Source organism: Patescibacteria group bacterium (assembly GCA_041674405.1).
Lineage (GTDB): Bacteria > Patescibacteriota > UBA1384 > XYA2-FULL-43-10 > XYA2-FULL-43-10 > JBAYVT01.
Genome location: JBAYVT010000004.1, coordinates 1 through 57,671 on the forward strand (window position 1 = coordinate 1; position 57,671 = coordinate 57,671).

The following is a 57,671-nucleotide window of genomic DNA, read 5'->3' on the forward strand; positions in this document are numbered from 1 at the left end:
GATCGAAACTAACATATCGAGCGAAGCCAACTGATTAGATGTAATTTTCTGTAAACCTATCCCCAAAGAAACTAGAGCGACAATCGAGCCGACCCCCATAGCAACGCCCAAAGTAGTCAAAAAAGCCCTAAGCCCTTTGCTTAAAAAATGGATGGAAGATAAGCGCAAGATCTCAAATATTCCCAAATGCCCGGCATGAATTCTCACATTTTTGCTTCGCGGCTGCTCTTCCGGCTTGCCAATATCTGCAACTTTCTGATTGTGCACCTCTTTGATAACCTTCCCGTCTTCCATGTACAGGACCTTGTTCCCTTCATTCACAAAATCCGGATTATGGGTAACCATCACTATGGTCGTTCGCCATTTCTCACTTATCTCTTTTAAGATACTCATGATTTCCTTGCCTGTCGGCACATCCAAGTTGCCTGTCGGCTCGTCAACCAAAAGAATATCTGGATTCGTAATCAGCGCCCTGGCTATGGCAACCCTTTGTTGCTGCCCACCGGAAAGCTGCGAAGGTTTATGGCGAGCGCGATCTTTAAGCCCCAATAAAGACAAGTATTGAATCGCTTTTTTTCTCGCCTTTCTTGATTTTTCCCCTTGAAGCAAAAGCGGCATTGCCACATTATCTCTAGCAGTAAGAGCATCAACTAAATTAAACTGCTGAAAAACCATTCCGATTTTTTGGCCTCGGAATTTTGCTTGGTTTTTGGGCTTTAGCGCATTAATATTTATACCTTCAAGAAAGATCTTCCCATCTGTGGGCCTTTCTAGCCCAGCGAGAAGCGAAAGTAAAGTTGTCTTACCACATCCTGACGGGCCGTACACAACAACGAACTCACCTCGATATATATCCAGGTTTATCTGTTTTAGGGCGGGTACGTTAATACGCCCAACCCGATAAGATTTATTTATGCCTTCCGCAGTTATTTCTGGTCTGTCCATTTTGAATCCGCCTCTAATTCTTCTTCGTACTTGCTCAGATGGACAACTTCCCATAACGCTTCAAAAACTGCGATGCAAGTTGCTAGTATTATCAAAGCTGTAATAAAAATTGCCCCAGAAATTAATGCTTTTCGCTCAAGTCCGCCATCGGCATAAATTACCAGAACATAAATTCCGGCACCGACAAGACCAGTGGAAAAAATAATCCCCAGCGAAAGGATAAGGACTGCTCCAATTTTAATCAACGAATTTCTCATGACTATATAGACTCAATTACCTCTATTCACAAGATCCTTCGACTTCGCTCAGGATGACACTTCTGTGTCAATTTATGGACTTTCGACTTTATGGACTCAATAGACTTTATGGACTTTACAGACTATCTTATCCCCTCATCCACTTATCAAATCCCGATAGTGCATCTTGCAACGCTTTAACTATTATCTCGAATAATGACATATCGGTTGGGGCGTTTTCAGCCACAAATTTTTGGATAGCTGATGTAGTAACATTTTCTCCTGATTTATCGATAGTTTTAAGCTCAAAGCTGTAGTTCCTGGTAGGCTTTAGGTTTTCGATAAGAATTGTGTGTGACTGATTTAGAGCCTCATCAAGCGGCGTTTGCAAATTTAGACTTTCTCCCTCTCCGTATAGGACCTGTGATTTGGCTAATTTGTCAGTTTTGAACGTCACAATAACCGAAGCATTGTCCTTACTGACAGCGCCGGATTCAATCTTGATTGCTGAAATTACGCTCTTACCCGAAAGTTCATCGCTTGACACTCCGGTAAGTTCTCCGACTTTGTAAGTATAATTTGCATTGGTTTTTGCCGAAAAATCCAGATAAAAATTCTGGTCTGTCTCCCCGATTGTCACAAAGCTGCCCCCATCTTCTGACCTCTGAATACTGACATTGCCTTTGCCCTTCGGCCAATACAGCGCATAGGAAGGCTTTGTTGGGGTTGAAATATTTGAAACAAATAAAGTATCCAGGGAAGACATGGCGTTATCTGCCGCATAAACCATGTCGTGGTTTGCCGAAAAAAGATTTCTGACTGAACTCCAGATACGGCTGAATGAATTTGAAAGGGTTTCTGCGATTAAATCAAGAATCGATTTTTGCTTTACTTTGCTTCCAGTGGTAAACGTCTGGTCAGAAGAAAAGATCTCATTGCCTCGCTTATCCTTAGAAATCACCCTGAAATGATAGGTAGTTGCCGGATTCAAATCTGGCAAGATAACCGTATGCGAAGAATTTAAACCGGTGTCGATGTCGGTTTTTCTATCGTAATTTGCGCTTGTGCCGAATTCAACCTGCGAGGTGGCAGGCACGCTTGTTGACCAAGTGGCTTTCGCCTGAGTTTTGTCCGATATAACTCCTGAAGGCTCTACTTTGATATCAGAAATTTCAAGTTTGCCCTCGCCAATTATTGCATCGGGTAAAATGATTGTGGTATCCCCGGCTTTTTGGCTTGTAGTACGGGTAATATCCGTATCGGCAAGCGTTGCCGCGACCTCGGGTGTTATATTGCCGGCTAAATCAACTGCTTTGATGCTATATGAAGTTTTTAAATTTGCCTGCGACAAATCAAGATAGAACGAATATCCGGTTTTCGGATCGCTAACTATACCCCCGGTTATTCCATTCGGGCCGACATTTAAGGCAGATCCGTTTTTAGAAACCACATATCCTTTGAGGCCCGAGATTGCATCAGTTGATGATTTCCAAGCGATCGCTGCAGCAAAAATATTATCAGCCCTGTCTGAAACATCGTACATTACGGCATCTTCCGGTCTTCCCGGTGCAGTCGTGTCGATTGCAATTATATATTCGTCTGACGAGGCGCTGATATTTTCCATTTTGTCAGAAGCGCTAACGCGCACAAAATAGGTGCCGTCAACCCCGAATTCATATGCAAATGAAGTTGTTCCCGCATCAATTTCTGCTTCCGAAACAACATCATTTCTTCCCGATGCAGAGCCGATATTTATGATGTAGTTCTTAAGGCCAGAATTTATATCTTCAGACGCAGACCAGTTAAATGTCAATTTTCTGGCTGTGGCAACAATATTTCCGTTAATGTTTTGGGTCGTCTCTGTGACGCCTGGCTTTCCTGGCGTAGTCGGATTATCCGAATCAGCACGTGCAGTCACTTCGTTCGACACGCCGCTTTCGTTGCCGACCCCATCCAGTGCCGTTACTTTGTAATAATAATCTATGTTGTTAGTCGCATCAGGATCAACATATGTTGCTCCGCCTCCATAAATTTCAAATGTTTTGTTCGCAGAACCAAGATCAAATCCGGCCGCTGCTCCGCGATACACTTTAATTTTCAAAAGATCAGAATCAGAAGGATTAGTCCAGGAAAGAGAAATGGTGTGATTACCGGCTTGTGCAGAAAGAGCTGTTGGGTCAGCCGGAGCGGCGCGATCTAGTGTGATTGATTGCGAATAGGTAGCCGACTCGTTGCCGTACTGGTCTTTGTATTTGAGACATATTGTGTAGGCGGCATCGACATCAGGCAGCGCCAGGCCGATACTAGAAGCAACACCGATGTAATCGCTGTCCGAAAAATCAGAATTAGTCGAAGCAATTACCTGTGTAGCAGTGCCGTAAGTCAAATTTAGTGATAAATCGCGAGAATTCGTCGTTGATCCTTGCGCAATCGCAAACGAGCCTGACGGTGCGGGATTATCGTTAATGATCGTAAATGTGAGCGTGCTGGTCGCGCCAATAGAGGTATTTACAGGATTGGAAAGTGTGAAGACGATAGTTTTGTTCGAGCCCACAAGGTGATTGTTGATCAGCGTCAAATTAACACTAACTCCATTCTGTCCATGGGCAATACTCGCAGTACCATTGGTAAAAGTGTAATCGGTATCTTTAACTGCCGTACCACCAGTAGCTGCGTAATCAACAGAGGCGTCTGTGCCGGATATTTCAGAAAGGTTAATTGAAATGTTATTGGATCCAGAAGAAATTGAATTCTGGCTGGTTGCAGCAGCAAATTGCACGCTTGGATATCCAGTAATGGTGTGGACCAAAGCAGACATCGAAGTCTCAGCACCATCATTGTTTTCGGCTTTCATTTGATAAGCATACTCCGTACCAGCGGTAAGGCCGGAATTAGTAAAGCCCGAAGCCCCACCCCAGTCCGAATATGTTTGCCAATCAGCATCGTTTTGCAGGCTTCCATCAGCATGTTTGACATACTTTCCAAGAGTCTCATTATATATTGCATATCTGGTGCCAGCCGGATTGGAATTTTGATTTATGAAAATTTTAATCGCACTAGCTGAAACGGCAGAGGCATCTGGGGCTCCAGGCACATTTGCCAAGGTATATTTCGAAGCAGCCAAAGATGGGGCTGCCAAAACACCATCGCCGTTTCTTGCCCTAACCACATAGCTATAAGAAGTGTTGCTGGATAGTCCAATATTGGCTATTCCAGAATCTCCGCCCCAACCTTCTCTTGTTTGCCACGTTGCAAAGGCGCTCAATGTACCATCGGCTTTAAGATATTGTCCAGCGGCTGAGTTATAGATAATAAATTCGGTACTAGCCGGATTTGAATTTGCATTTATTATTATTGTTAAAGAGCTAGAAGAAGTTGCATTGACGGTTGGCGAAATTGAAGCATTAGCTGGCGAATAAACATTGGCAGTACTCGAGAAATCAGTGGTAATCATGTCGCCATTTTCGGCTTTGACCTTATATGTGTATGAGACATTCGGGCTAAGACCAACATTTATAAATCCGCTTGCACCACCCCAATCGGCATAGAGTTGCCAGTCTGGGTCATCTTGGAGCGTTCCATCAGCGTGTTTGACATATTTGCCGGCAGTATCATTGAAAATTGCATAACGAGTATTGGCATCAGGATTGCTATTTTTGTTAATAACAATCTTAATGCCGGAAGCGGTCGCCGACACTGTCGGGGCACCAGGAATATTGGCCAGTGTATAAACCGTCTTTTGATTAGAATCGTTTGAGCCATAATCATTGAATACATTTGCGTGGCGGGTATAGGAAGTATTGGCCGAAAGCCCGGTTTCATTCCAGCCTGTTGAATCAGCAGCTAAATCATGCAAGTCTGTGTGGTCGGTGTCTTCTACTTTCCAGCCAGTCTCTCCCGAGACATTACTCCAGCTCCAATTAACTTGTGAAGCTGATGCAGCCGTGCCATTAAAATCGTTGGGTGCAATTGGCGCAACACAGGCGCCGGTTGCGAAGTTTGAAATTGCAGACCAGCCTCCTGTACCATTTGCATCAGAGGTAGATGATACTTTCCAATAATATGTCGTCACGTCAACCAGGTCAGATAGGCCATGTTGGGTATCTGTAATATTTGATGTTGTACCAAGATTTGTTGCATTCGTATCCGTACCATAAGAAAAATTATAACTATTGGCGCCGCTTGCAGCAGCCCATGAAGCCAAAGCAGTGGTTGAACAAATATTGGATACTTGCCTGTTGGTAGGAGGTCCGGGAGGAGTAACATCAGCTCCGGCAATTGAATAAGACGTTTCTGTGCCATCGCCATTTTTGGCTTTAATCTTAAACCAATATTGAGTATTCCAAGGCTTTCCGAACAAATTATAAGTCGTCTCTGTCTGCCAAGCCATATCCACCGGATCTTGATAATCAGTTCCGTTGGCAGAATATTGAATCCAATAATTTGTGCCTTCGGGATTATTATTTGGGTTAATCGTCACATCGAAGTGATAACCATACGCGAGGACATAGTCCCCCGATACAGTCGGCGCAGACGGTGTATTTGCCAAAGTATACTTCGGCGCTGAATACGCTGGGTCGGAATCGCTGCCTGATCCGGCGGCAATTATCTTGGCACAATACTGTGTGTTGATACTTTTTCCGGTCACAGACTGCAAAGTTGCGCCGGCGGCCGCTGTGTAGTCGGGCGTATCAGGATAAGTTGCAAGCGAGCAGTCAGCATTGGAATTGGTCGAAATATAGACTTTGAATCCGGTCTCATCTGAGGAGTTATCGGTCCAAGTAGCATCAAACGAGGTAGAATCGATATTACCGATGGCCGCATCCGTCGGAGCGTTGGGCTTGCAGACAGCGCTTGAACTTATCAACCAGCCAACATTGCCAGAGCCGGTTGAATATGTCGCACAGAAAGAAGCACCAGTATTTGTCGATTTTGACACATCAACATAAGTGACTGCAGTAATCGTCGTCGGGTTAAATGCCCAGTTGGTTGTGCTGGATGGTGCTAGTATAATCGGATGGTTAGCTGCACCAGCAATGTTTACCTTATCAAAGTCGTAAGTAGAGCCGGAATGGAAAGTCAATTTTGATGATTGGGTCGTGTCTGTAAACGTGCCGTTAACAGTCGCGGAATCAGCAAATACTACGCCAGAAGCTGACGCATTGGTTGAAGTCAAATTATTGAATTCTTGAATAGAGGTCCCATTTGATGAAGTAATCGTCTGAGTGTTCGAACCATTCAGGGTCACCACTTGTGTGCCAGTGCCAGGCGTTACCGCAATTCCGGCAAAATTGATATTCCCGCCAACAGAAATTGAACCTGTGCCGAAGTCGATGGCATTGCCTGATAGGGTCCCACTCTGGCGTAAATCTCCTGCATCAGTATGAGAACCAGACTTAAGCAATATTACTCCGCCGTAGTTATTGCCACCAAGACCAGCATATAAACCATTAGAGGAAAGATTTACTCCATTCGTATCTAAAGTAGTGGTTTTATTAGAAGTTGCACCCGAAGCACTAATATAGCCAGTGGTAGTAATACCCGAAGAAAGTGTAAATGTCACATTGTTAGTTTTGCCTACGTACTGCACATTCATATTGCCAAAATTGTATCCGGCAATTGTAATATCCGAATTGGGATAATATTTAAGAAATCCACCACCAGACCAAGTAACCCCTGTGTTTACTAAAGGATCACCATCAGACTTGCCCAAATCTAAATAATGTCCTGATGACAGAACTCCTCCAGAATAGACATATAAAAAGTTACCAACATAAATTGATGTATCTAAGGTGGTAGTCTGTCCATTGTGAGCACACTTTAAATTATAGAAATCATAAGAAACTCCCGAAACTACCGCAAGTGCTTTCACACTTCCTGTCCCAGTCAAATCAACAGTAGAAGTGCCTGATGTTTCCGTAATATTCGTTCCGCTTGAATCCCAATTGCCTGAGACAGTCCAAGTGCCGGAGCCGTATTGAAGAACTCGGGTTGTGGAGCCGGAGGCAGTCATATTTGCGCAGAAAATATTGTGTGTATCAGCATTAAATGTGCCTTTGGTCAACGTGAAATCACTATTGGCGACAATATCGCCAGCTGCGGTGTAAGTCCCCGTTCCATTGAAAGTTAGTTTGTAATAAGTTGTCGCAGTGATAGTCGGCGTGCCTGCACCCCGGTATGTTATGGTCGAAGTCGAAGACGTGAAGGTGTCGTTGATGACCAAAGGCGTACCTCCGCCCCAAATTTCTATCGTTTTGTTTGAGGCGTCAAAATTACCAGCCGTAATTGTAAGCGTTGAACCCACAGTTATATCGCCCGCAGCGGTAAAGGTAGTGCCAGCTTGGTTGAAGAAGAGGTTGTAATAGCTGGCGGCAGCGACAGTCGTAGGACCCGATCCGGTGTATCTGACATTAGAAGTGAATGGATCAAACGTTCCATTAATTACAAGCGGCGTGCCAGATCCAGATAGGTAAAGATTGGTATTGCCCACATTGAAGGTGCCCGCGTTAACTGTCAAAACGTTGGAGACGGTGTTGTTGCCGACTTCTGTAAAGGTTGTCCCTGTGTGGTTGATATATAGGTTGTAATAAGTTGTTCCTTTTACATTTGTCGCTGATGTGCCCTCATAAGAAATGGTTGAAGTAGATGGTGTAAATGTACCAGTATTAATAAATGGTGTGCCAGAACCAGTGAGGTGAATAGTCTTGTTAGAAGCATTAAATGTACCAGCATTGTTAGTGAAAACAGATGAAACTGTAATATCGCCGGCAGCAGTGAATGTAGTACTAGTATGATCTAGATAAAGATTGTTATAAGTCGTACCAGCAATATTTGTGGCGGAGGAGCCGGTATATTTGAAAGTTGAAGTCGAAGCGGTAAGCGCCCCGCCCGGAGCAGTTGCCGTACCCAGTGAATAGAAGGAAGCTGGAGCGTTTTGGCTGTTATAATCGGTGGTAACCCAAGGCTGAGTCCAAGCGACGCCATTGCCGACTCTTAACTCATCGAAGTAGGCATTTGCGTACGACGGACCGGCATAGAGGTTTGCCCCCAAGCGCAATGATCCAGTCAAGACAGGTGCCGACGCGGATGTATTTTGCCCGACCTGAGTGGCACCGACATAAATCGTCCAGACACCACCGGAAGTTCGAGTTATGGTAAGCTTTTTCCAGCCGAGCGTTGTTATCGAGCCGGCTGGAGCTGTTACTACGCTTCCGGCGACATATGGAATATCGACATTGATCGAACCGTTAGTGTTGATAGTGGCAAATATCTGGCCTCCACTAAAACCACCCGGCCCCCTGCCGATGAAAGTGCTTACACTGCTCAATGAATTGAGATATGTCCAAGTGCCCCATGATGCAGTCGCGCTATCGAGCCCGACCGGAGAGGTCTTGGTGAAGTAGGCCGAACTGCCGTCGAGCATCATGCTTTTGCCCACTGTCCCGTTTGCGCTATATGTGACGCTTCCGCTTGGTGTCAGATCATTGATATTTGATGTGGAGTCTGTCGCATTACCGGAAGCCTGATTCATATGCCAGACACCGGCGAAGCCATTGCTCCAGACCGCCTGCTGGTCGGCGGCGGAGGGCATAGTCGCCGAAGAGTTGCCCCAATAGAGATAAAAAGTGGAATCAGCGTCACTGCTTAAAGAAGGAGCCTTAAACCAAACTTCCATCGTGTGTCCAGTGGTATCAACGCTTACGACTTGGTTTTTCAGGACAGTGGTTGCATTGGAGTCGGTAACGCGGATATCTTTTCCGTCAGAGGCGACCTGCGACCAGAAATCAGCAGGAATGTTGGCCTCAGTCAAAAGTACCGGAAAATCGCTTACTCCACCCGTGCCGATTTTGGTGTGGTCAATTGTAATAGTGGAGCGATGGCCCCAGCCGGTCAGCCAAGCGCCGGTAGCGCCCGGAGTAATCACAAATGGCGTTCCACTTCCGGTTAAATTAATTGTCTTATCCGCAGCATCAAATGTTCCGGCATTAATGGTAAAAACATTTGAAACTGTAATATCGCCAGCTGCTACATATGTTTCAACCGCTTGGTTAATGTATAAATTGTAATAGGTTGCTGAAGTTACACTTGTGTTACCCGAGGCATTTCCTGTATAGCTGATTGTCGAGGTAGACGGAGTAAACGAGCCGTTCAAAACGAAGGGGGCACCAGTTGAGCCAGCTAAGGTAATTGTTTTATTTGAAGCATCGAATGTGCCGGCATTAACTGTTAGAACATTATAAACTACAAAATTTGCCGCTGCCGTAAAGGTTGTATTGCTATGATCGAGGTAAAGGTTGTGATAATAAACCCCGGCAACATTAGTTGCAGCTGCACCTGTATACTTGACAGTAGATGTGGAACGATGAAAAGAGGCGATTGATGATACAAGAGGTGTACCCGATCCGGATAAAGTAATAGTATAACTAGACGCATCAAAAATGCCTGTATTTACAGTTAGCACCGAGGAAACCGTTATGTCGCCAGCTGCCGTAAAGGTTGTGTCGGCGTAATTGAAATACAGATTGTTGTAGGTAGTAGAAGCAACATTCGTGGCCAATGTACCCTCGTAAGAGATGGTCGAGGTCGCGGGCGTAAAGGTACCGGTCACAACGAATGGAGTAGTTGAGCCGGTGAGGTGGAGTGTTCTTGACGACGCACTAAATGCTCCGGCATTAATTGTTAACACACCACTAACCGTAATATCACCAGCGGCAGTAAAGGTAGTGCCGGTATGATCTGCAGCATAAAGGTTGTAATAACTTAAGGCATTTACATTGGTAGCGTTTGCTCCCTGAAACTTAACTGTCGACGTGCCGATCGTAAAGGTCCCTGCAATAGAGAGTGGATCTCCAGAACCTGTCAAAACAAGGGTTGTGCCGTCAAGATTAACTGTGGCCGTCGCTGGAATGACTAGATTGGGAGTTGTCGAAGTAATGCCCGCCCCCGAGTTGGGCCGCCAAGCGTTTCCGGCAAGGACATAAAGTTTTTGGTCAGTATCGGTTTGTGTTGCGCCGGTTGGAAGGGTTAGGTCCCCCGTACCAGTATTAACCTCAAAGAAAATGTCTTCATCGGAAGAAACCGAATTGTCGTATTTGGAAATATCAGTATTGGAAAGTGTTTGATTGTCGGCTGAACCGATGGATAAATGTTTTTCATAAAGTGCTATGCCGGATACATCACCGGAGACATATTTTGTAACCGCATTTGCTTCATTGGCATCGGCCACGCCATCAACAAAAACCGTGATCGTATCTCCAGCTGAAGGCTGGGTGACATTTGAGATTGACCAGGACCCTCCCGAAGTTGTACCAGTAGCCGCATCGAGGCTCCCATTGATTGCCACTTTGACCGTTTCACTATCGCCGCAGTTGGTTGACTCATCATACTGTTTGCAGGTGCCGGAAATGGTGATACCCCCGGCGGGTACTGAATAAAAGGTTGAGGCGGAACTCTGATTATTAAATTCAGTTTGAATCCAGGGCTGAGTACGAATAGTTGAAGAAGCGGTAAAATTTTCAAACTTTGCGCCTGTTTGCGATCCTCCCCAACTATTGTGTGCCCTCTGCCCTATGCCCACGTCTATCGCTCCTGTTGCATTTGGATCTCCATTCACCGTTGGATGGGCAACGTCTGAGCCATCGATATAGAACTTCATCGAATTCCCTGAAGGCGAGAAAGTGAGAGAAACAAAATGCCAACCCGTTGTAAGGACATTCCCAGCACCTACCCATCCGTTAACATTGTCGTAATAAGAAATTTCAGCATTGTTATAGTCCCACTCATACGAAACGGTGGAATCATTCGAATATCGACTAATAATTTGGTGGATGCCGTCTGAAACACTTGGAAAATAAACCATTCCTTCAAAGGTTTTGTCTTGAGCGTTAAGATTAAGCGAATCACTGCTGCCGACATTAATTGTTTGACCTGCGGTATATTGCTGCGACTTTCCGTAAAGGCCGTCGGCTTGAACAGGAGTATTTGCGCCCGATTTGCTACCTGTGTTGCCGTTTCCGCTTGAATCAGAAATAGTTGAAGTCGTCACATCGTTCATGTGCCAGACACCGGCATAACCGTTTGACCATACTCCCTGTTTCCAGGAGGCTGGCGGGGCAACCGCCCCAGTATTACCCCAGTAAAGCTTAAAAACAGTATCGCTATCGCTCGAAAGACCGTCAGCCTTGAACCAGAGTTCCATTTTTTTGTTACCCGTATCAAGAGAAACTAGCTCGTGATTCATTAGTAAGGTATCGTCGTGGTTCATTATCCTGATATCTTTGCCATCGGCCGCGACCTGGCTCCAAAACAAAGCCGGGATATTGGCCTCGGTGACAAGAACGGGGAAGTCGGCAACTCCGCCTGTACCAACCTTCGTGTGGTCAATCGTAATCGTGGTGTTATAATCCCAACTAGTCGGAGGAATGGGTATGGCTGTAAAGTCTTTTCCTGTGAGATCAGCTCCGGAAACCGTCGCACTCAAAGTTGCCGGGGTAAATGTGTAAGCTGTCTTGGTTGGGGTCAAAGTGTAGGTTCCATCGGGTACACCTGTAATCGTATAAGCTCCATTTTCGTCAGTATCATCGGATCTGGTACCATCAGACACAGTAACGCCAGAAATGCCAGTGCTAGACCAGTCGAGTATTGTGCCTGAGATGCTGTACGATGGCTCCTCGGCAACTGCAAAATCGGTGTCGGGCACATCTGATCCGCTCAATGCAACGTCGGTACTGGTGGGCGAGAATGTTAGCCCTTCTATGGTTGGAGTGACAGTCCATGTCATACCGCTAAGCAAAGGCGGACTCGTGTAATTACCGCCGCCATCGGCAGTAACATGAATTGTGGTTTGGCCAGAAGCGCTGAAAGCCACATCTGCCCCCGCTGCCTGGCTTGACGCTAGATATCTGACAATTACTATACCTGAGCCACCGTGCCCGCCAGCATAACTGCCCGAGTCAGCACCTGAACCACCGCCTCCGCCGCCAGTATTTGCCGTTCCGTCGGTTCCGTTTTGAGCCGATATGCTCCCGGCTCCGCCACCACCTTTTCCTCCAGCTTTGGCACTTCCACCACGATCTGTCCTCGCTCCTCCTCCGCCACCTCCGGCGATCCATCTTGTTCCTGAAATATCAACGCCGGCATTAGCTGCTGTGAGCAAGCTTGAATATGTTGACAAGCCATCTCCGCCAGCACCGGCAGTATCTCCAGATGCATTTCCTCCTACAGCGCCTGCGCCACCTCCTCCTGCTCCTCCCCAACCATATGCCGATGTTTCATCACCTCCATCATTACCTTGGTTTGCAGTACCAGAACCACCACTACCATAAGTAGTACCATCACTAGCGCTTCCGCCACCGCCACTACCACCATTACTACCTGCTGTTCCAGAATACGGCCAAGTACTAGTTGTTCTTGATCCACCACCGCCACCACCTACAGCCGTCAAGGTGTCGACGACAGAATTTTCGCCACTTTCCCCAGGAAGTCCTCCTCCCGCTTGCGCATTCCCGGCTCCTCCCAAACCGACAGTAACTGGATATGATCCAGCTGAAAATGAATGGGAGCTTTCATGCAATAATCCTCCAGCACCACCGCCACCAGCGAAATATCCGCCGCCGCCGCCGCCAGCCACTAAGAGAACCTCTGCTTCTGCGGCTTCGGAGACGACAAGCGTGTCATCGGATTTAAAGGTGCGGATAGTGTATGCACCATCATAGATAACTGTTCCGCCACTCATAGGATCGGATCCTGCAGCAACGGTTCCGCTAATAATGTTAGCTGCTACTGCAGTGGAATCTTGCCCTGTTACATTTGCATTGGTGATAGAAATATCTGATATGGTAGCGGGGGTAAAGCCATAATTAGTCTTGCTGAAAGCGAGATTATAGGTGCCAGGAACTAATGGTGTCGTGGTAAATGTGCCGTTAGCGGCCGTAGTGGCAGTTGCGCTTGAGGTGCCAGTAACCGAAACCGTAACTCCCGACAATCCGTTGCCACCGTAGGTAACGGTTCCTGATATAGTCCATCCATCTGGATCCCCATCAGTGACAGTTGGGGCTGGGGCAGCTGCTAGTGCCCATGTGCCCTGATCTGGAGTGGCAGCATTGGCATCTTTATAAACATCTGTCATCGTCATTGGATCTTGTATATACCAGTCGCTACCGCTCTGGTAGAGCATGCCCATATAGTCCGTTTTCATATATTGGCCAGGACCGACAGAATCATACTGTCCGTTAAAATTTGTATTCCCTGCGCCGGCGACCAAATAGCCAGTACCACTAACTGTTACCGAAGTTGGTGCCGGGCTATCGCTTCCTGCAATTACCCAAGTACCAAGTGGCGAAGATGAGTTATTCGTATAAGTTCCCAATGTACCAGGCCCACCCATGTTGTAATAGATCGAATATGTTCCCGTCCAGTTAGCATCTCCAAGTTCCCAGTAAGAATTAGAAGCATTATAATAGTACGCTATGCCATTCGAATTCATGCCTGTCATATTAGCATCAAAAACATAATTCCCATTTGCCGCGCTAATCCCTGCGCCGCTGACGACATAAAGCGATGATTTTCTGGTAACAGTCGGCGCGCTACCGGGACTGTTGGCAGTCCAGCTACCATCTTGGGGATTTGCTGAATTTGTATAATACAGCATGTACATCCCATTAGGATCCATAACTTGCCATTGGCCGTAATTTTGAAGCACAAAGTTACTACTATTCATGTAGTAGCCGCCTCTGTCTGTGTATGTCCCATTTACCTCCGAGTATCCCGCACCTGAAGCAACATAGTCTGATCCATTAAGAGTAAAGGTCGGTGCTGTGCCCCAATAAGAACTCCATGATCCGACAGGAGTGTCACCGGTTGTTGTGAACATTTTTAGGCCTGATTGTTCGGAAAGAACCCAGTCACTGCCTGATTTGGTTATAGTACCCTGGCCCATCATGCCAGACATTGTATAAGGACCATCGTCTGTGCCATAATAAAAACCATCCAAATTCATGGTTCCGGAAATCGAGTAAAGGTGGTTTGTCGCTGCCTTCACCGGCTTAGGCGCAATAGAATTATAGCCCCACAAGCCAATCCCAAATGAGAAAAATAACAAAAATAAATAATGAGCCCACTTTGCCCCGCTCCACAAATGCCATCTGTAATACCATTGAAACTTCATCCGGCAAAAATTGTGTGCAGGTTCTAAGTGCGGGATTAATGTTCTCGTACTTTTTTGAATTTTCATAATTTCATCATCCAATTCCATGATTGTCATTCCGCAACGCTTGCTCCGATATTTTAATATTTTTGATCGCAGCAAAATCTCTCATTTTATTTTGCACAACAAAATAATGGGCGTGAAATACGCTTTTCCCAAAATAAGTAAATTGTATTCGGATTTACTATCACCGCCCCTCGCAAAATTGCACTCGATAACACACAAGAAAAGTGAGAAACTCGCTTTAGAACTCGATGGACTCCCTCCATCATGTTTTCATTATATAGTATGCCCAGCTATTGGACAACCAATATTATCAAGATTTTATTCAAAAAATTATCTGTAGCGCAACAAAATTGGCAAGAGCAATAAAAACACTTTTAAAAAGCGGAAAACAAGAAATAAGCAAATCTCTTCGAAAATTATTTCAATGAAATAGACACATCGCCCGTATTGATGTTCCCGGTAGAGTTGTTAAATAAAATCGTATTTGAACCAGTGTTCACATTCACACTGACATTCTGGTTTGAATATATTTTTTTGGTGACTTGCGTAAAAATTGCATCGGAAACATAGACAGTCGCTTTGTTTATATTGACTGAATTTGGCCCTGTTAAATCATTTTTGAATGTAAAAGTATTGCCTGGAGCATCGCGATCAATGACTATAAGTTCACGCGCATAAACCTGCGCCGGTAGGAAATCTTGGAAGTGGTGATGTTTTCTCATCAACCCCTGGTCCTGGAAAAAAACGGCGTTTGTGTCGATTACAATCAGATTTTCCAAATTTGTTTTCATTTGAATATCACAGCCGTCTCTGTGGCAATGGCTGTGAATCCGAGTTTTGACATCCGAACTGGCAGCATATGCGTTTGGCATAGCCACCACTATCAATACCAGAGTGACAAAAGTAGCCAGAACAACTCTCGCTATTTTCTGTAAATAAACCATTCGGTTCACCTCCTTCCGTAGCAAAAATAAAAAACGCCATAAGTTTACCCGACGGCGCTCAATATTCCTATGGATTTATTTACTATCTCAACCTTTTAATCTTGAATGCAAGTTCGAGGATTTTAAGATTTTGGGTGTATTTTTGACTTTTGTCCGCCAGCTAGCGGATTGACTTTTGAGCTATCCGCGCGTATACACTTCTGCGTGGTTTGATACCCCAAAAGACTTTCCGAGATATTCGTTTAGGGCAAGCATCGCTTCATCGTATTTTTTGACTCTAAGCTGGCTTTTGTGAGAGCGCGCAGCCTCTTTTTTTATTTCGATATACTGGTCTATTGGAAAAATAATATTGGGCTTGCCAATTCCCCACACACTGTAATACCACACTTCCGGCTTTTCCTTAAGCTTGGAATAAGCGGTAAAAAAATGTTTATGGATCACCACGTGATCCGGGTGCCAATCTGATTTATCCGGCACCAAAATTAAATCAATTGGGCGGGTTGCAATTTCCTCAAGTATCCGAACCCAAAGATCAGAATTTGCCGGGGAATCATCTTTAAGCCGAAGAAAGTTTACTTCGGAGTGCCCGAGCACCCGCACCGCTGAAACGGCTTCTTTTTCGCGGGCATCAATCAATGATTCATCTCGCGAGCCAATCTTGTTTCCTTTTGCGCCATCAAAAAAATAGAGGGTTTTAATTTTCGCCCCACCCTGTATTAGGTGTGCAAGCAACCCTCCGCAGCTAAAAACATCATCATCGGGATGAGGAGAGAGCACAAGAACATGGCCTGCTATCACATGGTCAACTACTTTTGCAGAAAGCCATGACCTCGCAGCAGAATGAACTAGGTCTTCTTCTTTTTTATGGTGAACATGAAACATGGCAACCCAAGAATTACGAATTAAGAATTACGAATTAAGGTTTTGGATTTTTTTATTAATCCATTTGTCATTTTACTTAACTCGACTGTTTTTAACGCCAATCCTTTAAAGCAAATGTCAGTAATAAAATTGACATCTTTAGCAATAATTAATTGGTTTTGTACTTCAGTCAAAGATCCCAAGGAAATCGAATAAAAGTTTGCTTTATCCTTTGATTCTTAATTCTTGCTTCTTGATTCATCTTGACTGATTTATGATACTTGATTCTTAAAATATGCGGAGGAAGATTTAAAATTTATCTCTAGCTAACTTTTGGTACACTTCTTCAATTTGTCCAACGACTATCCTCCAGTCATATTTTTTTGCCGTTTCCTTCCCTTCTCGAGCTAGCTTCGCAGCTAACGCCGGATGTCCGATAATTTCAATTACTGCCTGCGCAATTTGGCTTGGGCTTTCTGCTTTAATCATTATCCCGTTTTTTCGGTCGGATACGATGTCAGCAATTCCACCCACTTTTGTTGCGATGACTGGCACTCCTGTGCTCATGGCCTCCAAAACAACAATGCCAAATGTTTCTGAGATTGACGGCAAAACAAAAACATTCCATCTTTTCATATATTTTGTTGGATTGTCGATCCTACCAAGCAAAGTCACGTGTTTTTGTAATTTGGCATTTGTAATTTGTAATTTGAGCGCCTCACGCTCTTCGCCCTCACCAATAATTTCAAGAGTGGCAAGGGGAAATTTTTTTATTATCTCCGGCATGGCAGCAATCAAATATTCTTGTCCTTTCTGTAAATTCAGGTTTCCGATATTGCCAATAATCGGAGGTTGATGCCCGTGCCTAGCCTGAATGTTGCAAGCTGAGAGCTGCAAGCTTTTAGTGTCGATCCCGTTTGGAACAACCATAACTCTTTTGGCTGGAGCCATCTTATTTTTTATAAGAAAATCCGCAACGGCATTTGAAACTGCAATTATGGCATCCGTTCGATAATTTAAAATACGCAGGGCTCTTTTCTGCAGCCATTCATTGACCCTGTTTTCAAGATGGTATGATTCATTCCAAATATGTTCGGTATATACTTGATATACGCCTTTTGGTGCTGCTCTGCGTCCGATAAAACCCGCTCTCGGCCCGTGCGTATGAACTATCATCGGGCGAAATGGGTTATCGCGAGTCTGAATTTCCGAAAGGATTTTTTCCAACCTGGATTTCGCAGAAAAATCAAACTTTGATCTGAATTTTATTTCGAGAACATGAATGCCATCAATTTCGCGAACCTTTCCTGAAAGAATTCCGGGCGAACATACCAAAAAAGGCTCGAACTTTTTCTGGTCGATATTTTTAAGAAGGCCAAGAACATGGGCTTCCCCGCCCCCAAAACCGCTGTCCGCGATAATCTGTACTACTTTCATGCGTTTATCAACTTCTTTCGCTTCTGTATCGGCGGCCATTTTTTTAACGCGTTCTTTCGAAGTTTCTTTTACCACAATTCTCCAATGCCAAAATAATCTTTGTCTTAGAAAACTTTTATATTGAGATATATTTTGTCGTATACAAAATCACAAAAACCAGCACGTAAATTATTGCCAGAAACACCCCCAGCGAATGATTGAATCTCTTACTGCCAAGCATCAGGTAACCAAGCGATAACCCGAACAAAATTCCAGAAAAACCAATCGTTAGAGTCTCTATCGGGTTTCCCCACATCTGGTTCGCCACTACGTCTAGTACCAACAATAGCAAAGCAAGCAATGACAAAGAAACCGGATTGAACAAAACTCCTAACTCGCTTTTAGAACTAGCCTTAGCCATGTTCCCCTCCAATTATTCGATTAACTATAGACTTCTAATTAATTCTACCGCTTTAGCGATTCGCTTTAAAGATTCCTCTCTTCCAAGCGCAAACATTAACTCGACGGGCGAGGGTGATTTTTCTTCTCCCGACAAAGCTACGCGAACCGGCCAGAAAACATCACCATTGGTCAAATTATTGTCCGAAACAATTGATTCTAACACTCCCTGCAAGCTCTCTGCATCCCATTTACTTTCCGTTTTCAACTTTTCACTTGCCACTTTAAGCGCGGTAGCTGTTTTCTCTTTATCTGATTTTCTAAAAATTAGAAGAGCTGCCTTGTACTCTGGTTCCTTTCGCAATTTCAAAATATATTCCGCCGCATCTCTCAAGGTAACATATCCCCCGCGCCCGATAAGCTCGACTTCACCCGGAATGAGTTCTGCTACACCGAAATCTGCCAAATATTTCGAAATTTGATCTGAATTTTTGAGATTTGAAATTTGAGATTTGAGATATTGAGAATTTATTGAATTTAATTTCTCAATATTGAATATCGCCGGCGCCTTGTTCACATTCTCGATCTTAAATTCTTTTTCAAGTTCAGAAAGTGTGAATATTTCCCGCTCGTCTTTGGGGTTCCAGCCCAGAAGCACCATGAAGTTTACCAGCGCCTCCGGTAAATACCCTTCACCTTTGTAATCAGCGATACTGGTTGCACCGTGGCGTTTCGATAGTTTCTTTTTATCCGGACCGAGGATCATCGACAGGTGTGCGAATTCCGGCGCTTTCCAGCCCAACATTTCATACAAAATTAAATGTTTCGGCGTTGATGATAGCCACTCCTCCGCCCTGATCACATGAGAAATTTCCATTTCATGATCGTCGACAATTGAGGCCAAATGATAAGTCGGGTAGCCATCAGATTTCAAGAGAATCTGATCATCCATAAGCGATAGATCGAATTCAACTTTCCCTCGAATCAGGTCATTTACAACGACTTTTCCGCTTTGGGGCATCTTCATTCTGATCGTATAGCATCCCTCTTTCATATCTTCGAGCTTGAAATTAGCATCCCTGCAGTATCCTTCGTACTTGGGCGGGCGTTTCTCCTTGATCTGTTTTTCATGATCTTCGGCAAGCTTCTCCTTCGAACAAGTACATATGTAGGCTTTTCCGGCCCGAACAAGATCAAAAGCATGCTTTTTGTAGGTCTCAAGACGCTCGGATTGAATCATAATATTTTTAAGATTGTCAGGCTTGATTCCTAACCACTTCAGAGAATCAATAATGCGCTCGGTTGCTCCTTCAACATATCTTTCTCGATCAGTATCTTCAATGCGTAGAAAAAATTCTCCATCCTGACTCTTGGCGAATAGATACTCAAAAAGAGCTGTTCTTGCAGCACCGATATGCAATTCTCCTGTCGGACTTGGGGCAAATCGAGTTCTTATCATGCCTTAAGATTACCACAAATGTCTTGCCATTGCGAGCAGTCCGCCAGCTGGCGGATGACGAAGCAGCTTTTTAGTATTCATCCTTGTCAAATTGAAGAATCCAGCAATTTGACGATGTAGAAATCACCCCTCCACCGCCGAGATCAGATGCTCAATATGGGGCGGCTCAACACTTTTGTCAACTCCGATCACGTCTATCCTGATTGTGCGGCTCGGATACTTCTGCTCGAGGATTCCGGCCAAATTCCGTAGTTTTTCCTGCTTCGCACGCCTCACCAGGTCTTTAGCCGGACCATATCCTTCCCCCTTCACCGTCTTCACTTCTACAAGAACAACAACTCCGCCGGCTGGCGGATCGAACGCCAATATATCGATTTCTCCGATCGAAAGTTCAATATTCCTGCCCAATATTTTGTATCCAATAGATTCCAGATAATCACACGCCGACTGCTCCCCTTCATCCCCGGTTTGTCTTTTCTTCGATTTACTCATATTTATCTTTCGCAGCTTCCCACAATAGCTCAAATTTTTGCCTTTCAATTTGCGCGATTGCCGGATTCTCGATCACCGTCGCGAATGGCTCCTTTTCCGAGTGAGCAATGAATACTACTTTATTCGGATAGATCTGCGTCTCTACGGCCGGATTAAATTGATCTTTCGGCAAGAATCGAGTTCTTCTCATCTCCGCCCGATCATTTCCCAAAGATTTATAATTTTGCTTATCGTCCGGAAATATCATGCGCAATGAAATTTTTTTCTTAACCCTTTCGGTTACAAAAGCGTCGTTTTCTTCTGGGTTTTGATACCAAAAACCGGGATTTGCTAACACCAACCTTTCCCCGCCCTCAGGCCCTTGAAGTCCCTGATAATATACCTGTCTTACACCCTCTAATCCTTCATACAATGAAATGATCGGTTTAGATGGCGATTTGCTAGTTAATGCATCAAAAAGGGGCAGAGAATCTCGAAATTGATTTTTCTTCTGTTCTAAGGCGGTTACCAAATTTTCTGGGCTGACTACCGAATACATGGTGTGTGTTAGTTCTGCTGTTCTTGACCCGATTCCCTTATCGATGAATCTGTCAAAAATTTGATAGCATGTTGTGCGTTTGATACAAGATTTACGATATATATTCCACATCGAAGATGGCCCAATCTCACAAGAGGCAAGATACACTCGTGCCTCATTTTCTTCAAATCCAAGTAGTTTTAGTTTTTTTACTAAATTCCAGTCTGTCGTCATGTTTTATGACATTGTACCAGCAGAATAAATTTTAATCAAATATGATTCTAAATTCGGGATGTCAAAAAATAATAAATCCCAATATATGTCGTTAATGTTGACAATCAATTATGCTGCTGCTAATTTCTCGACGCGAACCAAGACTGAATCGGGAGGTTGACCAACATGTCCGACCGTAATCTTCTATGTGCCCGAGAGATTCTTGAGAAGATCTATCTTTCACGGTATATCTTTCTCTCTGGTCTTTCAGGGTACGACACCGAAGCACAATCCGCCATTGGCACCTTCGTGGTGCCTACATCCGAGCAACTTCGCTACACAGCCGAACAACTCGGCTATGTCTCCGCCACCGAGCGCCACTCGTGCGTCAATCAGCTCGCATATTCACTCACTGCTCTGCTTGTCCGCGATCATGCCGGGCAATTCGCGTGTTACGATCTCGAGTCATTTCGAGACCTCTCCTCTGGCTTCCAGATGTGGAATACCAAGGAGCACTTCGAGCACAAGAAAGTGCTTCCCCGAGACACGGAGTTCGAGATTAGCATGCACGTGACGCGATCTCGAATCAGCCCTCACGGGCTGAGCGTCGTCGAAGTGGAACTCAACAGGGGCGTCGATGGTTATGTCCATTTCGCCGTACAGGTAGATTAGGAGGTGAGATCAGAAAAACGAGCCTTTAGGGGCTCGTTTTTCATATTTAGATCACATTATTTCAATTTACTCAGCTTTGGTCTCTTCGTCTTCGGCTTCGTCAGCCTTTTCCTCTGTGGGTTCGGCAGCACGCTCGTCTGTGTTTGATCCGGCTTCGACTTCCTCGGCTTCACCATCAGCTTTTCCGCTTCTGGCTGCTAGGGCGCTTTCCGCCTTCTTTGCTAGCTCGGCGTCTTTCTCCGCTTTCTTCGCAGCATCGGCTTCGGCTTGTTTGGCTTTTTCCGCCTCAATTTTGGCTAGCTCTTCCTCGGCTTCTTTCTCTTCCCACATCTTGTACTCGCGGCTTTGTTCTTTCAGGCGGGCATTCTTGCCGGTAAGCTCGCGCATGAAGTAAAGCTTGGCACGACGAACCTTCGAGTGTTTGATTCGCTCTATCTTGATGATTCTTGGCGAATGAAGCGGGAAAACTCGCTCAACACCGATACCAAAAGACTCCTTGCGGACTGTGAAGGTGCCATCAAGGCCTTTTCCGTGCTTCACTGCAATAACAAGGCCCTCAAAGATCTGGACACGCTCTTTGGCGCCTTCTTTGACCTTGAGGTGTACTCGAATCGTGTCACCAGAGACAATGTCCGGAACATTTTTTTTCATCAATTTTTTCTCGATTGTGGTTTGCATTTTACAATTCCGATCTAATTCAGACTTCTGCACTCAAGATTTTGAATTCAGGAGTCCGCTCTCCTCCCGCCAGTGACGGGAGGAGAGCCGGAGAGGGCGACGAGCCCGGTGGACCTTCGTCCAAACGAGCAAGTCGTGATGCTCCACTCTACCCTGCAGGAGTCGAGTGGCTTGCTGCACGAGGACAGCGCGCTGACACTAGCCCCTCGTGCAACGAGATGGAGTCTCTCGTGCGAGCGTGTTACCTCACCGTCGCCGAAAACTGGCTCCTCGCTAGGGGCGAGGACTCGAAGTGATAGACGAGGGCCTGCGCCCATCCCGGATCTACGGGAACCCTCGGGCTTAGCAGGATCTCCGGGGTGCTGATGAGCCGAGGCCCATCTGCCGCGACAATGTGTACTCCTTCGCCAGGCATACGGTAGACAAGCAAGTTCCCGCCCTCGGACCAGGCATAGCCGCACAGCCCCCTGACGACACTCTGGAGGGTGTGCTGCCCGAGCTTGACCAGCTCACGGACGAGGTCTTCGTACCCCGAACGCATGAGCTGTATCCACTTTGCCCTACGATTCGAACTTCTCTTAGCCATCGTGCTTCCTCCTCAATGCGGAATTGGCACTAGGCATCCTGCTGTCAGGTTTATTTGGCGCATGAAGTCCAGCGCCTCCTCTCGTGTGTGATTGACCCTCTAAAGGGCCTTGCTGCGTTTCTGAAACAACCCCACTCGCACAGAAAGTTCTGCAACCACCTCCCTTGAACACTATGAGATTTTCGGCAGGCAGGATTCCCCGATCTATGCCTACCGACAACCATTGCTAAATTGCTGTATTGTTAAATTGCTACCAAAACAATTTAACAGTTTAACAATGTAACAATTATTTTTTATCTGCCTCTACAGACACAAAAGTTCTTTTGTCTTTATTGCTGTTGAAAGCAACTACTCTTTTCTCTTGAAATTTGACCATGCCGTCTTTCAGCGCATAAAGCGTATCGTCGCAGCCAATTCCGACATTTGCTCCGGCATGAAATTTGGAACCGCGCTGGCGGACGATTATGCCTCCGGCAAGGATTTTCTGGTCACCAAAAACTTTGACGCCAAGTCTTTGCGCTCGTGAATCCCGTCCCAGTCTTGTACTACCAGCAGCCTTCTTATGTGCCATATCAATTCCTTCGGAATAATGACTAAATCCAAATGTCAAATTTCAAATTTGGGAATTAAACCATTTTGTTTGTCATTTGAAATTAGGATTTAGGTGCTTGTAAAAAGAGAATTTCTCTTTTTACAACCTGATAATCCCGCCCGTAAACTAAAGGCGGACGAAGTAGAGTATAACCCATTTTTTCGATCTCGTCAACACTCGCAGCGAAAAGGCTGATCTGTCCGCCATCTGATGATTCGACGAGGGGAAAGACGAGGCAAACAGCTGACAGCTGACAGCTGCTAGCTCGCAGTAAACTAGCCAAGTTTTTAAGAAAACCCAGATATATTCCTTCTAGCTTCTTAAATTCGCCAAGAACAGCATTTTTCGAGGGCTTAAATTTTTTTGGTTCACCGAGATACGGCTCGGCGACGATGATTACATCGCGAGTCGAAAGTTCCAAGTCCAAAGTCGAAAGCGGGGCAAGAAAATCATGCTTGGTTGCGTCAGCTTGAAAGATTGAAAATGTTTTGCCTGTCATTGCGAGCCCGGAGGGCGCGGCAATCTTTTTAATAGATTGCTTCGTCATTTCATTCCTCGCAATGACCCATTCTATGTTTAGTTTCGTATCCATCACAGCTTTTTCCGAAATATCCGAAGCAATAATATCGTGCCCAAGCATGAGAGCTTCTATGGGAATATTGCCCGATCCGCAGAATGGATCGACGACAATAGATTTATCATTTGATTCGCCAATACTTAGATTCACCATCATTCGAGCTAGCTTCGGCGGCAACATTCCGGAATATTTATCTCCGGCTGGCTTGCCATAATCACGCTTCGACCACTCGAACGGATTCGATATTGCAATCAATCGACCCAAATACTCGTCAAAGACACCTACTTCGACTCCCTTGCCATCTAGCTTGTTGGTTTGTGAAACAATTGTTGAGAGCTCCTGCCCCTCCTTAATCGCTACGAATCGAGACTTAATTTGAGGCTTAAGGGCAGTCTTAACTTCAATTCCAAGCTTGTTGATATTCAAAGTTCGTTTTGAAAAATTTGAGATTCCAAAGTCAATTTTCGAACCATTTTCACTTTTTTCAGCGATCACCATATCAATGATCTCTTTTTTAAGATCAGGACTTGCCTTTTTGTACAGTTCAAATATCTTTGTCGTTCCGCCCAGGCTGCTTATCAAGCTGTCAGCTGTCATCTGCAAGCTACCAGCTTCTTCAAACTTGATGATAGCGATATTGTCGGATACACTTGAAATGCAAAAACCAAAACCAAAGCGTCCTAAAACCGCCTTTACTTCAAGGAGGGCTAGCTCGGATTCTCTACCGAGTACGAAGGCGAATGTATTTTTGTTGTGATCTGTGTCCATAAATTCATCTAAATCTATCACGAATAGGAAAAAAACTCAATGAGCGAGGACAAACCAAAATTCGTACATCTGCATGTCCATAGCCACTATTCTATGCTCGATGGGATGGGTAAAATCCCCGATCTGGTGGCAAAAGCAAAAAACGACGGCCAACCTGCTATCGCCCTTACCGACCATGGTGTTATGCACGGCATAATCGAATTCTATGAAGAGTGCTTGAAGCAGGAAATCAAGCCAATATTGGGCGTTGAGGCCTATATGGCACCGCGTACGATGCATGACAAGCAGCCGCGAGTCGATTCTTCAGCCTATCACCTTATACTCTTGGCAAAAAATGAAACCGGATATAAAAATCTTTTGAAATTAACATCTATTGCTCATCTTGATGGATATTATTATAAGCCAAGAATTGACAAAAAAACGCTCAAAAAGCATGCGGATGGTTTGATCGCTTGTAGCGCCTGTGTCCAAGGTGAAATTCCAAGAAAATCGCTTGAGAGCCTAAACGAAGGCCGCAAAGCCCTAAAAGAATATTTGGAAATATTCCCTAAGGAAGATCTGTATCTCGAGGTTCAGAAACACCCGCACACTGTTCCCGAGCAAGACTCAGCAAATAAAAATATGTTCAAGCTTGCTCAGGAATTCGGGTTGAAAGTTATTGCAACAAATGACCCTCACTATGTAAATTCGGATGACAATATAGCCCATGATGCATTGATCTGCCTTCAAACAGGAAAAGTTTTGTCTGATGAAAACAGAATGTCCATGGCTGGAGATGATTATTCACTTCTAACCACCGAGCAGATGGCGGCGAATTTTCCCGACCATCCGGAAGTTCTTCAAAACACGCTTGAGATTGTCGAAAAATGCAATGTCGAGATCGAGCTTGGCAAATTTAAATTCCCCGAATTTCCACTCCCGGAGGGTGAAACCTATGAGACGTATCTGCGCAAGTTGATCGACGAACGCCTGCCCCGCATGGTAGGCGAAGTTACGAAAGAAATGACGGATCGTATCGACTATGAGTTTGATGTGATTAAGAAAAAAGGTTACTTAGGATATTTTTTGATTGTGCAGGATTTTTTCCACTTTGCAAAAGAAAACGGCATTCCGACCAATACCAGGGGTTCAGCCGCAGGTTGTTTCATCTCCTATGCTCTCGGAATCACTGCTAAGCAGCTGAACCCGATGGAATACAATCTGCCATTTGAACGATTTTTAAATCCGTATCGCCCATCTGCGCCCGATATCGACGCTGATATTGCCGATTCCGGCCGCGATTCGATCATTCAGTATGTGTCCAAAAAATATGGAAAAGATCACGTGGCACAGATTATCACCTTCGGAACAATGGCAGCCAGAATGGCAGTCCGTGATGTCGGGCGGGTACTCGGCATGACATATTCAGAAGTCGATATTATTGCAAAATTAATTCCTCCCCTCAAAACAACGCTTGAAAAAGCTCTTGATTCAGTCGAGGATTTGAAAGCACTATATAATTCTGATGCTAAGGTCAAGCAGTGTATCGATATTGCTCGCAAACTCGAGGGCGTCGTCCGCCATGCTTCCGTCCATGCTGCCGGTGTGGTTATCGCACCTGAGGCAATCACAAACTTTACTCCGATCATGATGGACGCAAAGGGCGAACGGCTCATCACCCAATACGAAATGCACACTGTAGGAGAAGATGGCGTTGGCTTGATCAAGATGGATTTTCTTGGGCTTGCTAACCTTTCAATCATTCAAAATGCCCTCCGCATTATTCGAAAAACACGAAATACCGAGATCAATCTTGAGGAAATTCCGCTCGACGACAAAAAAACTTTTCAGCTTCTATCTCGCGGAGAAACCATTGGCGTTTTTCAGCTTGAATCCGAAGGCATGCGCAAGAATATCAAAGAGCTTCGTCCTTCGACAATCCATGACATCATGGCAATGGTGGCACTCTACCGCCCCGGGCCGATGGCTTTTATTCCAGAATACATAGCCCGCAAGCACAATCCGGCAAGAATAAGTTATCTTGATCCTAGAATGAAACAATTCCTGGATAAATCACTTGGCCTGATCGTTTATCAGGATGATGTTCTTATGATTGCCCTCGAGCTTGCCGGCTACAACTGGGAGGAAGTCGATAAATTTCGAAAAGCTATCGGTAAAAAAATTGCCAAAGATATGGCAGCCCAGAAAGATAAGTTCTATAAACAAATCATCGAACGCGGCATGGAGAAAAATATCGTTGATGAGCTCTGGGCGCAGATTGAAACGTTTGCCGGTTACGGCTTTAATAAAGCGCATGCTGCAAGCTACGGCCTCGTCGCCTACCAGACAGCATATTTGAAATCGAATTATCCGCCAGAATATATGTCAGCCTTAATGACCTCAAACCGAGATGATCTTGACAAATTAGCAATGGAGATCGAGGAATGTAAACGAATGGGCATACAGGTTTTGCCTCCATCGGTAAACGAATCCTTCGTTGATTTTGGCGTTGTGAAAGACAGCGGCAATGTCCGTTTCGGCCTTTCCGCCATCAAGAATGTTGGTGCAGCAGTTGCAGAAGAAATAGTTGAAAATCGCAAGGAAGGTGGAAAATTCAAAGATATTGAGGATTTTTTGACGCGGTTGGGTCCCAAAGTAATTAATAAAAAATCACTGGAATCGCTTGTGATGGCGGGCGCACTAGACGATCTTGGAGAGCGGGCTCTCTTTCTCTACAACATGGAAAAAATGTTGGCTTTCGCATCGAATATTCAGAAGAATCAGAATTCTGGCCAAAATTCATTATTTACAAGCGAAGAAGTCAGTATCCCCTCTATTCAATTTGAGGAAACAAAGCCGGCAGAAAAAAAACAACGGCTGGCATGGGAGCGGGAACTTCTCGGCATGTACGTGTCTGAACATCCGCTTTCTGGCATTTCGCACATGATCGAACCCCACCGAACACTCAAGATTTCCGAAGTTACATCTGAACACGAAGGTGAATTTGTCCGAATTTCCGGCATTATTACAAACATCCATTCGATCCTCACCCGTGCTAATCAAAAAATGGTTTTTGCCAAAATCGAAGATCTCACCAGCAATGCTGAAGTAATCGCATTCCCGAAAATCTTAGCAGAAACAACTGACCTCTGGGTTGCCGATAAAATCGTGGCGGTAGACGGATATGTAAACTACAAAGACGGATCACCAAAAATCCTGTGTGAGCAGATACAGGAGATCCACGAACAAGCCGACATCGATCCTTTCAAACCAAGAGGCAAAAAGAAAAATGGAGATTGGCGGAAAAAAGGAAATGGGAATGGTAATGGAAATAGCTATGCCTCTACCAACGGATACTCCAATAACGGTTCAGTGCCCGCCCCCAAAAAACAAGCTGAAGAGTATATTATCAAGCGCAAATCGATAAAAATAACGCTACCCAAAGGCTCCGACCGCTCGATTTTGAAAGAAATAAAAGAAATATTGGAGTCCGACCCGGGTGAATCTGACGTGATCCTGAATGTACCGAATAATGGCAGCGGATACAAAGAGATCAAAACAAAAACCAAGGTAGCGATAAATCCCGTCCTTAACAAAAAATTAAAAGAGATCGTCGGCAAGGAAAATATTGCCATCACCTAATAAGTTGTTTTTCAATCCTTTTTGTCACTTCTTGCTGGATTTCGAATGGATCGGAGATGTTTTTGACAATAATTTCCGTACCAATTCCGGCTCCGGCTGTGCGTATTATCAAATCACCAAAACCGAGTGACATGCGGATTGCCCCGGAAGTATCAGATGAAATGTCAACGATATTTCTAAGCTCGGTTTCGATAATTTTGCGGCCAAAAAATCCTCTTTGCGCCAAATACATTACTCTTTGGTTTGTGAGAATGAGAACACTCGCGGCATATTCATAATACGGCCTTGCAAATACAGCAAAAGCAGAAAGCACAAAAATTAACGTCGCTAGGGTAAAATATGTGCTCGCACCAGTAAAGAAGAAGACACCGACTGGAATAGCAAGCAGTATAACAGCCTTGATACCCGGCCAGAACAATACAAAAGGATGATTTTTGACCACTTCCTCGACCGTTTCATCTGCGCGCTGGCCTTTGAATGTGAACTCAAGAGACATGGGTCGTTTCACTCCGATTTCTAAATTTAACTTTTAAAATTTGGTTTTTAGTCATTAGATATTAAGATTCTGTCATTTGCTTCGCTCTCATGCGAAGCAAAACGATTATCCCTATTAACAATAATATCAAAATTATTGAAGCAATGATTTTGTTCATGGTTGTCGAACGCAGAGCGACCCAGGCAAAAGCAATCGCAATAACGTAAAGCGACAGGACAGCCTCGCGAACAGAAAAGCCAGCGGCCAAAAATCTATGATGAAGATGCGTTTTATCCGGAGTCGTAAAAGGGTTTTTGCCACGTAAAATTCTTCCGCCGGCCACAAAGAGGCCATCTACTATCGGAAAACCCAATACAAGGAACGCTGTAGCCAATTTACCGCCAGAAATAAGTGGAAGCACTCCCAGTATATAACCCAAAAACATACTTCCTGCATCCCCCATAAATATTTTTGCCGGCGGAAAATTCCAAAACAGGAACCCTGCAGTTGACCCTGCCAATATTATTGCAATTAGCGCAGTCGATGGCTGATTTACAGCCAGCGAGATTGAAAGAAGAAAAATGGTAAAGGCGGCAATAGTTGAAATTCCGGAAGCCAATCCGTCGATTCCGTCCACGAAATTGATTACGTTCATCATTCCGACAAGCCAGACCAATGTTAGAAGATCGGACCAGAGAGAAAAATGTACCATCGTTCCAGAAACGGAGAAAAGGGGAACATAAATCGAATTCAAATTAATTTCACCACCAAACGGATTGGTTAAAGTATCAATTCCGATTCCGCCAGATATCGCAACAATTGCTGCTAAAATTTGAAAGATTGATTTCTGCCATGCTTTTAGCCCGAAAAGATCATCAAAAAACATCGATATTACAACAAGCGTACTGCCCAATATAATTCCAATAAATTTCGAGTCCAAACCAAAAACTGCCGAACCGGCAAAGCCAAAGTTGGTTTTAAATACCAGAAGAAAAATGGTCAATGTGATCAAAAATGACAAGAAAATCGCAATTCCCCCGATCCTGGGAATTGGTTTTTTGTGCACATCGCGTTCCCTAATTTCGGCAAATATTTTTTTGCGGAAACCTAGGGATCTCACAATTCCAGTCGCAAAAATCGATAGAACCAGGCTGATAAAAAATCCAAGAAAATAAGTCATATTTTGAAATTACCCCACAGAAATGTTACACAGAATGACACAGAAACTTATTTTATTAAACGCTTAACCTTGGCGCCATTCTTGGTAAAAACTATTAATAATCCGACTTGAATTTTTTCCGACGACAAATAGCTAAGGAGTTGTCTAACGTCAGTTTCATAAATTTCATTTCTGACTTTAAGCTCAACAGCTATTTTCCCTGCCACAAGGAAATCTAAATAATATTTACCGACTTTTTTACCGTTGAATGTAACAAATCCGTATTTCTCACGCTGAAATTCAAGTTGTTTTTTTGCAAGTGACTCTGATAACGCATTCTGATAGGTTTTTTCAGACAGCCCATATCCTAGCGCCTTATACACCTCGAAAGCACATCCAATAATATTTCTGGTCAGTTCTATCTCAGGATATTCGTCATTATCAAATCGATTTATATTCATTTCCCCCTTCTGTGTTTTTCTGTGGACCGTTTTTCTGTGACCGTCCCTTCCGTGTTCTTCTGTGGGTTGTGCTTCTGTGACCGTCTACTCGTTGAACATCACGCTATGATCTGACCGCTTATATTCATCATGAATATCTTCATCAGAAAACCAATGGGTAATCTCATGCTCGGCCTCTTCTGGCGTTTCCGAAGCATGCATGATGTTCTTAATTGCCCGACCTTCTAGGTTTGCAGCCGCAGGTGAGTCTACTGAAAAATCTCCCCTCACAGTGCCAATTTCAGCCTTGGACGGAAGGGTATTACCAGCAATTTTGCGCACCATATCAATAGCGTGCACACCCTCGACAATCATTGCAACAACAGGAGCATCAAGGAGATAATCAACCAACCATTTTCGAACCATTTTTCCGGCTTCTTTCTTTGAATCGGTGCCCATCATTTCTTTTGGATCGATGCCATATTCCTCAAAGACCGTAAAACCTTTGTGCCCGAGCCTTTCTATCCAGGCTTCGTCCTTTGGGTAATGATTATCGATGTGTTCAAGTGATGGCTTGACCATTTTAAGAGCAACGATTTTCAGCCCGCGATTCTCAAGCCGTTTAATTACTTCGCCAACCAATCCCCTCTGTACCCCGTCCGGCTTGACTAGTACGAGCGATCTTTGAATCGCAATCTTTAATTTCTTTTCCGCCATAAGTTCTCCTATCCATTTAAAATTTTCTTAAGCTTCTTGTCGTCAAGAAAAGGCCCGACAACAGACACCAACATTTTATCAAAGTTGATGTATTTTTTCGCCACCCGTATTACGTCTTTGGCCGTTACTTCTTCAAATTTGGCAATGACTTCCTCGGGCGCCATGAGCTTTTCATGGATTATTTCCATCCGCATCAGCGATTCTGCCAAATTTTCCGAATCTTCCATTCCGATCGATATCGCACTTTTCATAAGTTCTTTAGCGCGCTTTATTTCCTCGTCTTTTGGGCCATCTTTGACAATTTTCCGGTATTCATTGATTATCGCCCTGGATGCTTTCTCGATATTTTCATGCGCAACATTGGCAAGGGTAACCAGCGACCCAGCATCGGAGTATGCGATGTGCTCAGTCTCAGCTGCATATGCCAGACCTAGTTTTTCTCTTACTTCAACAAACATTCTGGAGCTGGATGATCCGCCCAATATTTCCGCCAAGATTTTAAACGCATATCTATCTTCCAAATCCCTGAGTCCAGGACCGGCAAAACCGATTATTAAATTCGTTTGCTCTGTTTTTCTTTGCCCGGAAACCTCTCTTGCAACATCAAGTGTACCCGATGTAATAATTTCAGATTTTTTGCCACTTTTCGCTGTAAAATACTTTTCAGCCTCACAGACAACTTTTTCTTCTGTAAGATTGCCAAGGTTACCGCATATGACGACCACAATATTCTCGGCAATGTAATGATCCTGCTCAAATTCCAATAGCTCTTCGTGTTTGATTTTTCGCACAGATTCAACGGTGCCTGCAATTCTTCGTCCAAGTGATTTTTCTGTAAAAATATTTTCTTCGAAAAGTTCAATCACTTCTTCCATTGGTCTATCTTTGTGCATCTTGATATCTTCGATCACAACGTTTTTTTCGCGGTTAAACTCTTCTTTGGAATTTATCGGATTGATCAAATTATCTGAGAGGTAATCAAGGACCTCAACCAAGTGATCGGAAGATATTTTGACATGATAAGCCGTAAGCTCCTTATCGGTATAAGCGTTATAAATGCCGCCGATATCGTTGATAAAGTCGTTCACCTTAGAAGGAGTGGGGCGTTTTTTCGATCCCTTGAAGCTCATGTGCTCAATAAAATGGGAAACTCCCGACAAATTCTCCGGTTCATACCGGCTGCCGACAGCAACGCCAACCATCACCGCCACCGCATTTGTTTCTTCCCGTGGGGCAATAATCAGCCGAACTCCATTTTTGAGCGTGTATTTCTTGAACAATTTATTTCTTCGAATTATTTATGCTTGGCAGATCTGATAGAGCAATAATATCCAATGCAATTTCTTCGTAAGGATGATTTTCCTTAATGACTTCTAGCGCTTTTTCAATGTCAGATTTAGGACAGATGAATTCCAGTTTCACCTCTTCGGCTTCCTCAATTTTTCCAACTTCACCAATCGCCGGATCTGCGCCTTTGAGGGGCCGAAAATATCCTTTGCCCTCTGATATGAATGAACAATAATCATAATTGCCCATTTTGCCAATACCGGCTTTGCCGAGAGCAAGTCGTAATTGTTCAATGTGATTTTTTGGCACGAAAACATAGATTTTAACAAATTGATTCATGACCTATCTCCTCTTACGGAAAGCTCCGCCCGAAAAGTCCCTACGGGGCATTTCCCGACTCCTTCCCGTTTGAATCCCATCAAAAAGTCCAACCGCATAGCCCGACGAATCGGGCGACGTGGAATGGCGGAGAGAGTGGGATTCGAACCCACGAGAGCCTTGCAGCCCTACCTGTTTTCAAGACAGGCGCACTAGACCAACTATGCGATCTCTCCATGGCGGAAGGTGTGGGATTCGAACCCACGTGGCGGCTTTTAGACCACCGACGGTTTAGCAAACCGTTCCCTTAAGCCTCTCGGGCAACCTTCCATTTACTTGACGATTCTAACAGAAAAATACTCTCGGAGCAACCGTTTTGTGCGCAAAATTCATATCTGGAGTATAATGCAATTATTGTAATTCTCTCGACTACGCTCGAGATAAAGGAGGCTATATGAGCGAAGTTAAATTAGGCAAATATAGACATTTCAAAGGCATGATTGTCGATGTCATCGGCATTGCACTCCACAGCGAAACGATCGAGGAGATGGTTGTTTACAACCACCCCGATCCGGTGAAGGGCAAAGACGCCAATACGATGTGGGTCCGCCCGAAAGCGATGTTTCTAGAAACCGTTGAGAAAGACGGCAAAACTATCCCGCGATTTGAATACATTGGGGGGTAATGCAAACAAGATTTTATAAAAATGAAGATTATGAATCTGTCAAATCAATTCTTTCGGAAGCAGATATGTTCGACGAGGTTTGGGATAGCAAACAACATCTCGCAAAAAAGATTCAATTAGAAGCCAAGGGCATTCTCTTAGCCGTAGAAAATAAGGAAATCATCGGCTGCATTTATGTAAATCGTAATCCTTGGGCTTGTTTTCTGTATCGGTTAGCAGTGAGAAAACAATATCGCAAAAAAGGGGCAGGAACGCTTTTGATTGAGACTGCTACCAACATGCTGCAAGAGGAAGGTGTTGAAGAAGTCGCAATTTATGTTGATTCCTCGAATGAAGATCTTCAAAATTTTTATGAAAAACGCGGATTTATCAAGGGCGGTCTTTATAGATGCATGTATAAAAAGCTTGATGGTGAAGACGAATGAAAGTCCTCTTAATCGACAACAATACCAAGCATTTGAAAGAGCTCCGTGATCTTATCGAAGGTTGCGGGCATACTTCGGATACGATCAAATACACCGAGGCCAGCTCCGCAATCGCAGACCGATACGATCTCTCGATAATCACCGGTGGCCATCTTCTGGCGATTCCGAACCATAAGGAAGATTTGGCCCCGCAAATTGCGATGATCAAAGACATGCAGAAGCCGCTTCTGGGAATCTGTCACGGATTTCAACTCATAGCCTACACTTTCGGCGCCAAGCTTCACTACCGCACCGAACGGCTCAAAGGAATCATCGAGGTCAATGTCTCTAAAACCGATCCTATCTTCGGTGAACTTACGAAGTTCGACGCGTTTGTGTCACACAAATATTACATCATGCGTCTGCCGAAAGAGCTTATCGAATTAGCGAGATCAAAATACAATATCGAGGCATTAAAACACAATAATCGGCCAATTTATGGCTTTCAGTTTCACCCTGAAGTAATAACCCCGGGCAACACCAGCGGCCAAATATTGATCAATCTTTTTCGTGAAATTGAAAAACGCTCGTAATTTCTATTTTTCATCAAATTTTTATTACTTTTTTGACAGAATCTTCAAAAGTTTTATAATGGAAGTAGCTATTATTTCTCGGAGGGATTTTGGCAAACGACCCAAAAACCACAGCTCCCAAGATTGACTTGTCCAACGAGAAGCCGCTTTTTCAGTGGAAAGCAAATGAATTTGCGGAATATTCCAAAAATTCTTCTTGGTATCTATTGGTGATCGTGGTTGCGATTGCAATTGCAGCCGTGTTTTGGTGGCTTAAGAACTGGACTGCCATCGGAGTTGTAGCGGCAGCGGCTATTGCCCTCATTGCACAAGCCAAGACCAAGCCGAAAAGTGTATCTGTCCAGCTATTTAGGGAAGGTATTGTTGTAAATAATAAAGTCTATCCTTATGATTCCTTAAAATCTTTTTGGATTATTTCCGGAGACCATCCGGTTTTTCGGCTCGAGCAAACCGGGTTTCTAAGGCCGCACATCAATGTGCCTATTGCCGAAGAAGATCCAGCACAGATTCAGCTTTTTTTGGCAAAATTTTTACCTGAAAACGAGAAAAAAGGCGAGGATATTGCCGATATCATCCAGAGATGGACGCGATTCTAAAGAAGTTAAAAGTGGAAAGTATAAAAAAATGCACAGGAGAGTGCTTTTTTGTTTGGTTTTCTAAAGAGGCTTTAATTCGTCCTTAAATCTTTCAATCATAAATTTAAGATCAGGAGTGAAAGAATCTGGATTTTTATCGATCTCGTGCAAAAGTTCGTCCATTGAGAAAACTTCTATTCCACACGATTCTCCGTCGACAAATTTCAACACACCATTATAATAGCCGATGTAATAACAAGTAATATACGGCTGAATGAATTTTTTACCATCAATTGAAGTTCTCTCTGAATCCAAATCTGCCGGCCCGAGCAATTTTTTAACGAGTCCAATAACTTCAAGATTTGTGGATTTCACAGCTTTTGAAAAATCCTCGTCGCTAATTACTGCGACTGGAATCCCAAGTTCCTCGGCACATTCACGAACGACCGTGATCTCCCAGTGTCCCCCGGAGCTAAGATGCCCCCCTACTGTCTTGTCGTATAGCCCAGGGTTTTCAGGTTTTATTCGGCTTCTCTTTTGCAAATAAATCCTGCCGTCCGTGTTCAGAAGAAGTAGTCTGATAGATTTAACCCTACTAGAGACTTTTCCCGTCTTTTCAAACTCTTCTTTGCTTTCAATAAAGTATTTCTTCCGGTCTTCAACCCTAAGTAGGTTGCCTTCGAGATCATATATATCTAATTTCTCAGCCATATTGATTCCATAATATTAACTTCGGCCTCTGATTTTGAGTTATGGTACGCCCGGCAGGAATTGAACCTGCGACCTTCTGGACCGCAACCAGACGCTCTATCCACTGAGCTACGGGCGCAAACACGCATTATATTAGCATTATTTTAAGATTATTTCTAGACTTTCCACTTTGCACTTTTCACTTGAAACTATTTTATCCGTGCGCCACTACAACGCCGTACACTTTCTTCGCCCCGGCGGCCTTTAGAACTTTCGCACATTCGTTTAAGGTTGTTCCGGTAGTCGCAACATCATCAATCAATAAAACGTTTTTTCCGTGCACAAATTCATCGTCTTCAACGCGAAAAACCCCTGTAAGATTAGAAAGCCTTTCGTTTCGCTTAAGGGTAGCTTGGGGTTTTTGATCTTTTATTCTTGATAGCGCATCACAGCCGGGAATTCCAAGCTTATTTGAAACGTATTTTCCGATCAATTCTGACTGGTTGAATCCCCTTTCTGCCTTCCGTTTCAGCGAGAGTGGAACTGATACAATTACACAATTATCGGGTATAGCTTCGAGCAATAATCGCTCTACCAACAATTCTCCGAGTATGCCGGCAAGGTCGACAAATCCTGAATATTTTAAGTGATGAATAATTTCCTTTGTCGGTCCCGCGTCATAAGTCGCAGCCGACATAATGCCATTTATCATAAAACCCAGGTTTTTTTGCAGTTGAGACAATACGAGCCAAATTTGATGATTTTACCGCATTCCGGACAAGTCGATGTGGCGATTTTTTCGATTTTACTGGCACAACCAAAACACAAATGATTGCCATATTTGCCACAAGAAATACATTTTTTCGGATAAAATATGTCAATGATCGTATTTAGATATTGTCTGGTTAAACCCATACATATATAATTAATGTTTTGCTGTTGACTAGTTTTTTTTACTGATTTACAATTACATTGTATATTATAATTGAATATCGCAATTATTCTGGATATCCTGAGGATTTGCCGCTCAAAGGAGGGAAATGACAGAGGAGGACAAAAATGACTGGGCGGATGGCGAAAGTGAAGGACAACTAGCAATAGATGTCTATCATGACGACCAAGCCGTATATATTTTGGCGCCAATAGCCGGTGTCAAGGCTTCTGATGTTGACATTTCCATCACAGATGAGGTTGTTACCATACGCGGCGAACGAAGCCCCGGTCACGATACCGGAGACGAAAAACATTTTACAAAAGAGTGCTATTGGGGGCCATTTTCCCGATCTTATGTTATGCCTATTGCGGTCGCTTCCGAAAAAGCAAAGGCAATACTTAAAGACGGCCTTCTTAAAATTGTGATTCCAAAAGACGAAAAAGTTAAAACAAAAATAATAAAAGTTGAGGAATAGTTCACAATTAGTAGTTTGTAGTCCTTGGTTTGCTAATTAATTACCGCTTGGAGCTTGGCGGTAATTTGTGTTTTAATTAAGGTGTGATGGTTTTCCCTACTGACTACGGACTACCCCCTAATGACTAAAAGGAGTTTTTATGAAAATTCGCAAAGCCGTTATTCCGGCAGCAGGTTACGGAACAAGATTTTTGCCGGCAACCAAATCTATCCCAAAAGAAATGCTGCCGATTGTCGACAAACCAACCATTCAGTATGTGATCGAAGAGGCTGTTGAGTCAGGAATAGAAGATATCATTATCGTCACCGGTAGTACCAAGAGAGCAATCGAGGACCACTTCGACCACAGCCTGGAACTTGAAGGACAACTACAAAAAGCGGGAAAGATAGATCAATTAGAACAAATCCAAAAAATTGCCAGGATGGCGAATTTTATTTACGTGCGCCAGAAAGGGGCTTACGGTAATGGTACGCCTGTTCTTAACGCAGAGCACATCATAGGAAATGAGCCTTTTGCAGTTCTTTGGGGCGATGAGTTTATTGCTGGTAATCCTCCGCGATTGAAACAGTCGATAGAAGTATTTGACGAGTTTAAGAGGCCAGTTATTTCAGCTGTTCGAGTCGAAAAAAAGGAAGATCTGTCCCGTTATGGCATTGGCGATGTAACGCTGGTAAGAGACAATATCTTCGAAATTAACGAGATAGTCGAAAAGCCTGATCCGGACAAAGCGCCGTCAAATTTAGCCACGCATGGAGCCTACATCCTAACTCCAGATATTTTTGATGCTTTAAAGAGTCAGAAACCTGGAAAAGGCGGTGAAATTTGGTTAGTAGATGGAATAAATGAACTTAAAAAGAAGGGTCCGATCTATGCCTGCGAAATTAAGGGCGGCAAATATTATGACTGCGGGAATATTACAGAATATCTAAAGACCAATGTCGAGCTTGCCTTGAAGCGCCCGGATCTCCAGGAGGAATTTGGGGAATTTATAAAAGAAACTGCCTCGAAATTGTAAAAGTGGTTGTTTTGTACAAAATGTTGTATCATGTTATCAGATACATTGATAGATGTCCTTGTTTATAAAAGGTGAGGGGATATGGAAATTAAAGCTGGGTTTTTGAAAAAAATCAGTCTAGTTCTCTCGATTTTGCTTTTAGCCATTCTTACATCAGGGTGCTCCATAAGATCTACGGGCACAACAGAATCAAAAGTTATAACCATATGGGGCTTTGAAGATGAGGATACTTGGAAGCCAACAATAGACGAACTATCCCAAGGAAGCCTAAACGGATACGAAATAAACTACGTCAAAAAAACTCTCGACGCCAACTATGAGAATGATTCTTTGAATTCAATTATGTCTGGCCAAGGGCCAGATGTTTGGGCCATGCCAGCAGATTGGGTTTATCGACACAAAGACAAGCTGGCACCCATGCCAGATGATATGTTGAAAGACATTGACCTGGATAATAAATTCGTCCCAGCCATCAAACAATCTCTTGATTTTGACGGGAAGCTTTATGGGCTTTCGCCGGTTGTTAACACCTTAATGCTGTATATAAACAAATCAGTTACCGCCCAAGTTCTTTCCGAATTTAATCAATCCGATGCCGCGACTAATGCCGAACAAGCCGATAAGGTAAATACTCTCCTAAACTCAACTCCGCAGACCTGGACCGAATTTGCCGACTTTGCAAATCTTGTTACCAAGAAAAATGGCGACCAAATTGTAAGAAGCGGTGTTGCCCTGGGTACAAGCCAGAACGTCACGATCTCCGAAGACCCTCTGTATGCGATGATGCTCCAAAATGGCACAGCCATGACATCTAACGACTTGCAAACCGCTACGTTTAACTTGCCTTCTTCGGGAGGATCAGACATACCGGGAAAAAGAGCTCTAGACTTCCTTGCAAGTTTTTCCAAACCGGGTTCTGCCAACTATTCCTGGAATGGAAGCATGCCGAAAGACATCGAGGCATTTGCAACCGGCAAAACTGCGATGGTATTTGCGTATGAATCTTTTGCGAATTACATGGATCAAAATTACCCAAATGTTGAATATTCACAGTCGGCCCTTCCTCAAATTGGCGGGGCAGATGAAAAGATTGTGGATTTTGCGCGATTTAACGCCTTGGTGGTACCAGGATTAACAAAGTTTCCACAAGAGGCATGGGAAGTTGTTTCTGCTGTTTCTACCGAACATGCTACCGATTTTTCTAGTGCACTAAAAATTACGACTTCACAAAAAGACAATGCTATGATCAAAGTCCTGAAAGACCGGGCGGGAAACTCTGACGTCGGCAGCTTTCAGGCCCAAACCGCTGTTACATGGAACAAGGGGAGGTACCCACTAAATATCGATAGCATTTTTACAACAATGATCAACAATGTTTCGTCAAGCGGACAAGATACAAAAGCCGCTCTCGACACAGCAGCATCACAGGTTACGCAAATATTAAGAAAAACCACATGGTAAAAATCAAAAAAACAAAAAAAACTGCTTTAATTTTCGCCGCCACCACATTGATCTCTGTGCTGCCCGGGTTTGCCAGCGCATTTACCACCGGAGTTGCAATAAATGGCAAAACAACTTTCTCCAGTTATATGGACTGGATGAAATCAATTTTTGGCTTTGCCATGAAACTTGGAGCGGTTTTAACTACCCTAATGATACTCTATGCCGCAATCAAATATATCACCTCGCAAGGCAATTCTAGTGCTACCAATGAAGCAAAGGACATAATTATCGGCAGCCTGTCCGGCTTCGCCATGCTGCTTCTCATTTATTTAATTCTTAATGTTTTGGGGCTAAAAAGCTTTGCGTTTTAGTTAGTTAAAATGAAAAGTTATAAATTCATAAAATCCATTTCTCGATACCTCATAGTTTTTGCTGTTTTTGCAACCGCTACCTCCGCCATGGTTTTTGCTGTGCAAAATAACCAGGTGGGCGCGGACACAACAACAGGTGTCAATTCCGCTGCCACTTCTGGAACAAGCAGCACGGGAGTCTCATCCGGAAAGGATTCCTCAGACGCTAAAAAAACTATTTCCGCTACCCCTAACTACAAAGTTGTTAAGTCATCTTCCGGTACCTCCGCCAAGATGGTCTTGGTTTCGGTCACAAATGAAGAAATTACTGGAGCTGATTATACAAACTCCACCACCAGCTATGGCATTACAAAATCCAAAGACAGCGCTACATGCGAAAACATACTTTCCCTTGATGAATATTGTTACATTTTGACCTACAACCAAGAGTGGATCAAGCCTTCGGTCATTGATCCGATAAGCCCATCCTGGATATTTCTTGAAGAAATAAAGGGCCGCGCGACCACAGCAAGTGACTCATCTTCTCTCACCATTATTAACAATGCCGAAGCCAGTTTTGCTTCGACTGCGCTCCAGAAATGGGACGGAGTAGATCTCTCGCAAATATCTCAGGGCGACGGGCAGATTATCATTCGATCAGAGGCTTTTTTCGATGCACTTGACGCAGATAAATTGACCTCAACCGGGTCTTATGTCACCTATTCGGCACCACAAGACAAGAAAACCTCCAGTGGAACAACTTCGAAACAGCTCATTGTGAAACTGGCACCAGCGTATCCGGATGCAAAAGCTGAATCGCTATGGATGGACGCAATTGATTTCACTTTGGGATCTGTAATTATCCCCTGGCAAGAAACCTTTCATGTGGATTTGTCGGACAAAAAATTAGCGCTTGAGAATCATCGAAAGGCATATGCAAACTATGCTGATGTGGCATCGTCAAAAACAGATGTGAACGGAACAGCCTTGAAAATTTCCGGCCCGCAAAAAATCATTATTGGCACCGATGGCTCGGCAAAAACAGACGGCGGTTTCAGTGTCACCATTGATCCTACCAAATTTACCAAACCCGAGAGAGGATACAAAACCCAGGTGTATATTAAGCCAACTGTCAAAAATGGGGATGCTGTTTTCACTTATTTACAATCTACCGATCCGGCCGCAACGTCATTTCCCTTTACTTGGTCTGCGATTGCCACAAATCCTTATGCCACCTCTATTCTCGCCGATGGTTCAGTAAAAACATATGACGATAGTGAGATCAAAGCTAATGGAATAATGTCTTACGAAAAAAATTATCCGCAGTCATACACCGTCACCGCCATCACATACAATCAAGATGATTCGGAAAAAGAGAGAGTCGTTATGACTTTCGATACGATCGGCGATTCTTCATTTACCGAAGCACCGAAGGTTGGTTCGGGCAATATCACAAATGGGCATATCTCGATTTCTGTCCCACAAAACACATTCACTAAAGCTGACAGGCAGCCAGTTCATTACACGATTCAGCTCGCAGATACAAACAATCCTAAAAAAATGAAAAAGATTGTTGTCTGGACATGCGGAGGAACAGCATCTGCAACAATAGCAGGGGATTCAAGCAACTGCGTCGGCACAGGAAATATCGAGCAAACAATCGCTGCATTTATAATGAGCGACATTCGCCCAGCCGACAAGCCAACCTGGAAAGAACTTGCATATGATGAAAACGGAGAGGCTACTCTTCAGGGCGATTGGGATATTTCGGGTACAAATGTCGGCACATTTTCCTTGATGGCCAAGGCACATAGTGCCAATTCGGATGATTCGGGCGGTATGGCTTCATATGTTCCCGGCAGCAAAGTTGCCGTCACCGTGAGCATAACCGATTCGAAACTCAATGATGGAGGTGGTTTAGATACTAAGTTTACCGACCTCCTCAAGCTCGGGAAAAAAGCATCATCAAATGCCAGAGGGTCTTCAATTACAGACTTAACAGGGGCAGCCACCAGGGTTGTAAATATAATTTTGTCTGCCCTCAGTGCGATTTGCGTGTTGGCAATAATAATCGGCGGAATACAATACATCTCATCAGGGGGAGATCCGGCCAAAGCTGAAAAGGGCAAAAAAACTGTTATCTATGCTGTTTATGGAATCGTTTTAGCAATATTAGGATTTTTTATTGAATATGTGGTTATTGACTTAATTCACCAAATACTAAAATGATGCATAAAATTATTTCTATCGCTATGGCTGCGGATGACCTTAAGCTGCCGGAGAAATCTGGTGGCACAGAGGCTGATCTTGGCACTGTTCTTGGCTTTCTTGAAAAAATTATTTCTATTGCCATGGATATCGCCATAATCCTCGGTGTTATTATGATTTTTGTTTCCGCCTTTATATATGCAAGCTCTTTCGGCGAAGAATCCAAGGCAGAAACTGCCAAAAAGACTCTTTTGTGGGCAGTTATCGGAACAGGCGTAGCATTCTTGGCAAAGATTATTGTTGACAACCTTGATCTGCTTTTGGGTTAGCGCATCAATAATGTTATTTGACAAGCAAAAAATATGTGCTTAAAATTGTTCTTAGTGGACTTAAATAATAAGACGGAGGGCGAATGAATTTAGTAGAAAAGGCGTACGCGGTTAGCAAAAACCAGTGGACTGGTTTGCTAAACCCAACAGCCACCACTTCGGGAAACTGGCAAGATATTGTTAATAACGTTATTAACATTGTCTTGATGGTAGCTGGTGCATTAGCGGTTATTTATCTAATCTATTCTGGCATTCTCTACATTACTGCGGCAGGTAATCCGGATTCAGCCAAAAAGGGTCAGCAAGGCATTATCAATGCTGTGATCGGTATTGTGATCATCGTTGCCGCATTCTTCATCGTCAGAGCAGCAATGGGTCTTGCTGGGCAAGCTACAAAATAAGATCAATTGGTTAATCTTTCGTTACGCGCCAGACTTCTTCTGCAGTCGTAACGCCCGATAAAACTTTTGAAAGTCCGTCCTGTTCCATGGTAATCATGCCTGAAGACAGGGCGGCTTTTGTAAATTCCGAGAGTCCGGCTTTTTCGAATAATAGTTTATCGATTGACTCGTTTGGAACAAGCACTTCAATAATTACTTGCCGGCCAGAAAACCCGACATTTCTACATTTTCCACATCCTTTTCCGCGTTTTAGCTTGGGAGCGGCACTTGATAACAAATTTTGGGATGCAGGATCCAATAATTTTTGAATAGGCAACAAAGAGTCTTGAATTTCTTTCCAGACTTCAGGGCTGGGAGTATATTCCTCGGCACAAGCCGGGCATATTCTGCGCACGAGCCGCTGAGCCATAACCAAGTTTATTGATCCTGACAAGAGGAATGGTTTTACGCCAATATCAAGCAATCGGACAAAAACTCCGGGTGCAGAGTTGGCGTGAATAGTAGAGAGCAGCAAATGGCCCGTCATGGCAGCCTGTATCGCAATTTCCGCCGTTTCGGTGTCTCTTACCTCCCCTACCATTAAAATGTCAGGATCTTGGCGCAGAGAGGCTCTAAGACCCAAGGCGAAGGTATATCCCTCCTCTTTTTCAACCTGGCTCTGCTCCACACCGGGAATGTGATACTCGACAGGATCCTCAAGAGTGATTATTTTTACATTTGACTTATTGAGCTCATGTAAAATTGCATAAAGCGTAGAGGATTTACCTGAACCGGTCGGTCCAGAAGTTAGAATCATCCCATGCGGCTTCGAAATTGCTGCCTCGATTACAGATAGCGCATCGGGCCTTATGCCCAAGTTCTTTAGGCTCAAGATTGACCCAGTTTGGCGGAGCAATCGGATTACAACGCTCTCTCCGTCAGCTGAAGGTAAGGTAGACACTCTTAAATCGATTGGCTCCTCTCCAAACTTGAAAGAAAACCTGCCGTCCTGCGGTTCGATGGCATTATCCATTTTTAGTTTCGATAAAAATTTTATTCTGGATAAAAGTGACTTATACTGGGACATCGGAAGAGACACGACGTTTTGCAAAACCCCGTCAATTCTGTATCGAATAATGAATTCTTTTTCTGTCGGCTCAAGGTGGATATCTGATGCATTTGTTTTTGCTGCTCCGGTCATAATTACCTCGAGGAGATGGGTAGTTGATACGCTTCTGGCGACACTGGCAGCTGATTCTAAATCTTTAATCTCTTCCGTAAAGTTTTGCCCGGATTCTTTCGTTTCTTCGGCTTTCTTTTTTTCCTCTTTTTCTTTGTTTTCATAAGCCAGAATGCCGTAAAACAGGCTTGCTTTCGAAATTAATGATTTCACAAATTTCAATTTCGATGTTCTCTCAAGCTCGGCTAGATAAGATGCCATGGCATCATCCGAAGGGTTGGCTGTGCCAATTTTTACCGTAGACCCGATCTTTAAGTAAGGAATAATTTGAAACCTCAAGGCGATTTCCTTTGAAATCAAATTTAAAATCTCCGGCGCAATCGGATAATTTGAGAGATTTATATATGGCAAATTCAGCTTTTTTGCCAATTCTTGGGTATGTCTCTCCTCCTGCTCGCGGTTGAGGTAAAAAATTGTCTTATTAAGATCAGGCAAGTTCCCTCCGGTCAAAAACAAAAGTCAAAAATATGCAAATTTAGTTCAATTATAGAACACCCGGACAAATAATACCAATGGACAATTTCGGGCAAAGATGATAATGTTTGAGTCTGAAGACCTTACGGTGAGGTGCTAGAGTGGTTGAATAGGCCGGTCTCGAAAACCGGTATGCCCGCAAGGGTATCGTGGGTTCAAATCCCACCCTCACCGCCATCCCACGTTGCCCGATTTATCGGGCTATGCGGGATGAAGAACAGAATTTGAACGGGAAGGGGTCGGGAAACGGGAGTTTCCCGCTTCGGAAAAAACTAAAAACCGAGGGTTTTTAGAAGCTTGTCTCGAGGAACCGAGAGGCGAAGCGCTCGAAATCCCACCCTCACCGCCATTTGACGAGTTTATATCTCCAACTGAAAAAGCCGGCGCAAACTTCACGCCGACTTTTTAGTTCCTCACCTCCTATTTCACCGCGCAGATTATGTCGTAGTTGGGCTCTGCCGCAAGGTTTGGTCTCAAGACTCTCTTCACCCCTAGCCCCCGAACAAGCCCTTCCATTTCGTTTGGCGCAAGCAAATACGAAAGTGAGCGGTTCTGGAACTGCTGCCCGCGAACGATACCCTTCCCCTCTATCACCCGCGTTCGCCGAAACCAATCGTGGGTGATGTCAACCGCCATGCTGTAGCCGAGGAAGGAAAGGTTCAGGTGACCACCACCCTGATCAATCTCGTGCTGTGAGATCGTGTCGAGGTAGAGAAGTCCGCCGCTTTTTAAGGCAGCGAGCATTTCTTTTAGGCTTCTTCCGATCTCCATGCGACACCGACCAGGATCGAAGATATCGCCCTTCCCCCAGCCCCCCACGTTTGTTAAGCTGTTACCTCTGCATATCACAGCGTCGAAAGTCCTGGCCAGCTCGCGAGCCTTCCGCCAATCCAGTTTGCGAAACTCAATCGCCGGATGGCTGTGGCGAGCAGTGGCGATGTCGATCATCTCTTCGTCCGCATCGATCCCGACCCCTGTAAAGCCGCGCTCTGCTAAACCGTGCAGCACATGCCCACCGCCGCATCCACACTCGATGATTGTTCTGACGCCGAGTTCCCGCAGTAAATCCGCTAGTTCTTTGATGAACTCCGAGCCATACATCAGCTCGGACAAGATTACCCACTGCTGTGACAGAGTCACGTGCCTTCAACCTCCTTCATCATGATCACTCGCAGGCCTCCTGTTGCTGCGTCCTCCGGAATAAAATCCGGAGCTATCCAGAGAAACTTACCCCCAAGCCGGTAGTAGAAGGCCAAGAGCGGGTCGAGGCAAAGTTCGCGATCAGTAGGAAAGGGCCCTCCCGCGAGATGTCGATCTATCGCCTCCTTGAACGCGGGCCTTTGTCTAATCCCTTCTCTTGGGCTTCCATTGTAGGAGGCCGGCCTCCCGTCAGCTATTCCAAGGATGCAACCATCCGACTTAATTCGACCAAGCATAGCTTGCGCCAGTAATACTGCTGTGCGGGCATTGCGATACTTATCCTGCACGTTGAGGTTGTAGACGAAGGCACAATCATGGCTGGTCTCCATCGGCATCGTCGAGAACTCCCCAAAGTTTCTGGAAAATGCTTTGGGATCACTCGGATAAAACCGGGAGTAGGAAAAGCAGATTTTCCCAACCAGCTCCCCGTCCAGTCTGGCCCCAAGCATGATGTGTCCAAGGCGCAGCCGCTGCTCGATCAGCTCACGGCTGGCGCGCAGATAGGGCGGGAACGACAGGTTCTCGTCTTCGAGGATTTCGTCCAAATCCTCGAAAGACAACTCGACTATCATCGTGTCCATAATGTCTCGCCTCCTTTGGATTCTTCGAAACAAAAAATTATCCCTCCGTCTTGGCAGGATGTCAATAATTTGCACAGGGATTTTGTTAGTGATATCCTTTAATCGAGATTGTTTTATTAAAATGTTGTCAAAGTTTTTCACAAATAAGTTATGAACTTACAGGCAATTTTAGAGGAATTCGGGCTTTCCAAACGCCAGGCCAGCGTCTATCTGGCAAATTTGGAGTTGGGAGAGGCGAGTGTTGCTCAAATTGCCGAAAAAGCTCAAATCGAGCGTACTGGCACCTACTACGTTATAGAATCGCTGTGCGGCAAAGGCCTTATCGTCGAGATTGAGCGAGGCAAAAAAGATTTTTTTGTCGCCATCGAGCCAAAAGAGCTGCTATCAATTGCAAAAAGAAGAGAAAAGTTGATATTAGAACACCTGCAGGAATTTGAGGCCTTTTCGAATATCTCCTCGGAGAAACCTCATGTCCGCCTTTACACCGGAATCAACGGAATAAAAACGGTTTTTTTAAAAACAATTGAGAAACCAAAAATACAGATGCTGGGCTTTTCACCCTACAGAACAGCCGAGAAAACCGCCTGGTACAACGGCAAAGAGTATGTGGAATGGGGTTTGGACTATATCAGGAAACGAGCCTCCAGAAGGATTTTCGCTCGCACCATCGCTGAAGATACACCGGAATCACAAGCGCGCAAGGGGAGAGACGCTGAAGAACTGCGGGAAACACGTCTGGTTCCACACGATAAATTCCTGTTCACCAACGAAATAGCCATCCTCGACGATTGGGTCGCGGTAATTTCATACAAAGAGATGGCTGCGCTTGTAATTGAATCAAAAGAATTTACTAAAACAATGAGATCAATTTTTGAACTAGCATGGGATGGAGCGGAAAAATATTTGTAGCCCAACGGATATTTCAGTTAATAATTTTTGACTTGCAATTTTGATTTTTGAGCTATTTAAGTTGGAGCGCGTCTCCAATTTTTATATTATTTTGAGAAACTATACCCGCCTTAAGTTCCAGAACCTCATTTATATCCGAATCCGGAACATAATTCGTAAGCTTATCTTCTGGCTCAACCGGAACATTTTCAACGATGCCTTTTACAATCCAGTCCTTCATCCAGACAATATCGATTGGAAATTTCATCCCCTTCATCCAGAATGAGGGTTTGCCATAATTGTCAAAATAAAACAGCATCCCCTCATTGTCTTTTATATGATCGAATGCGGACAATCCCATTTCGCGTTCAATTTGAGTCCTTGCCTCATAAACACTAAGCTCATGCCCCGAGATCACGATATCACGTTTGTTTAATTCGGTTTCGGCAATATTTTTAGGAGTCCTGATTTTCAAAAGAACAAAAGCAACGATCGATAACATAATTACGATCCATAAAATTCCTGAGGTTTTTGTATGTGTTGGGCGAGACAAAGGTCGCTACGCTCCAAATTACAATGATAAATTACAAACAAATTGTAAATCAAAAAATCACAATGCTCAAATTGTGATTTTCCATGTCTAATTCGTGTGTTTAATCTTGTAGTTCCTACTGCTTGTTTGATTTTTTCGGTTTAATTACAATTCTTCTGTCTTGGCCGGTACCGATTGATTCTGATTCTACATCGGCAATATTGGAAACAACCATGTGCACAATCCTTCTTTCGTATGAAGACATTGGGCTTAGCTCTTCGGATATTCCCGTGGCAAGCACTTGAAATGCTTTTTCCCGTGCATGTTTTTTGGTGCCTTCAATCCTTTTGTCGCGATATCCGTCTATGTCAATAACCAGAGATTTGTTGTGCTGAGCGATTTCCTTTCCCATTATTGAGCGCAGAATATGCTGAAAAGACTCCAAGCCCTCCCCCCCTTTGCCAATTAGCAGAGCCGGCGATTCTAGGTTGAAGTTCATAAAAACTATATTGTCTTTAAATGTAACAATGGGATCAGCATCAAAGCCCATTAGGTCTAGGAGATTTTTTGAGTTGTCTTTAATTTTTAGGATCAATTCTTCCATTCTTGTCCTTCGATTTAAGTCTGCTGCAAAAGAATAATACCGCACCCACCCAATTGAATCAATGCCCGTGCCGGCTATTTCTTTTCGCGTATGGTAATCGACACGCCTTTTTTCTTGTCCTGTTTATCAAGCCGGCCCTGCATTACCTTTGTCATTAAGTCTTTTTTTGCTGGTTTTTCGGCTTTATTTTCTTTGGGTTCATCAATCTGTACAGGACTTAATTCAGCCGAATTTTCGTTTTTAGTTTTTAGTTTTTCGTTCCGGATGTTTGTATTCACGTAATACTGCTGGCCGATGCTAAAAATTGTAGTGATAATCCAGTAAATCACCAAAGCCGCGGGAACAGACCGGGCGATGAAAATGGTGATTAGGGGAAAAAGAAATATCATCTGTTTGTTCATCATTGCCATCGGATCATTCTTTTGTGTAGGAGAAGCCTTTGGAAGAGTCATCCACGAAAGTAACATCTGCGTGGCACCGGCAATAATCGGCAGAATCCACAAATCGTGCAGTGCCAGATTAAACCCTAAAAATACCGTGTGCAAGGCTTCTGGGCGCGGCGTAAAGGAGTACAAAAGGTCATACCGAGAAGTATCAAGGCCGATTTGGAATACTTGATATAGAATAATGATGATTGGAAGCTGAATTAAGAGAGGCAAACACGAGCCCCAAGGGGACGTCCCCTCTTCTTTGTAGAGCCTCATCATTTCCTCATTCATTTTTTTCGGATCATCTTTGTGTTTCGTCCTGATTTCATTCATCTTTGGCTGAACCGCTTGCAGCTTTACACTCGCTTTTGCCGCCTTAAGGGAGCTTGGCAACAGAATCAAACGGATAATGATCGTTAAAATGACAATAGACCAACCCACAGAACCGCCCGTTGCCCATGCGAAAAAGATTAGAAGATTATAAAACGGAATATAGAGCACTGCTCTAAAAATTTCTTTAATAAAACTCATTAAGTTCCTTATTGTTACATTGCTAAATGGTTAAATTGTTATTTTTCAAGTTTGTCATTTGTATATTTTATCAAGTAATTTATTGATCGCGGAAGCTTTTGTAAGTGCTCCAAAAATAAAACAATTTAACAATGCGGGCTATTTGACTTCGTCAATTCCGCCACCACTCCATGGATTACATCTTAAAACGCGCCAAAACGCAAGTGCAAGGCCCTTTCCGGCCCCGTATTTCATCACCGCTTGGCGGCCATATTCCGAACAATGCGGAGTATATTTGCAATATCCGCCTGAAAATCTTGCCGAAAACCAACCGGTGTCAGGAGACAATGTCCGCTGATATAATTCAATAATTTTTATAACAATCTTTTTCATTTAATTACATTTGCTCTTTTTAAGCCCTCTATTATCTGTAGTTTAATTTTTCCGTAATTATATGGCAGGGGAAAGTCTTGTTTAACCATAATCGCTACATCAAAGCCTTGGTTTATCTGTGGCCAAGTTTCTTGCACAATGGCTCTCAGGCGTCTTCGAAGGGCATTGCGGCGGCTTGCCCTTTTATCAATCTTGTTTGAAACAACAAATCCAAACCGGGATTTGTCCCGCCCCTTTGCAACACGAAAAACGAGGTTTTCTGTATAAATCGGTTTGGATGATTTAAAAATCTTCTGAAAATCTTTATTGGTTCGAAGTCTGTTTTGTTTTGGAAGCATGAGCCGATTTTAGCACAAATATGAGCTTAATACGAATAAACACAGAGACAGCCACCTCGATGCGAGATGGCTGCCCTGAAAGTCCCTCCAGGTTGTTGGTCGCTAGAAGCGGCCGATGTTGTACTGGGCGCAGACGCTGTCGTCCTGCCCATCCACGCAGAGCCGGTATAGCCCTGATGCGCGGCCGGACTTCCAACAGAACTGGATGGTCTGGTAGGGCTTGCACCCCGCCTGGTATTTCACATACCCCATCGCATCCAGGCCCCTCACGATCTTGACCGGCGGCGTCGTAACGTCCGCCCGCCACGGGTCGTATCCCCACACACGAAGACACGAATTCCAGGGGTTGACCTCGGCGCCGAGCCTCAGCCGCTCATTGTCCGTCCTGGCAAGCCAGAGGACATCGGCCGGCTTGTACCCTGCCATCAGCAGAGTGTAGGGCCCGTCCACCTGCTGTTCGGCGTAGAACCACGCCGAACCGCGAGCAACGGTCACGGTTGCAGCCGTGTACTCGCCTTGGACGAACACACCCGGAGACACCGACACCTCGTCCGCGAAAGCGACCGAGACGGACAAAGCCAACATTGCGATCAGAACAGCGGTAATAGCGCGCATGTTTGCGCCTCCTGTACCCGAAATTGTACGCCTGATACCGACAATTCAATATATACTATTTCTCATCAATTGTCAATCTTCTCGAGCACAAAAAAAGAACCCGTGGGGCTCCCAAATACATGATTAAATGGTTATATTATTATTCTCAACAATTTAGCAATACAGCAATTTAGCAATTTATTAGGCTGAAAGTTTCGCTCTGCCTTTCGCTCGGCGGTTTGCAAGAACATTTCTGCCGGCACGAGAAGCCATGCGCGAGAAAAACCCGTGTTTCTTTGCCCTTCTTCTTTTGTTTGGTTGGTATGTGCCTTTTTTCATAAGATCATTCTTCAAAAATAAAAACACCGAAATCGTGTTTGACTTAAGTAAAGTACCATAATTAATAGTTAAAGTCAACGATTTAGAGATAGTGGCTTTGCCCAGTGAAGAGCCCGAAACTGAACGAAGTGAATTTTGGAGTGTCTTCACGGACAAAGCAATACAATATATGCGTGCAGGAGTAAGGGTCTTAGGGGGCTAGAGGGCTGCCCCGCAATTAAGCCCTCTGCCCCCTAATATAATGGCTATTTTATTTGTAGGTTTCTCGGCAAGCTCGAAATGACAAGTGTATTTGAGATTGTCTGCCGTACTACGTCAGACAAGGCATTAATCCCGAGCTTGTCGAGGGATTGACTCATTCGACTGTGCTCAGAGTCAATCCAAAAACTTTGAGTAATTTATCACCATTATAGCCACAGCAATTTATCCCGAGCTTGTCGAGGGATTGACACACCCTGTGGATAACTTGATATAGTTTTTACATAAGATTAATTGCCTTAAGGAACTGAATGGACCTGGTCGAAATTTGGCGAAATTCATTAGGTGAACTCGAAGTGTCCATATCACGGGCCAATTTCACGACGTGGTTTAAAAATACTTTTATTCTCGACTTCAAAAAGGGCATTTTAACAATCGGGGTGCCAACTTTTTTTGTTGAGGATTGGCTCAAGAAAAAATATTTGTCCGAAATTGAAAAGGCACTAGCTCACCAGATCAGCGAGGAAATAAAACAAATAAAGTTTAAGGTTGCCACCCCTTCCACAGAGCAAGTAGTCAGGTTTGAAAAAGACAAAGTTGTCCACACCCCTGTGGATAACAAGGAGGCTATTAAACCGACTCACATCGTTCAGACTTTAACAGAAAATTCGACACTAAATGACTATTATAGATTCGACAATTTTGTTGTAGGCTCATCCAACCAATTGGCATACGCTGCTGCCGACGCGGTTTCAAAAACCCCTGGAATTGTTTACAATCCTTTATTCATTTATGGCGATTCAGGTCTCGGCAAAACTCACCTAATGCAAGCCATCGGGCATCACGTCCTTTCAAAAAATCCAAACAAACGCATCCTTTATGTTAGTTCGGAAACTTTTGTTAATGATTATATTTCGGCTGTTGAGTCTGGTTCTGGAAAAGCAAAAGATTTCAAAAACCGTTATCGCAACGTCGATGTCCTTTTAATTGACGATATTCAATTTTTATCAGGCAAAGAGGGGACACAAGAAGAATTTTTTCACACCTTTAATCATTTACACCAAAACAAGAAACAAGTTGTCCTTACCGCTGACCGCACCCCGAAAGCAATTAAAGGGCTTGAGAGGCGCTTACAAACGCGTTTTGAGGGTGGAATGGTAGCTGACATCGGATTACCGGATTTAGAAACAAGAGCGGCAATTCTGCGACAGAAAGCCAAAGTTCAAAACTTTGAAGTGCCGGATGATGTCATCAACCATATTGCAGAAAATATTAAATCATCGGTCCGCGAGCTCGAAGGAGCATTGACTAAAATTTTTGCATTTTGCAATCTAAAACAATGCGAACCAAATATGTCGGTGGCTTCAGAAATATTAGGTAATATTATTGAAGACAGAAGAACCACTATTACTCCAGATCTAATCATCCGAGAAATATGCAAATATTTTCATGTCCCTGTTGAGGATTTACTTGGCAGAAAAAGAAATAAAGAGATTGTGCGGCCAAGGCAGGTTGCAATGTATCTTTTGCGCCACGAGGCATCACTTTCTTTTCCGGAAATTGGGCGGGAAATGGGAGGAAAAGACCACACTACTATTATGCATGGATGCACGAAGGTAGAGAGTGAAATATCACAAGACTTAAGGTTAAAAGATGAAATATCAAATATTAAAAACAAAGTTCATCTGGTAGTTTCTTAATTTTCCACATCGGTTTGGAAATAAAAACAGATATTTATTGTAATAACATTAATAATAAGGCCTGTGGATAGTGTGGAAATCTTTAAAAAATGTTTATCACTTTAACAATTTCAATAAATATCCTGTGAATTAATTAGTGCACAAGCTGTGTCTTTCCTGTGAAAAAAGCTTTGTAAGTTGTTTATAACTTTTTCAATAAATTTTATCTTTGGAATAATTCACATAAATATCCACAATTTTCCACAAGAAAAATCTCAGTTATCCACATATCACAAACAAGAAATAAGAAATAAGAAATGTGGTACTACAAAATTAGCCATTAACCAAAACCAAAATTATCCACCACCCTGTGGAAAACATCAAAAGTAAATATCAAGCAAAAACCAATACATTATCTAATTAACCAGCCAATCAATTAACTAAGAATAGAGGAAAAATGAAAGCGACAATATTACAATCGAATTTTTCAAAAGCAATTAATGTGGTTTCTCGTGTGGTTGGAACCCGCACAACGTTGCCAGTTTTAAACAATATTCTGCTTTCGATAGATAAAGGAAAAATCAAACTATCGGCAACCGATTTGGAGGTTGCTATCACAACCCAGGTTATCGGAAAAATTGATGATTCGGGAAAGGTTACAATTCCAGCGAGACTCTTGTCCGATTTTGTCCACAATAACAGCGATGAGCAGATTTCTATTGAAACAAAAGATCTTTCCGTAAATTTGAGATCAGACAGATTTGAGGCAACAATCCAAGGTATTGATGCCGATGAATTCCCTACAATCCCCGATATGGACAAAGATGCTTTCTGTGAACTTGCCGGGAAAGACTTAATTGATGTACTTAAAAAGGTCACTATATCCGCTGCAAATGATGAAACACGGCCGGTGCTAGCTGGTGTTTATATGAAATTTGAGGGAAAATCAGCAATTTTTGCTGCCACGGATTCATACAGACTGTCAGAAAAAAAGATTGCCCTTTCCAAGGAAGTAGAAAAAAAAGAAATCATTGTGCCGGCCCGAACCATGAATGAGCTACTTCGAATTCTTTCCGGTGAAATGGTGGAGAAAGTTAAATTAATCGCAGAAGAAAACCAAATTTCATTTGTGGTTGCCGATACCCAGATCGTGTCGAGACTGATTGAGGGCAATTTCCCAAATTACGAACAGATTATTCCGAAGAGCTCGAAAATTAATGTTAAAGCCCCGACAAGCGAAACTCTTTCTGCTATTAAAATGTCGGCTCTTTTTGCCAAAGACATGGCAAACAACATCAAAATCATATGCAACAAAGATGGTATGACCGTAAAATCGGCAACAACCGGCGCCGGATCGACAACATCACATGTGAAGGCAAATGTTTCCGGAGGTGAAATCGAGGTATCATTCAACGCCAGGTATCTTTTGGATGTGATAAATATTCTTCCCGATGAAGACATTGTCCTAAGCTTTAATGATGAGGCGTCAGCCGGGGTTATTAAATCGGAAAAAGACAAAGAATTTGTCTATCTCGTCATGCCACTAAGGACAGAACAATAATAGGAAATTTCATCCACAGAAACTTCACGCAGAAAAGCACAGAAAAACATTCCCGGTAGCCTGTTTCTCCGGAGAGATTGGGGTTAAAGGTTCCGTGTGATTCTGTGTAATAATTCTGTGAGGTAAATACATTGCAATGATATCTCGCTTGAAACTTGAAAACTATCGAAACTACGGCAAATTTGAGCTTGTCCTCGATAAATCCACTGTTCTTGTCGGCTTGAATGGCGTGGGGAAGACCAACATCCTCGAGGCTGTTGGTCTTTTATCATTTGGCAGGTCGTTTCGCGAAGAAGACAAGAAAAACTTAGTCAAATTCGATGCAGATTACGCTCGCATTACAGGTGACGAACTTACGCTGTATTTGCAGAAAAATCCACGACTTTTAGCCGCGGCCAAGGAGCGCGGAGTCAAAAAAAAGATGTCCGAATTTATCGGCACACTCTTAACAGTCGTGTTTTCGCCCGAAACTATAGAGATAATTACCGGCTCGCCGGCCGAGAGGCGCCGCTTTCTTGATGTCATGATCTCTCAGGTTGAGCGGGAATATCTTCTGGCGCTTTCCGTCTACAACAAAGTCCGTAAACAGCGGAACCACTTATTGCAGCGGATCGGGGCGGGTGAGGCGTCCGAAACCGAGCTAAAATTCTGGGACGGAGAGCTTGTCAAGAGCGCCGAAATTATCAACGCGAGTAGGCGGGAGGCGGTAGTGTTTATCAATAAAATTTTGCCCGATTTTTACGCCAATATTTCCGGAGAGAAAGGGGAGCAGCCTAAGGTTGTTTATCACTGCAAATCGGGTGACGATTTGGCTGCGAAACTCGCTGAAAATTGGCGCCGCGAGGTGGCGTATGGAGCGACAATTTACGGCCCACACAGGGATGATCTCGAGTTCTATCTAGACACGCGCAATATGGCAAATTTTGCCTCGAGAGGCGAGATAAGATCGGCGATTCTGGCGCTCAAAGTCGCCGAACTCGAATTTTTAGAAAAGCATGTGAACGATCGGGCTGATCGGGAAGAGAAATATGCCTCCCCGATCCTCCTCCTAGACGATATTTTTTCCGAATTTGACCCGATTCGCCGCGAGCATTTAGGAGCCCTTATTTTGAAGTATCAATCGCTGATAACAACGACAGAAAAAGCGCACCTATCAGCCGAGCTTCTAAAAAATTCTAAAATAATTGAGTTAAAATAATATTATGGACAAGATTGAGAAGTTATTGATGGGTGCTCTCAACAAGAAGGGGCTTGCTGGAGCGGCTACAAGCTCGCATGCCTGTTTTTTGGCCGAAAAATGGGGAAAGGGGCGGCTCAAAGCCATATCCTGCTCTCGGGGGATTCTGAAGGTCTCTGTGAGCTCATCCGCTGCTGCCCAGGAACTCTCTATGGACGAAGAAGAATTGCTCTCTCATATCAATGTTAAGATGGGTCGAGAATGCGTTAAGCGTTTACGTATAATCAACTCTGATTAAACGCGAAAGAGCCGCGTTGATCTTGAAGCCCCGCGATTTCCAATCGCGAGGCGTATTCAGCCAAAAAAGATTGGCTGATTTTTGGTACCGCAGGGCGAGTGGGAGAGTGATTTAAGGATATCAAAATTCTAATTGTAAATGTCAAATAATTATCCACAGAACCTTGACTTTGGGGCAGTATTGTGGTATATTGGAGCGTTCGATAATAATCCTTAGGGCGCACAGCTGCGATTAGCGCAGGCGTCCAAGGTACTGATTGTCAGGAGGTGGCAGACATGCGTCTGTCCACGATAATTGGGTTAGCTATGATGTTGGTGTCGGGGGCGTTCGCGGGAGAGATCGCAGTCTGCCCGCAGCCTACCCCTCAGAGACTGGCGATCGCGCCGGTCTCTGCCTCGTCCCTTGGCCAGTTCGAGTGGTGGGTGGACGAAGAGGAGGCGGCCGGCCTGGTCGAGGAGCGAGCCTATGAGGTCGCTCCCTGCATTCTGGCCGCCTACAACATGGAGCTGGTAGAGCGGAAGATGCTCGGGATCGCAGAGGCCGAGCAGGCCTTGGCAGAGGATCCGTACATGGACCCCACTACCTTCGAGCAGCCTGGCCAGGGCGTCGGCGCCAACTGGCTCCTGGTGGTTACGGTCACCAGGATGAGCGTGGAGGATAAGTCCGTGGACGTTGAGATCCGCGGCAACTCCTATCACGCTGAGAAGTCCATGATAACGGTCTGGCTGCAGGCGCGGATCGTCAATGTGGGGACGAAAGTCGTGTCACCCGCGCTATCGATTCGCAAGAACTGCACGATCACGACTGACCAGCAGCTCAGCCTGCAGAGCGGCGAGTGGGATCTGGGCGGTGATCAGCGGACGGACATCGTGACCGATGCCGTCTATAAGATCACCGACTCTGGTCTTGCCGAGCTCTTGGGGCAGCTGCTGCCCAAGCTTGGCATCAGGACTGGGGCGCAAGCCGGATTCCGGTACGACCCGCAGACGGGCGAACGCATTTCGGTGATTGAGCAGACATACATCTGCCCGAACCCGAGATGCAACCGGATCTCGCCGAAAGGAGCGAACTTTTGCCCCTACTGCGGCGCCAGGTTGGACCGGCCCTGCGAACCCGCACCGGCAATCGAAAGGGCGCGGCCCTGTGAGCCGCCACCAGCCGCTAACCGCGACAAGGTGAACCACGCCGGCGGATAGCCGGCACCAAGGAGGAGAAGTACCAAAGGAGCGCCCTTAACCGGGCGCTTCCTTTGTGTTTAAATAGGTTATTAGTTTTTAGTTAAAATCCGACATGTGTATACGCGGTAGTCTGTGGATTTGCCCACATGCCAGCCTTGGTGCCGTTACACAAGCCGTTTGTTTGCCCGCCGCCAGTGACATTTTTACATATGGTATCTGATGTAAGTGCTGACCAAGCATTTACATCTTCCCAACGGCCGGTCATGACCTGGGTTGGGACGAGCTTTTGATCATCTGTACTTGATGGCATGTCGTATAAGTTTTGGATGAATTTATTGGCCTTGTATTGTGCAGCCTCAATTATCTTTCTCTCTCTGGTTTTACTGTCTATACCATTCCATACCCCGAGATTTCCGTTGTCCACTATATCGGGTGATGGTGGTGATTCGATGCTAGGATAATAACCATCAGCTGTACACAAGTATTCAACTTTGTAAACACCAAAGAGGTTATTGTAAAGGATAATTGCCACATCAATTGCTGCTTGTATCCAGTTGCCATACAGAAAGCTGATAGTGGCATCCAGAAGAAGCGATAAGGTGCCAGGAGCAAGTCCGAGCTGCTCGTCCCATTTTGCCAATGTGTCGCCCAGAACAAGCCTTGCCGCATAAGAGATTGCCGCAGCCTTGGCATTTGCAAGATTGGCACCAGAAGCCCCGCTTCCGCCGGACGCAGCAAATGCCTGCTCTGCCTGTTTAAAGTTCTGGTACAAATTATAAAGATTTTGGCTTGTGCC

At 44.3% G+C, this 57,671-nt stretch carries 52 protein-coding genes, 4 tRNA genes and 1 pseudogene (1 of these 57 running past the window's edge); 20 read left to right on the forward strand and 37 right to left on the reverse strand.

The window, feature by feature from the left end; translation table 11 throughout:
- The 11 genes and pseudogenes from WC080_02970 to WC080_03020 all read right to left on the reverse strand — a co-directional run.
- The coding region (locus tag WC080_02970; GenBank protein MFA7244222.1) for an ATP-binding cassette domain-containing protein at nt 1-945 on the reverse strand (945 nt) is incomplete at its 3' end.
- Nucleotides 927-1,202 carry a hypothetical protein gene (locus tag WC080_02975; GenBank protein ID MFA7244223.1) on the reverse strand — a complete coding sequence of 92 codons (276 nt, stop codon included), beginning with the start codon at nt 1,200-1,202 and terminating at the stop codon, nt 927-929. The genes WC080_02975 and WC080_02970, both read right to left, overlap by 19 nt.
- A 127-nt stretch (nt 1,203-1,329) precedes the next feature.
- Nucleotides 1,330-14,442 carry a DUF2341 domain-containing protein gene (locus WC080_02980; protein MFA7244224.1) on the reverse strand — a complete coding sequence of 4,371 codons (13,113 nt, stop codon included), beginning with the start codon at nt 14,440-14,442 and terminating at the stop codon, nt 1,330-1,332.
- 365 nt (nt 14,443-14,807) lie between these two features.
- Complete coding sequence (locus WC080_02985) at nt 14,808-15,335, reverse strand: hypothetical protein (GenBank protein ID MFA7244225.1); 528 nt, start codon at nt 15,333-15,335, stop codon at nt 14,808-14,810.
- Between the two features lie 180 nt (nt 15,336-15,515).
- Entirely contained in the window at nt 15,516-16,217 is a 702-nt protein-coding gene (locus WC080_02990; GenBank protein ID MFA7244226.1) for a PIG-L deacetylase family protein, read from the reverse strand.
- Between the two features lie 20 nt (nt 16,218-16,237).
- Nucleotides 16,238-16,420: pseudogene (locus WC080_02995) on the reverse strand (four helix bundle protein).
- A gap of 85 nt (nt 16,421-16,505) precedes the next feature.
- A complete protein-coding gene (locus WC080_03000) occupies nt 16,506-17,708 on the reverse strand; it encodes a glycosyltransferase family 4 protein (GenBank protein ID MFA7244227.1) in 1,203 nt (400 codons plus the stop codon).
- Between the two features lie 40 nt (nt 17,709-17,748).
- Nucleotides 17,749-18,033 (reverse strand): hypothetical protein, encoded by a 285-nt coding sequence (locus WC080_03005; protein ID MFA7244228.1) that lies wholly within the window; start codon nt 18,031-18,033, stop codon nt 17,749-17,751.
- 24 nt (nt 18,034-18,057) lie between these two features.
- Nucleotides 18,058-19,470 carry a glutamate--tRNA ligase gene (gene gltX, locus WC080_03010; GenBank protein MFA7244229.1) on the reverse strand — a complete coding sequence of 471 codons (1,413 nt, stop codon included), beginning with the start codon at nt 19,468-19,470 and terminating at the stop codon, nt 18,058-18,060.
- A 123-nt stretch (nt 19,471-19,593) separates the two neighbouring features.
- The gene (locus tag WC080_03015) at nt 19,594-19,962 is read right to left on the reverse strand and encodes a YraN family protein (GenBank protein ID MFA7244230.1); all 369 of its coding nucleotides are present in this window, start codon (nt 19,960-19,962) and stop codon (nt 19,594-19,596) included.
- Nucleotides 19,955-20,713, reverse strand: a complete 759-nt coding sequence (locus WC080_03020) for a helix-turn-helix domain-containing protein (protein MFA7244231.1) — start codon at nt 20,711-20,713, stop codon at nt 19,955-19,957. Before WC080_03020 ends, WC080_03015 begins: the two co-directional genes overlap by 8 nt.
- 165 nt (nt 20,714-20,878) lie before the next feature.
- On the opposite strand from WC080_03020, the gene WC080_03025 reads away from it, so the two are divergent.
- On the forward strand, nt 20,879-21,364 hold the full coding sequence (locus tag WC080_03025) for a hypothetical protein (GenBank protein ID MFA7244232.1): 486 nt from the start codon (nt 20,879-20,881) through the stop codon (nt 21,362-21,364).
- Between the two features lie 66 nt (nt 21,365-21,430).
- Here WC080_03025 and rplS read toward each other — a convergent pair whose 3' ends face one another.
- The 4 genes from rplS to WC080_03045 form a co-directional block, all read right to left on the reverse strand.
- Entirely contained in the window at nt 21,431-22,042 is a 612-nt protein-coding gene (gene rplS / locus WC080_03030; GenBank protein MFA7244233.1) for a 50S ribosomal protein L19, read from the reverse strand.
- A 241-nt stretch (nt 22,043-22,283) separates the two neighbouring features.
- Nucleotides 22,284-22,628, reverse strand: coding sequence for a hypothetical protein (locus tag WC080_03035; protein ID MFA7244234.1), 345 nt, complete (start codon nt 22,626-22,628; stop codon nt 22,284-22,286).
- A gap of 286 nt (nt 22,629-22,914) precedes the next feature.
- Nucleotides 22,915-23,199: a 50S ribosomal protein L27 gene (gene rpmA / locus WC080_03040; protein ID MFA7244235.1), complete on the reverse strand. Its 285-nt coding sequence runs from the start codon at nt 23,197-23,199 to the stop codon at nt 22,915-22,917.
- Nucleotides 23,200-23,281: 82 nt separating this feature from the next.
- On the reverse strand, nt 23,282-24,565 hold the full coding sequence (locus WC080_03045; GenBank protein ID MFA7244236.1) for a DNA methyltransferase: 1,284 nt from the start codon (nt 24,563-24,565) through the stop codon (nt 23,282-23,284).
- A gap of 39 nt (nt 24,566-24,604) precedes the next feature.
- Here WC080_03045 and WC080_03050 point away from each other — a divergent pair, with 39 nt between their 5' ends.
- Complete coding sequence (locus WC080_03050) at nt 24,605-28,186, forward strand: DNA polymerase III subunit alpha (protein ID MFA7244237.1); 3,582 nt, start codon at nt 24,605-24,607, stop codon at nt 28,184-28,186.
- On the opposite strand, the gene WC080_03055 is transcribed toward WC080_03050, so the two are convergent.
- From WC080_03055 to WC080_03090, 8 genes are all read right to left on the reverse strand, one after another.
- Nucleotides 28,179-28,682: a PH domain-containing protein gene (locus tag WC080_03055; protein MFA7244238.1), complete on the reverse strand. Its 504-nt coding sequence runs from the start codon at nt 28,680-28,682 to the stop codon at nt 28,179-28,181. The genes WC080_03050 and WC080_03055 overlap by 8 nt on opposite strands.
- Nucleotides 28,683-28,743: 61 nt before the next feature.
- Complete coding sequence (locus tag WC080_03060) at nt 28,744-29,841, reverse strand: MraY family glycosyltransferase (protein MFA7244239.1); 1,098 nt, start codon at nt 29,839-29,841, stop codon at nt 28,744-28,746.
- A 47-nt stretch (nt 29,842-29,888) separates the two neighbouring features.
- Nucleotides 29,889-30,281: a GxxExxY protein gene (locus WC080_03065; protein MFA7244240.1), complete on the reverse strand. Its 393-nt coding sequence runs from the start codon at nt 30,279-30,281 to the stop codon at nt 29,889-29,891.
- A gap of 84 nt (nt 30,282-30,365) precedes the next feature.
- Nucleotides 30,366-30,977: a nucleoside-diphosphate kinase gene (locus WC080_03070; protein MFA7244241.1), complete on the reverse strand. Its 612-nt coding sequence runs from the start codon at nt 30,975-30,977 to the stop codon at nt 30,366-30,368.
- A gap of 8 nt (nt 30,978-30,985) precedes the next feature.
- Nucleotides 30,986-32,257 (reverse strand): pitrilysin family protein, encoded by a 1,272-nt coding sequence (locus WC080_03075; protein MFA7244242.1) that lies wholly within the window; start codon nt 32,255-32,257, stop codon nt 30,986-30,988.
- 1 nt (nt 32,258) lies between these two features.
- Nucleotides 32,259-32,603, reverse strand: a complete 345-nt coding sequence (locus WC080_03080) for a YqfO family protein (protein MFA7244243.1) — start codon at nt 32,601-32,603, stop codon at nt 32,259-32,261.
- 124 nt (nt 32,604-32,727) lie between these two features.
- Nucleotides 32,728-32,818: transfer RNA gene (locus tag WC080_03085), tRNA-Ser, on the reverse strand.
- 1 nt (nt 32,819) lies between these two features.
- Nucleotides 32,820-32,912: transfer RNA gene (locus WC080_03090), tRNA-Ser, on the reverse strand.
- A gap of 124 nt (nt 32,913-33,036) precedes the next feature.
- Here WC080_03090 and WC080_03095 point away from each other — a divergent pair.
- From WC080_03095 to WC080_03110, 4 genes are all read left to right on the forward strand, one after another.
- Complete coding sequence (locus tag WC080_03095; protein MFA7244244.1) at nt 33,037-33,267, forward strand: DUF1653 domain-containing protein; 231 nt, start codon at nt 33,037-33,039, stop codon at nt 33,265-33,267.
- Entirely contained in the window at nt 33,267-33,692 is a 426-nt protein-coding gene (locus WC080_03100) for a GNAT family N-acetyltransferase (GenBank protein MFA7244245.1), read from the forward strand. Before WC080_03095 ends, WC080_03100 begins: the two co-directional genes overlap by 1 nt.
- Nucleotides 33,689-34,264 (forward strand): gamma-glutamyl-gamma-aminobutyrate hydrolase family protein, encoded by a 576-nt coding sequence (locus tag WC080_03105; protein ID MFA7244246.1) that lies wholly within the window; start codon nt 33,689-33,691, stop codon nt 34,262-34,264. The genes WC080_03100 and WC080_03105 overlap by 4 nt, the downstream gene beginning before the upstream one ends.
- Before the next feature lie 89 nt (nt 34,265-34,353).
- The gene (locus WC080_03110; protein MFA7244247.1) at nt 34,354-34,860 is read left to right on the forward strand and encodes a hypothetical protein; all 507 of its coding nucleotides are present in this window, start codon (nt 34,354-34,356) and stop codon (nt 34,858-34,860) included.
- Nucleotides 34,861-34,920: 60 nt separating this feature from the next.
- On the opposite strand, the gene WC080_03115 is transcribed toward WC080_03110, so the two are convergent.
- The 3 genes from WC080_03115 to WC080_03125 all read right to left on the reverse strand — a co-directional run bounded on the left by WC080_03115 (nt 34,921) and on the right by WC080_03125 (nt 36,241).
- On the reverse strand, nt 34,921-35,550 hold the full coding sequence (locus WC080_03115) for an NUDIX domain-containing protein (GenBank protein MFA7244248.1): 630 nt from the start codon (nt 35,548-35,550) through the stop codon (nt 34,921-34,923).
- Between the two features lie 42 nt (nt 35,551-35,592).
- Nucleotides 35,593-35,668 (reverse strand) — tRNA-Arg (locus WC080_03120).
- Between the two features lie 75 nt (nt 35,669-35,743).
- A complete protein-coding gene (locus WC080_03125) occupies nt 35,744-36,241 on the reverse strand; it encodes a ComF family protein (protein ID MFA7244249.1) in 498 nt (165 codons plus the stop codon).
- 328 nt (nt 36,242-36,569) lie between these two features.
- Between WC080_03125 and WC080_03130 the strand changes: the two genes are divergently transcribed.
- The 7 genes from WC080_03130 (at nt 36,570) to WC080_03160 (ending at nt 42,684) form a co-directional block, all read left to right on the forward strand.
- Nucleotides 36,570-36,938 carry an Hsp20/alpha crystallin family protein gene (locus WC080_03130; GenBank protein ID MFA7244250.1) on the forward strand — a complete coding sequence of 123 codons (369 nt, stop codon included), beginning with the start codon at nt 36,570-36,572 and terminating at the stop codon, nt 36,936-36,938.
- Between the two features lie 139 nt (nt 36,939-37,077).
- Entirely contained in the window at nt 37,078-37,953 is an 876-nt protein-coding gene (galU, locus tag WC080_03135; protein ID MFA7244251.1) for a UTP--glucose-1-phosphate uridylyltransferase GalU, read from the forward strand.
- A gap of 81 nt (nt 37,954-38,034) precedes the next feature.
- Nucleotides 38,035-39,414 (forward strand): extracellular solute-binding protein, encoded by a 1,380-nt coding sequence (locus WC080_03140; protein ID MFA7244252.1) that lies wholly within the window; start codon nt 38,035-38,037, stop codon nt 39,412-39,414.
- Nucleotides 39,408-39,767 carry a hypothetical protein gene (locus tag WC080_03145; GenBank protein ID MFA7244253.1) on the forward strand — a complete coding sequence of 120 codons (360 nt, stop codon included), beginning with the start codon at nt 39,408-39,410 and terminating at the stop codon, nt 39,765-39,767. Before WC080_03140 ends, WC080_03145 begins: the two co-directional genes overlap by 7 nt.
- A gap of 9 nt (nt 39,768-39,776) precedes the next feature.
- Nucleotides 39,777-41,975 carry a pilin gene (locus WC080_03150; protein ID MFA7244254.1) on the forward strand — a complete coding sequence of 733 codons (2,199 nt, stop codon included), beginning with the start codon at nt 39,777-39,779 and terminating at the stop codon, nt 41,973-41,975.
- Nucleotides 41,972-42,283, forward strand: coding sequence for a hypothetical protein (locus WC080_03155; protein MFA7244255.1), 312 nt, complete (start codon nt 41,972-41,974; stop codon nt 42,281-42,283). The genes WC080_03150 and WC080_03155 overlap by 4 nt, the downstream gene beginning before the upstream one ends.
- 83 nt (nt 42,284-42,366) lie before the next feature.
- A complete protein-coding gene (locus tag WC080_03160) occupies nt 42,367-42,684 on the forward strand; it encodes a pilin (protein ID MFA7244256.1) in 318 nt (105 codons plus the stop codon).
- 10 nt (nt 42,685-42,694) lie between these two features.
- On the opposite strand, the gene WC080_03165 is transcribed toward WC080_03160, so the two are convergent.
- Nucleotides 42,695-44,338 carry a GspE/PulE family protein gene (locus WC080_03165; GenBank protein MFA7244257.1) on the reverse strand — a complete coding sequence of 548 codons (1,644 nt, stop codon included), beginning with the start codon at nt 44,336-44,338 and terminating at the stop codon, nt 42,695-42,697.
- Between the two features lie 126 nt (nt 44,339-44,464).
- On the opposite strand from WC080_03165, the gene WC080_03170 reads away from it, so the two are divergent.
- Nucleotides 44,465-44,554: transfer RNA gene (locus WC080_03170), tRNA-Ser, on the forward strand.
- A 243-nt stretch (nt 44,555-44,797) separates the two neighbouring features.
- Here WC080_03170 and WC080_03175 read toward each other — a convergent pair.
- Both WC080_03175 and WC080_03180 read right to left on the reverse strand, forming a co-directional pair.
- Nucleotides 44,798-45,517 (reverse strand): class I SAM-dependent methyltransferase, encoded by a 720-nt coding sequence (locus WC080_03175; GenBank protein ID MFA7244258.1) that lies wholly within the window; start codon nt 45,515-45,517, stop codon nt 44,798-44,800.
- Nucleotides 45,514-46,158, reverse strand: a complete 645-nt coding sequence (locus tag WC080_03180) for a hypothetical protein (protein MFA7244259.1) — start codon at nt 46,156-46,158, stop codon at nt 45,514-45,516. Before WC080_03180 ends, WC080_03175 begins: the two co-directional genes overlap by 4 nt.
- A gap of 150 nt (nt 46,159-46,308) precedes the next feature.
- Between WC080_03180 and WC080_03185 the strand changes: the two genes are divergently transcribed.
- On the forward strand, nt 46,309-47,067 hold the full coding sequence (locus WC080_03185; GenBank protein MFA7244260.1) for a helix-turn-helix domain-containing protein: 759 nt from the start codon (nt 46,309-46,311) through the stop codon (nt 47,065-47,067).
- 52 nt (nt 47,068-47,119) lie between these two features.
- Here WC080_03185 and WC080_03190 read toward each other — a convergent pair whose 3' ends face one another.
- The 7 genes from WC080_03190 to rpmH all read right to left on the reverse strand — a co-directional run bounded on the left by WC080_03190 (nt 47,120) and on the right by rpmH (nt 50,784).
- Nucleotides 47,120-47,548: a DUF192 domain-containing protein gene (locus WC080_03190; protein MFA7244261.1), complete on the reverse strand. Its 429-nt coding sequence runs from the start codon at nt 47,546-47,548 to the stop codon at nt 47,120-47,122.
- A 166-nt stretch (nt 47,549-47,714) separates the two neighbouring features.
- Complete coding sequence (locus tag WC080_03195) at nt 47,715-48,182, reverse strand: R3H domain-containing nucleic acid-binding protein (protein ID MFA7244262.1); 468 nt, start codon at nt 48,180-48,182, stop codon at nt 47,715-47,717.
- Nucleotides 48,183-48,256: 74 nt separating this feature from the next.
- Nucleotides 48,257-49,141, reverse strand: a complete 885-nt coding sequence (locus WC080_03200; protein MFA7244263.1) for a YidC/Oxa1 family membrane protein insertase — start codon at nt 49,139-49,141, stop codon at nt 48,257-48,259.
- Between the two features lie 138 nt (nt 49,142-49,279).
- Nucleotides 49,280-49,513 (reverse strand): membrane protein insertion efficiency factor YidD, encoded by a 234-nt coding sequence (gene yidD, locus WC080_03205; GenBank protein ID MFA7244264.1) that lies wholly within the window; start codon nt 49,511-49,513, stop codon nt 49,280-49,282.
- On the reverse strand, nt 49,510-49,851 hold the full coding sequence (rnpA, locus tag WC080_03210) for a ribonuclease P protein component (GenBank protein ID MFA7244265.1): 342 nt from the start codon (nt 49,849-49,851) through the stop codon (nt 49,510-49,512). Before rnpA ends, yidD begins: the two co-directional genes overlap by 4 nt.
- A gap of 102 nt (nt 49,852-49,953) precedes the next feature.
- On the reverse strand, nt 49,954-50,466 hold the full coding sequence (locus WC080_03215) for a hypothetical protein (protein MFA7244266.1): 513 nt from the start codon (nt 50,464-50,466) through the stop codon (nt 49,954-49,956).
- A gap of 180 nt (nt 50,467-50,646) precedes the next feature.
- Nucleotides 50,647-50,784: a 50S ribosomal protein L34 gene (gene rpmH / locus WC080_03220; protein MFA7244267.1), complete on the reverse strand. Its 138-nt coding sequence runs from the start codon at nt 50,782-50,784 to the stop codon at nt 50,647-50,649.
- 509 nt (nt 50,785-51,293) lie between these two features.
- Between rpmH and dnaA the strand changes: the two genes are divergently transcribed.
- The 5 genes from dnaA (at nt 51,294) to WC080_03245 (ending at nt 56,893) form a co-directional block, all read left to right on the forward strand.
- A complete protein-coding gene (gene dnaA / locus WC080_03225) occupies nt 51,294-52,682 on the forward strand; it encodes a chromosomal replication initiator protein DnaA (protein MFA7244268.1) in 1,389 nt (462 codons plus the stop codon).
- A 436-nt stretch (nt 52,683-53,118) separates the two neighbouring features.
- On the forward strand, nt 53,119-54,222 hold the full coding sequence (gene dnaN / locus WC080_03230) for a DNA polymerase III subunit beta (GenBank protein ID MFA7244269.1): 1,104 nt from the start codon (nt 53,119-53,121) through the stop codon (nt 54,220-54,222).
- Nucleotides 54,223-54,358: 136 nt separating this feature from the next.
- Nucleotides 54,359-55,420, forward strand: coding sequence for a DNA replication and repair protein RecF (recF, locus tag WC080_03235; protein ID MFA7244270.1), 1,062 nt, complete (start codon nt 54,359-54,361; stop codon nt 55,418-55,420).
- 4 nt (nt 55,421-55,424) lie between these two features.
- Nucleotides 55,425-55,697 carry a DciA family protein gene (locus WC080_03240; protein ID MFA7244271.1) on the forward strand — a complete coding sequence of 91 codons (273 nt, stop codon included), beginning with the start codon at nt 55,425-55,427 and terminating at the stop codon, nt 55,695-55,697.
- 305 nt (nt 55,698-56,002) lie between these two features.
- The gene (locus WC080_03245; protein MFA7244272.1) at nt 56,003-56,893 is read left to right on the forward strand and encodes a zinc ribbon domain-containing protein; all 891 of its coding nucleotides are present in this window, start codon (nt 56,003-56,005) and stop codon (nt 56,891-56,893) included.
- 82 nt (nt 56,894-56,975) lie between these two features.
- On the opposite strand, the gene WC080_03250 is transcribed toward WC080_03245, so the two are convergent.
- On the reverse strand, nt 56,976-57,671 hold the end of the coding sequence (locus WC080_03250) for a hypothetical protein (GenBank protein ID MFA7244273.1). The gene runs 6,594 nt beyond the window's last position; the window shows 696 of its 7,290 coding nt (coding positions 6,595-7,290); the start codon falls outside the window, past its right edge; the stop codon is at nt 56,976-56,978.

Bases quoted from the DNA above. Each gene is read 5' to 3' on its own strand.
- WC080_03125 (MFA7244249.1), bottom strand. From the start codon at position 36,241: ATGATAAATGGCATTATGTCGGCTGCGACTTATGACGCGGGACCGACA.
- WC080_03080 (MFA7244243.1), bottom strand. From the start codon at position 32,603: ATGAATCAATTTGTTAAAATCTATGTTTTCGTGCCAAAAAATCACATT.
- WC080_03145 (MFA7244253.1), top strand. From the start codon at position 39,408: ATGGTAAAAATCAAAAAAACAAAAAAAACTGCTTTAATTTTCGCCGCC.
- WC080_03020 (MFA7244231.1), bottom strand. From the start codon at position 20,713: ATGACGACAGACTGGAATTTAGTAAAAAAACTAAAACTACTTGGATTT.
- WC080_03155 (MFA7244255.1), top strand. From the start codon at position 41,972: ATGATGCATAAAATTATTTCTATCGCTATGGCTGCGGATGACCTTAAG.
- WC080_03240 (MFA7244271.1), top strand. From the start codon at position 55,425: ATGGACAAGATTGAGAAGTTATTGATGGGTGCTCTCAACAAGAAGGGG.
- yidD (MFA7244264.1), bottom strand. From the start codon at position 49,513: ATGAAAAAGATTGTTATAAAAATTATTGAATTATATCAGCGGACATTG.
- WC080_03190 (MFA7244261.1), bottom strand. From the start codon at position 47,548: ATGTTATCGATCGTTGCTTTTGTTCTTTTGAAAATCAGGACTCCTAAA.
- rpmH (MFA7244267.1), bottom strand. From the start codon at position 50,784: ATGAAAAAAGGCACATACCAACCAAACAAAAGAAGAAGGGCAAAGAAA.
- WC080_03195 (MFA7244262.1), bottom strand. From the start codon at position 48,182: ATGGAAGAATTGATCCTAAAAATTAAAGACAACTCAAAAAATCTCCTA.
- WC080_02990 (MFA7244226.1), bottom strand. From the start codon at position 16,217: ATGTTTCATGTTCACCATAAAAAAGAAGAAGACCTAGTTCATTCTGCT.
- WC080_02980 (MFA7244224.1), bottom strand. From the start codon at position 14,442: ATGACAATCATGGAATTGGATGATGAAATTATGAAAATTCAAAAAAGT.
- WC080_03180 (MFA7244259.1), bottom strand. From the start codon at position 46,158: ATGGACACGATGATAGTCGAGTTGTCTTTCGAGGATTTGGACGAAATC.
- dnaN (MFA7244269.1), top strand. From the start codon at position 53,119: ATGAAAGCGACAATATTACAATCGAATTTTTCAAAAGCAATTAATGTG.
- WC080_03055 (MFA7244238.1), bottom strand. From the start codon at position 28,682: ATGTCTCTTGAGTTCACATTCAAAGGCCAGCGCGCAGATGAAACGGTC.
- WC080_03185 (MFA7244260.1), top strand. From the start codon at position 46,309: ATGAACTTACAGGCAATTTTAGAGGAATTCGGGCTTTCCAAACGCCAG.
- rnpA (MFA7244265.1), bottom strand. From the start codon at position 49,851: ATGCTTCCAAAACAAAACAGACTTCGAACCAATAAAGATTTTCAGAAG.
- WC080_03215 (MFA7244266.1), bottom strand. From the start codon at position 50,466: ATGCGCGCTATTACCGCTGTTCTGATCGCAATGTTGGCTTTGTCCGTC.
- WC080_03045 (MFA7244236.1), bottom strand. From the start codon at position 24,565: ATGGACACAGATCACAACAAAAATACATTCGCCTTCGTACTCGGTAGA.
- WC080_02985 (MFA7244225.1), bottom strand. From the start codon at position 15,335: ATGGTTTATTTACAGAAAATAGCGAGAGTTGTTCTGGCTACTTTTGTC.
- WC080_02975 (MFA7244223.1), bottom strand. From the start codon at position 1,202: ATGAGAAATTCGTTGATTAAAATTGGAGCAGTCCTTATCCTTTCGCTG.
- WC080_03200 (MFA7244263.1), bottom strand. From the start codon at position 49,141: ATGAGTTTTATTAAAGAAATTTTTAGAGCAGTGCTCTATATTCCGTTT.
- WC080_03115 (MFA7244248.1), bottom strand. From the start codon at position 35,550: ATGGCTGAGAAATTAGATATATATGATCTCGAAGGCAACCTACTTAGG.
- recF (MFA7244270.1), top strand. From the start codon at position 54,359: ATGATATCTCGCTTGAAACTTGAAAACTATCGAAACTACGGCAAATTT.
- WC080_03025 (MFA7244232.1), top strand. From the start codon at position 20,879: ATGTCCGACCGTAATCTTCTATGTGCCCGAGAGATTCTTGAGAAGATC.
- rplS (MFA7244233.1), bottom strand. From the start codon at position 22,042: ATGCAAACCACAATCGAGAAAAAATTGATGAAAAAAAATGTTCCGGAC.
- WC080_03245 (MFA7244272.1), top strand. From the start codon at position 56,003: ATGATGTTGGTGTCGGGGGCGTTCGCGGGAGAGATCGCAGTCTGCCCG.
- WC080_03160 (MFA7244256.1), top strand. From the start codon at position 42,367: ATGAATTTAGTAGAAAAGGCGTACGCGGTTAGCAAAAACCAGTGGACT.
- WC080_03100 (MFA7244245.1), top strand. From the start codon at position 33,267: ATGCAAACAAGATTTTATAAAAATGAAGATTATGAATCTGTCAAATCA.
- WC080_03150 (MFA7244254.1), top strand. From the start codon at position 39,777: ATGAAAAGTTATAAATTCATAAAATCCATTTCTCGATACCTCATAGTT.
- rpmA (MFA7244235.1), bottom strand. From the start codon at position 23,199: ATGGCACATAAGAAGGCTGCTGGTAGTACAAGACTGGGACGGGATTCA.
- WC080_03065 (MFA7244240.1), bottom strand. From the start codon at position 30,281: ATGAATATAAATCGATTTGATAATGACGAATATCCTGAGATAGAACTG.
- WC080_03130 (MFA7244250.1), top strand. From the start codon at position 36,570: ATGACAGAGGAGGACAAAAATGACTGGGCGGATGGCGAAAGTGAAGGA.
- dnaA (MFA7244268.1), top strand. From the start codon at position 51,294: ATGGACCTGGTCGAAATTTGGCGAAATTCATTAGGTGAACTCGAAGTG.
- WC080_03095 (MFA7244244.1), top strand. From the start codon at position 33,037: ATGAGCGAAGTTAAATTAGGCAAATATAGACATTTCAAAGGCATGATT.
- WC080_03005 (MFA7244228.1), bottom strand. From the start codon at position 18,033: ATGGCTAAGGCTAGTTCTAAAAGCGAGTTAGGAGTTTTGTTCAATCCG.
- WC080_03060 (MFA7244239.1), bottom strand. From the start codon at position 29,841: ATGACTTATTTTCTTGGATTTTTTATCAGCCTGGTTCTATCGATTTTT.
- WC080_03105 (MFA7244246.1), top strand. From the start codon at position 33,689: ATGAAAGTCCTCTTAATCGACAACAATACCAAGCATTTGAAAGAGCTC.
- WC080_03050 (MFA7244237.1), top strand. From the start codon at position 24,605: ATGAGCGAGGACAAACCAAAATTCGTACATCTGCATGTCCATAGCCAC.
- gltX (MFA7244229.1), bottom strand. From the start codon at position 19,470: ATGATAAGAACTCGATTTGCCCCAAGTCCGACAGGAGAATTGCATATC.
- WC080_03015 (MFA7244230.1), bottom strand. From the start codon at position 19,962: ATGAGTAAATCGAAGAAAAGACAAACCGGGGATGAAGGGGAGCAGTCG.
- WC080_03035 (MFA7244234.1), bottom strand. From the start codon at position 22,628: ATGGCTAAGAGAAGTTCGAATCGTAGGGCAAAGTGGATACAGCTCATG.
- WC080_03070 (MFA7244241.1), bottom strand. From the start codon at position 30,977: ATGGCGGAAAAGAAATTAAAGATTGCGATTCAAAGATCGCTCGTACTA.
- WC080_03140 (MFA7244252.1), top strand. From the start codon at position 38,035: ATGGAAATTAAAGCTGGGTTTTTGAAAAAAATCAGTCTAGTTCTCTCG.
- galU (MFA7244251.1), top strand. From the start codon at position 37,078: ATGAAAATTCGCAAAGCCGTTATTCCGGCAGCAGGTTACGGAACAAGA.